The sequence below is a fragment of the Paenibacillus sp. 32O-W genome (assembly GCF_007679495.1).
Taxonomy (GTDB): Bacteria; Bacillota; Bacilli; order Paenibacillales; family NBRC-103111; genus Paenibacillus_L; species Paenibacillus_L residui.
This window is the reverse complement of the sequence record NZ_VEGP01000002.1, coordinates 115343-173013: the sequence shown is the minus strand read 5'-3', so window position 1 is coordinate 173013 and position 57671 is coordinate 115343. Positions and strand designations below refer to the sequence as shown.

48 protein-coding genes (2 of these 48 running past the window's edge) are annotated in these 57671 nt (G+C 50.5%); 40 read left to right on the top strand and 8 right to left on the bottom strand.

Annotated features, from left to right (window positions below; all coding sequences use genetic code 11):
- The 4 genes from FS806_RS01710 to FS806_RS01695 all read left to right on the top strand — a co-directional run.
- Positions 1–894, top strand: partial view of a hypothetical protein gene (locus FS806_RS01710; protein ID WP_144932523.1) — the 3' portion only. Its footprint begins 180 nt before the window's first position; the window shows 894 of its 1074 coding nt (coding positions 181–1074); its start codon lies off the left edge, out of view; its stop codon occupies positions 892–894.
- 318 nt (positions 895–1212) lie between these two features.
- A complete protein-coding gene (locus FS806_RS01705; protein WP_260981939.1) occupies positions 1213–2823 on the top strand; it encodes a DUF5050 domain-containing protein in 1611 nt (536 codons plus the stop codon).
- Between the two features lie 238 nt (positions 2824–3061).
- On the top strand, positions 3062–4732 hold the full coding sequence (locus tag FS806_RS01700; RefSeq protein WP_186328152.1) for a sensor histidine kinase: 1671 nt from the start codon (positions 3062–3064) through the stop codon (positions 4730–4732).
- Positions 4665–6095, top strand: a complete 1431-nt coding sequence (locus FS806_RS01695) for an ATP-binding protein (RefSeq protein ID WP_222126570.1) — start codon at positions 4665–4667, stop codon at positions 6093–6095. Before FS806_RS01700 ends, FS806_RS01695 begins: the two co-directional genes overlap by 68 nt.
- Positions 6096–6117: 22 nt before the next feature.
- Here FS806_RS01695 and FS806_RS01690 read toward each other — a convergent pair whose 3' ends face one another.
- Genes FS806_RS01690 through FS806_RS01680 form a run of 3 tightly spaced genes read right to left on the bottom strand, consistent with a single transcriptional unit; the run spans position 6118 to position 7632 of the window.
- Positions 6118–6579, bottom strand: coding sequence for a hypothetical protein (locus FS806_RS01690; RefSeq protein WP_144932515.1), 462 nt, complete (start codon positions 6577–6579; stop codon positions 6118–6120).
- 11 nt (positions 6580–6590) lie between these two features.
- On the bottom strand, positions 6591–7190 hold the full coding sequence (locus tag FS806_RS01685; protein ID WP_144932513.1) for an FAD-dependent monooxygenase: 600 nt from the start codon (positions 7188–7190) through the stop codon (positions 6591–6593).
- Positions 7144–7632, bottom strand: a complete 489-nt coding sequence (locus FS806_RS01680; RefSeq protein ID WP_144932511.1) for an FAD-dependent oxidoreductase — start codon at positions 7630–7632, stop codon at positions 7144–7146. The genes FS806_RS01685 and FS806_RS01680 overlap by 47 nt, the downstream gene beginning before the upstream one ends.
- A 177-nt stretch (positions 7633–7809) precedes the next feature.
- On the opposite strand from FS806_RS01680, the gene FS806_RS26505 reads away from it, so the two are divergent.
- The 11 genes from FS806_RS26505 to recQ all read left to right on the top strand — a co-directional run bounded on the left by FS806_RS26505 (position 7810) and on the right by recQ (position 23525).
- Positions 7810–8634: an AraC family transcriptional regulator gene (locus FS806_RS26505; RefSeq protein ID WP_260981938.1), complete on the top strand. Its 825-nt coding sequence runs from the start codon at positions 7810–7812 to the stop codon at positions 8632–8634.
- Positions 8523–9404: a GH39 family glycosyl hydrolase gene (locus FS806_RS26500; RefSeq protein ID WP_260981937.1), complete on the top strand. Its 882-nt coding sequence runs from the start codon at positions 8523–8525 to the stop codon at positions 9402–9404. The genes FS806_RS26505 and FS806_RS26500 overlap by 112 nt, the downstream gene beginning before the upstream one ends.
- Before the next feature lie 219 nt (positions 9405–9623).
- On the top strand, positions 9624–10871 hold the full coding sequence (locus FS806_RS01670) for a PTS sugar transporter subunit IIC (RefSeq protein ID WP_144932509.1): 1248 nt from the start codon (positions 9624–9626) through the stop codon (positions 10869–10871).
- 27 nt (positions 10872–10898) lie between these two features.
- Entirely contained in the window at positions 10899–13088 is a 2190-nt protein-coding gene (locus FS806_RS01665) for a beta-glucosidase family protein (RefSeq protein ID WP_260981936.1), read from the top strand.
- Between the two features lie 940 nt (positions 13089–14028).
- Positions 14029–15000, top strand: a complete 972-nt coding sequence (locus tag FS806_RS01660; RefSeq protein WP_144932507.1) for a sugar-binding transcriptional regulator — start codon at positions 14029–14031, stop codon at positions 14998–15000.
- A gap of 52 nt (positions 15001–15052) precedes the next feature.
- Positions 15053–15991, top strand: a complete 939-nt coding sequence (locus FS806_RS01655; RefSeq protein ID WP_144932505.1) for a sugar ABC transporter substrate-binding protein — start codon at positions 15053–15055, stop codon at positions 15989–15991.
- Between the two features lie 126 nt (positions 15992–16117).
- The gene (locus FS806_RS01650; protein WP_144932503.1) at positions 16118–17629 is read left to right on the top strand and encodes a sugar ABC transporter ATP-binding protein; all 1512 of its coding nucleotides are present in this window, start codon (positions 16118–16120) and stop codon (positions 17627–17629) included.
- Positions 17630–17634: 5 nt separating this feature from the next.
- Positions 17635–18573: an ABC transporter permease gene (locus FS806_RS01645; protein WP_144932501.1), complete on the top strand. Its 939-nt coding sequence runs from the start codon at positions 17635–17637 to the stop codon at positions 18571–18573.
- Positions 18570–19376 carry a tryptophan synthase subunit alpha gene (gene trpA / locus FS806_RS01640; protein ID WP_144932499.1) on the top strand — a complete coding sequence of 269 codons (807 nt, stop codon included), beginning with the start codon at positions 18570–18572 and terminating at the stop codon, positions 19374–19376. Before FS806_RS01645 ends, trpA begins: the two co-directional genes overlap by 4 nt.
- Positions 19376–20944 carry a xylulokinase gene (locus FS806_RS01635; protein WP_144932497.1) on the top strand — a complete coding sequence of 523 codons (1569 nt, stop codon included), beginning with the start codon at positions 19376–19378 and terminating at the stop codon, positions 20942–20944. Before trpA ends, FS806_RS01635 begins: the two co-directional genes overlap by 1 nt.
- A gap of 433 nt (positions 20945–21377) precedes the next feature.
- Positions 21378–23525, top strand: a complete 2148-nt coding sequence (recQ, locus tag FS806_RS01630; protein WP_144932496.1) for a DNA helicase RecQ — start codon at positions 21378–21380, stop codon at positions 23523–23525.
- A 708-nt stretch (positions 23526–24233) separates the two neighbouring features.
- On the opposite strand, the gene FS806_RS01625 is transcribed toward recQ, so the two are convergent.
- Positions 24234–25616, bottom strand: coding sequence for a glycine--tRNA ligase (locus FS806_RS01625; protein WP_144932495.1), 1383 nt, complete (start codon positions 25614–25616; stop codon positions 24234–24236).
- Positions 25617–26078: 462 nt separating this feature from the next.
- Here FS806_RS01625 and FS806_RS01620 point away from each other — a divergent pair, with 462 nt between their 5' ends.
- From FS806_RS01620 to FS806_RS01605, 4 genes are read left to right on the top strand one after another with little or no spacing between them, the layout of a single operon-like run.
- Positions 26079–26402 (top strand): winged helix-turn-helix transcriptional regulator, encoded by a 324-nt coding sequence (locus FS806_RS01620; protein WP_144932494.1) that lies wholly within the window; start codon positions 26079–26081, stop codon positions 26400–26402.
- Positions 26366–26797 (top strand): fluoride efflux transporter CrcB, encoded by a 432-nt coding sequence (gene crcB, locus FS806_RS01615; RefSeq protein WP_144932493.1) that lies wholly within the window; start codon positions 26366–26368, stop codon positions 26795–26797. The genes FS806_RS01620 and crcB (FS806_RS01615) overlap by 37 nt, the downstream gene beginning before the upstream one ends.
- A 2-nt stretch (positions 26798–26799) precedes the next feature.
- Positions 26800–27165, top strand: a complete 366-nt coding sequence (gene crcB, locus FS806_RS01610) for a fluoride efflux transporter CrcB (protein ID WP_144932492.1) — start codon at positions 26800–26802, stop codon at positions 27163–27165.
- A gap of 43 nt (positions 27166–27208) precedes the next feature.
- Positions 27209–27787, top strand: a complete 579-nt coding sequence (locus tag FS806_RS01605; protein WP_144932490.1) for a histidine phosphatase family protein — start codon at positions 27209–27211, stop codon at positions 27785–27787.
- A gap of 117 nt (positions 27788–27904) precedes the next feature.
- On the opposite strand, the gene FS806_RS01600 is transcribed toward FS806_RS01605, so the two are convergent.
- Entirely contained in the window at positions 27905–28696 is a 792-nt protein-coding gene (locus tag FS806_RS01600; protein ID WP_144932489.1) for a C40 family peptidase, read from the bottom strand.
- 803 nt (positions 28697–29499) lie between these two features.
- On the opposite strand from FS806_RS01600, the gene FS806_RS01595 reads away from it, so the two are divergent.
- On the top strand, positions 29500–30696 hold the full coding sequence (locus FS806_RS01595) for a GNAT family N-acetyltransferase (RefSeq protein ID WP_144932488.1): 1197 nt from the start codon (positions 29500–29502) through the stop codon (positions 30694–30696).
- 245 nt (positions 30697–30941) lie between these two features.
- On the opposite strand, the gene FS806_RS01590 is transcribed toward FS806_RS01595, so the two are convergent.
- Complete coding sequence (locus tag FS806_RS01590; protein ID WP_144932486.1) at positions 30942–32042, bottom strand: M24 family metallopeptidase; 1101 nt, start codon at positions 32040–32042, stop codon at positions 30942–30944.
- A gap of 227 nt (positions 32043–32269) precedes the next feature.
- Between FS806_RS01590 and FS806_RS01585 the strand changes: the two genes are divergently transcribed.
- The 10 genes from FS806_RS01585 to FS806_RS01540 all read left to right on the top strand — a co-directional run bounded on the left by FS806_RS01585 (position 32270) and on the right by FS806_RS01540 (position 40442).
- The gene (locus FS806_RS01585) at positions 32270–33403 is read left to right on the top strand and encodes an acyltransferase (RefSeq protein ID WP_144932484.1); all 1134 of its coding nucleotides are present in this window, start codon (positions 32270–32272) and stop codon (positions 33401–33403) included.
- Between the two features lie 426 nt (positions 33404–33829).
- Positions 33830–34747 carry an ABC transporter ATP-binding protein gene (locus FS806_RS01580; protein ID WP_144932482.1) on the top strand — a complete coding sequence of 306 codons (918 nt, stop codon included), beginning with the start codon at positions 33830–33832 and terminating at the stop codon, positions 34745–34747.
- Positions 34744–35523, top strand: a complete 780-nt coding sequence (locus FS806_RS01575) for an ABC transporter permease (RefSeq protein WP_260981935.1) — start codon at positions 34744–34746, stop codon at positions 35521–35523. Before FS806_RS01580 ends, FS806_RS01575 begins: the two co-directional genes overlap by 4 nt.
- 229 nt (positions 35524–35752) lie before the next feature.
- Positions 35753–36052 carry a LiaF transmembrane domain-containing protein gene (locus tag FS806_RS01570; protein WP_144932480.1) on the top strand — a complete coding sequence of 100 codons (300 nt, stop codon included), beginning with the start codon at positions 35753–35755 and terminating at the stop codon, positions 36050–36052.
- 43 nt (positions 36053–36095) lie between these two features.
- Entirely contained in the window at positions 36096–36779 is a 684-nt protein-coding gene (locus FS806_RS01565; RefSeq protein ID WP_144932478.1) for a PspA/IM30 family protein, read from the top strand.
- A complete protein-coding gene (locus tag FS806_RS01560) occupies positions 36776–37174 on the top strand; it encodes a PspC domain-containing protein (protein ID WP_144932475.1) in 399 nt (132 codons plus the stop codon). Before FS806_RS01565 ends, FS806_RS01560 begins: the two co-directional genes overlap by 4 nt.
- A 2-nt stretch (positions 37175–37176) precedes the next feature.
- Complete coding sequence (locus FS806_RS01555; RefSeq protein ID WP_144932473.1) at positions 37177–37911, top strand: PspA/IM30 family protein; 735 nt, start codon at positions 37177–37179, stop codon at positions 37909–37911.
- A 132-nt stretch (positions 37912–38043) separates the two neighbouring features.
- Positions 38044–38703: a cell wall-active antibiotics response protein LiaF gene (liaF, locus tag FS806_RS01550; protein WP_144932472.1), complete on the top strand. Its 660-nt coding sequence runs from the start codon at positions 38044–38046 to the stop codon at positions 38701–38703.
- A gap of 61 nt (positions 38704–38764) precedes the next feature.
- Positions 38765–39814, top strand: a complete 1050-nt coding sequence (locus tag FS806_RS01545) for a sensor histidine kinase (RefSeq protein ID WP_144932550.1) — start codon at positions 38765–38767, stop codon at positions 39812–39814.
- Positions 39798–40442: a response regulator gene (locus FS806_RS01540; RefSeq protein WP_144932471.1), complete on the top strand. Its 645-nt coding sequence runs from the start codon at positions 39798–39800 to the stop codon at positions 40440–40442. The genes FS806_RS01545 and FS806_RS01540 overlap by 17 nt, the downstream gene beginning before the upstream one ends.
- Before the next feature lie 635 nt (positions 40443–41077).
- Here the strand turns inward: FS806_RS01540 and FS806_RS01535 are convergent.
- Entirely contained in the window at positions 41078–42052 is a 975-nt protein-coding gene (locus tag FS806_RS01535) for a cation diffusion facilitator family transporter (RefSeq protein ID WP_144932470.1), read from the bottom strand.
- Between the two features lie 953 nt (positions 42053–43005).
- Between FS806_RS01535 and FS806_RS01530 the strand changes: the two genes are divergently transcribed.
- Complete coding sequence (locus FS806_RS01530; RefSeq protein WP_144932469.1) at positions 43006–43452, top strand: GNAT family N-acetyltransferase; 447 nt, start codon at positions 43006–43008, stop codon at positions 43450–43452.
- 458 nt (positions 43453–43910) lie between these two features.
- On the opposite strand, the gene FS806_RS01525 is transcribed toward FS806_RS01530, so the two are convergent.
- Positions 43911–44300 carry a hypothetical protein gene (locus FS806_RS01525; protein ID WP_144932468.1) on the bottom strand — a complete coding sequence of 130 codons (390 nt, stop codon included), beginning with the start codon at positions 44298–44300 and terminating at the stop codon, positions 43911–43913.
- Positions 44301–44491: 191 nt separating this feature from the next.
- Here FS806_RS01525 and zwf point away from each other — a divergent pair, with 191 nt between their 5' ends.
- The 9 genes from zwf to FS806_RS01480 form a co-directional block, all read left to right on the top strand.
- Positions 44492–46048, top strand: coding sequence for a glucose-6-phosphate dehydrogenase (zwf, locus tag FS806_RS01520; protein WP_144932467.1), 1557 nt, complete (start codon positions 44492–44494; stop codon positions 46046–46048).
- Positions 46049–46270: 222 nt separating this feature from the next.
- Complete coding sequence (locus FS806_RS01515; RefSeq protein WP_144932466.1) at positions 46271–47335, top strand: metallophosphoesterase family protein; 1065 nt, start codon at positions 46271–46273, stop codon at positions 47333–47335.
- 159 nt (positions 47336–47494) lie between these two features.
- Positions 47495–49078 (top strand): peptide chain release factor 3, encoded by a 1584-nt coding sequence (locus tag FS806_RS01510; RefSeq protein WP_144932465.1) that lies wholly within the window; start codon positions 47495–47497, stop codon positions 49076–49078.
- A gap of 219 nt (positions 49079–49297) precedes the next feature.
- Complete coding sequence (locus FS806_RS01505; protein ID WP_144932463.1) at positions 49298–51589, top strand: helix-turn-helix domain-containing protein; 2292 nt, start codon at positions 49298–49300, stop codon at positions 51587–51589.
- Positions 51590–51844: 255 nt separating this feature from the next.
- Complete coding sequence (locus FS806_RS01500) at positions 51845–52741, top strand: ABC transporter permease (protein ID WP_260981934.1); 897 nt, start codon at positions 51845–51847, stop codon at positions 52739–52741.
- A 25-nt stretch (positions 52742–52766) separates the two neighbouring features.
- Positions 52767–53636, top strand: a complete 870-nt coding sequence (locus FS806_RS01495) for a carbohydrate ABC transporter permease (protein WP_144932459.1) — start codon at positions 52767–52769, stop codon at positions 53634–53636.
- A gap of 111 nt (positions 53637–53747) precedes the next feature.
- Positions 53748–55340: an extracellular solute-binding protein gene (locus FS806_RS01490; RefSeq protein WP_260981933.1), complete on the top strand. Its 1593-nt coding sequence runs from the start codon at positions 53748–53750 to the stop codon at positions 55338–55340.
- Positions 55341–55540: 200 nt separating this feature from the next.
- Complete coding sequence (locus FS806_RS01485; RefSeq protein WP_144932456.1) at positions 55541–56317, top strand: gluconate 2-dehydrogenase subunit 3 family protein; 777 nt, start codon at positions 55541–55543, stop codon at positions 56315–56317.
- Positions 56318–56337: 20 nt separating this feature from the next.
- Positions 56338–57671: the 5' portion of a GMC family oxidoreductase gene (locus FS806_RS01480; RefSeq protein ID WP_144932455.1), read on the top strand. 388 nt of this gene lie beyond the right edge of the window; only the first 1334 of its 1722 coding nucleotides appear in the window; its start codon is at positions 56338–56340; its stop codon lies off the right edge, out of view.

Below are 57671 nucleotides of genomic sequence, written 5' to 3'. Positions count from 1 at the left end.
GAAATAATTTATAGTAAGGAAAACAAATCTTTCGGTATTTCAAAATCTGATCTATATGATGAAAGTATCATGTTATTTAAACAACAAGTTGAAGCTTATAACTTTACTGATGATCAAATTCAAAAATATGTAAAGGGATTGGTTGAGACCTCGCCCACAGTTATCAATGGTCCTAATACTATTAATACTCTAAGCACGCCCTATTCCACTCGTATTGATAATGGCGGTATTGGCTACGAAGTAAAATCTACTTCTGGATTTAATCAAGCTACGGCTTTCGCAACCATTCCTTCTACTTATAGAGGAGGGGATCGCACTTCAGGATATATGTTCTATACTGTTTCGTCGCCTTCATCAAATTTTGGTATTGATGTGGGTCTGTGGTATGGAGCTGGTGGAGCAACTGGCAATGTGGTAGGCTGGAGAGGCGTGTATAATAGCACAACTGATGGTCAGCATGCCGTCCCAGCTGATGGCAGCATTATTAGTGCATTAACGCCAGGAAAGCAAATTTACATGATTGCGCAAATAAGATCTGATGGGTACTTACAGTGCAAAGTTCTTGATGCCAATAATTTCAGTATTGTGTACGTTGACTTTATTTATTATGTTGGAAGCCATGGAATTTATACTTCAAACGGTATTTTTAATAGACAAATTACATTGTGTCATGATAATGGTATCTTTACCAACGGTTCCTATATGCGTAATGCCAAATTCAATAGCGCATATCTTTATTCGAATACGGGCTATGCTCCTGTAACAGCTAGTAATACCGATTCAAGTCGTGTTGGAGCATTTGGAGCAGGTGGCACTACTGTAAATAAAGTGACAGTAAACAGTTATACTCGGTGGGATTCTGAAGACGTTACTCTTACATTCACCAATCCGTAATCTTGTAGGGTTCAAAAATAAAAAAATTAATAACTTATTGTTGAGTTTTTCACTTAGTAATTGGGGTTCATCCTATAACTGCCAAGGTACAGCCAGAAAGCAGAAATAGTTGGTTAGTTCTGAATCCATCCCGTTAAAGAAGTTGGTTTAGGTCAGATAGAAGACAAACTCCCTAAGCTGCAGGAAAAGCCAGGGAGTTTGTTGGTTTGCGTTTGGAATGAAATCGGAATGATTCTCTACAGCCATTGGAAAATAGTATACTATTTTCTTGCAAGGATCGAGCAACTTTTTACCATTTTCCTGCGTATATGCGTATAGATGTATGGAGAGGAGATGGCGATAACAATGCGAAAAAGATGGGGATATGCGGTTATTTTGTTACTATGTATAAGCCTGTTTGCGCTTGTGGAACACATTCGAGCCGCAGATGCGAGCGTGAGGGTTACGCTGCCGGATTTTGCGGTGAATTTGAATGGTCATCCGGTCGAAAATCAGTACCGCGAATATCCGCTGCTGGTTTATAACGGCATCACCTATTTTCCAATGACGTGGTATGATAGCAGACTGCTCGGCTTGGAGGTGACTTGGTCGCCGGAAAACGGCTTGGATATTAAGCAAAGCCCTGTAACTTCCTCCTATGTGCCAAACAAGTCCGAACGCCGTAATGCGTCCGCCTACACAGCAGAGGTTCCTACATCCGCTGTTACTATTAACGGCAAGGTGATTGACAATTCCAAAGAAGAATATCCTTTGTTAAGCTTCCGGGATGTCACGTATTTTCCATTAACCTGGAAGTTCGCGCACGATGAGTTTGGATGGGATTACCGCTGGGACGAAATTGAAGGCCTTCGCATCACGTCTCATAACCCGCGAGTGCAAACGGTCGAACTTCCTGCATATGCCGGGGAGAACGGCGTCGCTCTTTTTAAGGGGTATTATTATTTCGTTGAGACAACGGAAAAGACCAACCGTGTATATCGGGTTCCTGTACATCGACCGTCCGACATGGAAAAGATCTATTCGTATAATCTTACAGAGGGATATAATGGATTAAATCAAGGCCTAACCTTTCAAATCCGCGACAACGCGCTATGGTTCACCTATCATGTTGGGGAAGGTCTTACGGGTCGCGATCAATTCGTGAAAATTAGCGAGGATGGCAGAGCAGAGGTACAAGATCTAGGACATCCTTATATGGATTTTCGTGAAACACCGTATGGAACATTAATCATCGATCTTGGCGCTAGTGAAGTCAAATTGTCTTTGTTACCGCCAGGTCAGGAAAAGACGAAAGCCAGGACTGTAGGTGACCCGCATCTGCGTAAATTCCCCTTTCTTGTTACGGGCGGGGATGGTTCCACACCCTACGTACGCACTACCGCCACCACTGTCCTCGGAGATGATGTCTATGTTCTGTGCTCAGAACTCCAATATGACCAGAATTTCATTTACAGAATAAACCTGAAAACGAATAAGACCGAGAGGATCGTGAGCTCGGGAGTCAGATGGTTCAAGATTAGCGATAACAAATTGTACTATGTAAAAGACGAGGATAACATGTTATATTCTTCTGCGCTAGACGGGACGGATGAAATGAAACTGTCCGACCATGCCGTGTCATGGTTTGACAGCATCGCCGGCAAAGTATTTTATACAACCGGGAAGGATACGAACCGATTCGAGCTGTACCAGGCCGATCCGAACGGGAAAGACCCGCTTGTATGGAAAACGCCAATAGCCGGCGTGCAAGTGTTGAACGACCGGCTCATCTGCCATGTTGGCGAAAATGATGATTACGGCGTCGTACTGCTGGATGGTTCAGGTCAACTGGTGCTGAAAGTGGCGGATCCGATCTCTCGTGTGCTTACTTCTAATGAAGGGGTTTTACTTAAATCTGCTCGAGATTCCTCGGTCAAATTCATTCGTTGAACGAAAAAACCGGACGAAAAGGCGCTCCTGCCTTTCCCGTCCGGTTTCTTCCATATATGCTCTTCCCCGCATCCACTAGAAAAACGATTCGCGATTCCGAATCCTAAAAATGTATGTCCAAGTTGCGGACTTCTTACGAACCGTAAAGAATCCCTCGAAAAATCTTTGCTTTCATTGTAACATAGGCGAGAGGAATAGCCGCAAGGAAAGCCCTACGAAAGGAAAGAGGGGGAGGGGTATGAGAAGAACGAAAATTGCAATATACCTCTTTATATTCGTCTTAATTCTAACCGGTATACGACTCGCCTGGTTACAAATACAGGGTTCATCGAGAGCTGTAGCAGTTTCCGGAGGTGTGCTGGATTTAAGCGAGTGGAACAAAGAGCAAGCTCCGCTATTGTTACTGAACGGAGAATGGTTTTTTTATCCCAACGAACTGATCCATTCTAAAATGGAGCCCATAACGGAACAAAAACTCGTACAACTGCCGTCAAGCTGGGAAGATGAGCTTCCGGAAGGAGTGGGTTATGCGTCGTATCGGTTAAGGCTCATGTTAAACCCGGCGTCCTCAGGTGCCTACAGCATACGCGTCCCCTCCATTCCGTCATCGTCCGCATTGTACGTGAACGGAGAACGGATTGCGGGCTCCGGTAATCCTGCGGCACGAGAGGAAGATTTCATACCCGGCAACCTTCCGTATATAGGGACGTTTATCCCGGATCAAGGCATTGTCGATATCGTCATTCATGTAGCCAATTACGATAATCACGCTATTAACGGAATTATGCAGCCGATCAAGTTTGGGACGGAAGAGGCGATTCGCAAGGCGTATTCGGTATCAGCAGGGCTTCAAGCTGCGATATTTCTGTTTCTGTTCATGCATGCCGCATATGCTGTCGCCCTATTCGCTATGGGAGCCCGTCATAAAGCGCTGCTTTCTTTCTCTATGCTGATGCTTAGCGCAATGCTGTCTATTATTACGGATGATGACCGCATTTTGTTGGACTGGTTTGGAATTGGTTATCTTTGGGGGTGGAAGCTGTACTACCTATCGTTTCTCGGTGTATCTGTTTTCCTGTTGAAGTTTACCAATGATCTGCTGACATCCTTCGTGCGGCTTGCTCTCTTTACACGCTGGTACGGTATAATTTGTGCGATTTATGCAGCTTGCGTCGTGATTTTGCCTCCCGACATATTGAGCTATACGGACCTGCTTCATACCTTGCTGACTCTGGTGCCTTTTGTCCTGGTGCCGCTATATGTTTATCGTGCAATACGGCAAGGCTATCAGGATATGATCTATATTTTGTTCGCAATGACGGCTTTCACCGCAAGTACCCTGTGGGGGGTTCTCAAGACGGCCGGCCTGGTCAGCAGCGACTATTACCCGTTCGATATGTTAGCCGGGTTCTCTTCTTTGGCCTTGTTTTGGTTCAAGGACTATTTTCGCCATTTTAAACAAACGGCTAAGCTTACCCGGCAATTGCAGGCAGCGGACAAACAGAAAGATGAATTTCTGGTCACTACCTCCCACGAACTGCGAAATCCGCTGCATGGCATGTTAAATATGGCTCAAGCCGTTATGGACAGCGGGGGGAGTATAGATGAAGGGAACAACCGGACACGAATGGAACTGCTTCTTGCGGTCGGCAAGAAAATGTCCGTGCTGCTGGACGATTTGATGGATTTGAAGCGATTCAAGGAAGGACGCGTGCGGATTCATCCGGTCAATCTCCATCTGTCCAATGTAACGGCCGGTGTTCTCGATATGATTCGCTATCTCGTTGAAGGGAAGCCGATTGAGCTTAAGAGCGAAGTGCCGACATCGTTACCCCCTGTATATGCGGACGAGAATCGGCTCATCCAGATATTGTTCCCTGCTTCACAATGCAGTCAAATTTACGAATGAAGGCATGATCCATGTTCGTGCCTTTGTTAAGGATGGAAAAGTACATATCGAAATATCCGATACAGGAATCGGGATGGATGAGCAGACGGTAAGCCGCATTTTCCTGCCCTACGAACAAGGGCCTTCCGATGAGTCCGGTAAAGCGACGGGGTTAGGCTTGGGGCTGGCAATTACAAAGCAGCTAGTCGAGCTGCATGGAGGCTCACTATCAGTAACATCGACGCCTGGTCAGGGGTCGGTATTCGTATTTACACTGCCGGTCGCTGACATCGAGAATGAGATTCCGGACAGCATGATCGAAGAAAATCCCGCCAGTTACGTCGCCGCTTCGGCTGAAGCAGCCGCTGCCCTGTCGGAATACAAGGGTAGCGACAGGCCGCGTATCCTGGCTGTGGATGACGATCCCGTCAATTTGCGTGTCCTCCAAAGTGTTCTGCCGTCAGAAAGCTATGAACTCGCGACGGCAGTAAGTGGAGCCGAAGCGCTCTCCCTTCTGGAACAAGGAAATTGGGATTTACTGATCGCTGATGTCATGATGCCGGGCATGTCGGGATATGAATTGGCCCGGCGCGTCAGAGAACTTTTCTCGCTTACAGAGCTGCCGATTCTGCTGCTTACGGCACGCAGCCGTACCGAGGATATCGAAGCCGGCTTCCGCGCCGGGGCGAACGACTACGTTACGAAACCGGTCGATTCGCTTGAATTGAAGTCGCGGGTTCGCGCTTTGACGGAGGTCGTCCGCGCCGCGCGCAACCAGACACGTATGGAGGCTGCATGGCTGCAAGCACAGATCAGACCGCATTTTCTGTTTAATGCACTTAACTCTATTTCTGCATTAAGTGAAATCGACATCCGCCAAATGCAGGCTTTGCTCGAAAGCTTCGGACAATACTTGAGAACCAGCTTCGATTTTCAAAATACGGATCAGCTTGTCCCATTGCAAAAGGAGCTTGAACTCGTCCGTGCTTATTTATATATTGAGAAGGTGCGCTTCGGGAGCCGTATTCACGTCGAATGGAATGTAGATGACAATCTGAAGCTATCGATTCCTCCGCTCACACTCCAGCCACTGGTTGAAAATGCAGTTCGTCACGGAGTGCTTGCCCGCAAGCAAGGGGGGAGGATTGCGATTACCGTTGCCGACATGGGAACGCATGCTGTCGTGTCGGTAAGGGACGACGGCATCGGCATGGACGAAGACGTCATTCGGCAAGTGCTGCAGAAGAAAGACATGGATGGCAGGAGAAAAGGAATAGGACTCTACAACACCAATTTCCGGCTGAAGCAGCTTTATGGCGAAGGATTGCAAATTGTCAGCAATCCAGGCCAAGGAACGACCATCACCTTCTCCGTACATAAATAAAAATGTATTATCACAGCAATTTCTACATTTTAAAGATGGAAACCACATGCTGATCCGGCCGGACTAGTGCAAATACGAAATCGTTGGATAGTTTACGGTAAGAAGAGTTTACGTTCGGATGAACAAGCTTCCTGCCGGCCGGGAAGCTGAACTCTTTCAATATGTTTTCGAACAGCCTCTGCTCTTGTTCAGGGTGATGCTTTCCAATGGAGATAAGCGTATGGGAGCGATCCATGCCGGAAAGAGGGTGGGGGCCCTTATCCGCTGCGATGTAAGGAACCCTTTTGCCCAACTGCCATGGGCCATAGGAGCTTAAGGAAAGAACTCCACTCGGAACATATTGATCGGAAGCCCCCGAAACGGGTAATGCTTGGCTTAATAATGCCTCCTTCTCCAGCGCGGATCTTCCGAATGAAGAAATGCGGCCAAAGTTCCTTAAGACGAATGCCCGTCCTGCTGCCAGAAGCGGATGGGTTATCGCCATGTTTCTAAAAATCATCGCATTGTTGTTTTGGATTTCATTCGCTCCCTCTCTTTGTTCTCTGAAATAATCTTCAAGAAATTTATCGGAATCGGGATGATTCTGCATAGCCAGCGCGCCAGCCTCCAAGCCAGTCTCCAGGCTCCGAGCACTCCGACCATCATCCCCGCACCGGCCGAAGGGCCCATGGCATGTGCCGCATCTCCCGCCAACAGCCATCTTCCTTTTCGATAATGATCGCTCTGCCCTTGCCCCAATCGGAACGCGCTTGCCCAAAGCAGACGTTTGACTTCGGCATCCGGCAATTTTTCCTTTAATAATCGATGGATAAATTCCGGGCTTGTAGCTTCGCTTCTGCTTTCTTCTTTATTGATTCGGTAAATGAGTCTCCAGCGGCCGGGAGCAAAGTAGAAGAAACCATAGGGACGGAGGGGGTCCAATACAATATTTGAGATGTCCTGCGAAAGCCCGCATTCCAATTCAAAATCTGCAACGGCCGAATCCATGCCGTAATCCCTCCATGTTTTTCCGATGTTCAGTTTCTCCCGAATGAGCGACTTGGCCCCGTCACATCCAACCCCCCCATGGGGATTCCAGCTCGTAAATCCGATCATGACATTGAACTTTGACCGTTATGGCGTGCTCCGTTTGCCCGATATCGATTACTTTATGCCCTCTGTTAATTTCAACATAACCCGTGGACCTTGCCGCTTCTTCCAAAATCATTTCCGTATCATGCTGCGGCAACTGCAGGGAGAAAGGGTAGGGGGACGCTATGCCTTCGAAAGACCAGCTAAGTTTTCCGCGGCGGCTTTCAAACTGATGACAAGTGCGAAGAACCCCTTTCTTATAAAAAGGGTGATAAATCCCCAGCCATTCCAACAATTCCAGTCCTCTCGGCATCCATGTGATCGCTCTGGATTCGTCCGGCGAAGTAGCCTTGTCCCGAGCTTCCAGAACGATAGAAGGAATCCCGTAACGAGACAGGGCAATGGATAATGTCAGTCCGACCGGTCCTCCGCCTATGATGATCACTTTGTTTATTGAAGCATTCATTCTGTTCACCCTTCATTTATTTATTAAGTACTTACTAAGTGAAATTTATCAGGGAATGTTCGAGTTGTCAAATCCGCCTTATGGGGTTGACTGTTTTCCAATCGGTCTTATGGTTACAATGAGAATATCAGACTGCTCTATAAAGTTTCGCAGAAGGGGGAGACGATCATTCGTTATTTGTACGAATTTATCAAGCATCCCGACGATTTACCCGTCAAGCTGTTCGTCAACAGCGTCAATCATGTCCGCTTCCATTGGCATAAAGAAGTCGAAATGATCTATGTGCTTCAGGGCTCGGTTCTGGTCTACGTCGATCAGCGCCAATTCATTCTGCATCAGGACGATATCATCGTAATTAACAGCATGTCGGTTCATCAGATCGAGCGAACGCAGGAGGATAATGTGCTGTTGACCTGGCAGTTTAATCCGGAATGGCTGGGCGGAGATGCTCTGATCGAATGCAATTCCACGGTTCAGAGCGAACGCAACCGCTCGAAGTATGACAGAATTCGCCGCGATCTGGCCCGAATCGTGCAAGAAATGAATAAGAAAGCGCCGGGCTATCGCAGTTACGCAATCGGCCGCATGCAATTGCTCTGCGGTCACCTCGTTCGTTATTTCTCGATCGGAACAATAGAGACCAGCCCGACGGCTTCCGACGATTACAAACGGCTGAACCGCATCCTGCAATATGTTGATCGAAACTACAGCCAGAAGATTACGCTGCAGACCATTGCGGATCAGGAGCATCTGAGCCTGCATTATTTCTCCCATTTTTTCAGCGATAAGATCGGCATACCGTTTCAGAAATATTTGACGCTTGTCCGGCTGGAGAAGGCGCAGGAGCAGCTGATCAACAGCACGAACAGCATTACGCAAATCGCGCTGGATTGCGGTTTCGCCAATGTGAAATTCGCGATGTGCCGCTTGATTTCTTCTCGTTCCATGTCTATTCCGATTATCCGTACCGCAAGGGGGAAGCGAATCCGCTCACGACAATGATGCCCCCCTCTTTTTATATGGACAACATCAGAAGTGTGAAACAGAAGCTGGAAGCGGAAGGCCGGTTGCATCTTGAGCTTCATATAACGGAATGGAATTTCTCTATGTACGACCGCAACCTGGTCCACGATACGATGTTTATGGCGCCGTTCGTCATTTATCATGCCTTGACGACCTTGGGCAGCATCCACGCGCTGGCGTTCTGGACTTTTACCGATGTGTTCGAGGAAAGTCCGGTGCCGCCTGCGCATTTTTACGGCGGGTTCGGACTGGTCAATCGCGACGGGCTGCGGAAGCCGGGCTATTACGCTTTCCAACTGCTTCATCAGTTGGGAGACCGGATCGTGGCGCAGGGAGATGGATATATCGCAACGACAAGCGATGACGGCCGCCTGCGGATATTGCTGTACCATTATGTCCATGTGGATCATCTGTATGCCAGCGGAGACTGGTCGGGCTTATCGGAGACGAACCGGTATTCCGTATTTGAAGAGAGAGGGGATAAAGCCTTTCGCATCACAATCGAAGGACTGGCCGGCCGTTATAAATTGACGAGCTACACGCTTGATCGGGAGCATGGTTCTGTGTTCGATGAATGGGTTCGGCTCGGGGCGCCGGCAGCGATGACCGAAGAGGAGATCGAATATCTCCGCGGGAGAAGCGGTCCGGAAATGACAACGGAATGGATAGACGGACAGGAGCTTTGGCAGAAGGAGCTGGTTTTGCCTCCCCACGGCGTTCTGCTGCTGGCATTCGACAGGCAATATTGAACATAACGCGGTGCCGGCAAGCACCCCGGATACTACCCCCGGATTCGGGGGTTTTTTCTTGCTGTATTAGTCCCATATGCAGGCAATAAGCGGACCGTTGAACAGAAACGGAGAACAAAAAATGCCCCCCAAGAAGGCAAATAAGGACGCGAAAGCGTTCCCAAGGAGGGGTATACTAACGGTAAGTTTTACAGATCATAGTTGCAAAGGGGGATGCTTATGGATCGTTTTATGAAATGGATGACGGAGAAGTTCGCTCCGCGCCTGGAGGCATTTACGAAGAACGTCTGGGTCGATTCGATCCAGGAAGCGATAATGGTTACCTTGCCGATGATTTTCATCGGTTCGCTGATTACCCTGATCTCGATCGTTAAAGATTTTGTTCCGGCCATGCCGGATTTGACTCCGATCACGACATTCAGCTTCGGCCTATTGGGCATGTTTATCGCTTTTCTGACGCCGTATACGGTCATGCACAAAAAAGGAAGAGAGAAAGTGAAGCTGATTGCCGGAGCGACGGGGCTATCGTTATTCCTGATGCTGCTCAAGCCCGACATTAATGAGGACGGGACGATTCAATTTGTTCTGGAGCGCTTCGGCCCTTCCGGGATGATCACTGCGCTGCTTGTAGGTGTCGTCGTAGCCGTCATGATGAATATGTTCAACAACTTCTCGCTGTTCAAGAAAGACACGAAATTACCGGAATTTATCGTTGATTGGTTTGATTTTCTGGTGCCGATCGCCATCGTTCTGACGGGCGGGTGGCTGCTTGTATACCAATTGCATTTTGACATTTTTGCGTTGATAGTAAGTGCGTTCGAGCCGATTCAAGCGGTCGGTCAAAGTCTTCTCGGTATCATTCTGTTCAATTTCCTCGGCGTAGTGCTCTTTTCTTTCGGGGTCAGTCCGTGGGTGATGACGCCGATCTGGTATGCCATCTGGATACCGGCTATCGAGCAGAACGCATCGCTTGTAGCACAGGGCTTGGAACCGGTCAACATCAATACATTCGAAACCTTCTTCTCCGGCTGGATCGGCGTAGGGGGACTCGGAGCAACACTTCCGCTTGTCGTCTGGTTTTTGTTCGCGAAATCGACGAAATTGAAATCGATAGGCAAGGCGACGATCGTTCCGTCTTTGTTCAACATCAACGAACCGGTCATTTACGGAGCGCCGGTTGCTTTTAACCCGATTCTGATGATTCCGATGTGGATCATCGGGCTGGTGACGCCGATCATCGTTTATTTCGCGCTTGATCTCGGTCTCGTGCCTATTCCGAGCCAGGTATTCCAGTTGTGGTATACCCCGATGGGGCTGTCGACGTACATGATGGCGGGCATTCGAGGCGTTATCTTGCTGGCTATTATCCTGCTTCTGGTATTCGCTATCTGGTTTCCGTTCTTCAAATTGTATGATGCGCAAGAATTGAAGAAAGAGCGGGATGAGGCGAAACAACAGCAAAGCTAGAAAAAGAAAGGGATTGGAGAGATAAAGATGAAAGAACAAATTGACCAATGGCTGCAAGCTTTGACTTTGGAAGAGAAGGCGTCGTTATGCGCCGGAGAGAATATGTGGATGACCAAAGGGATTGATCGCCTGAACCTGCCGCCGATTCATATGTATGACGGGACGAACGGCATCCGCAAGACGAACAGCGACGAGGAGATGGGGATTACGACCGAAAATATGCCGGCCACCTGCTACCCTACCGGGTCGGCGATCGGCTCTTCCTGGAATACCGAACTGCTCCGTGAAATCGGCGTCGCCCTCGGCGTGGAGGGAAGATCGATGGGAGTCGAGCTTCTTCTCGGTCCCGGGATCAACATGAAACGGACCCCGCTCGGCGGCCGGAATTTCGAATATTATTCCGAAGACCCCTGCTTATCCGGGGAATTGGGGGCCGCATTCATCCAAGGGCTGCAAAGCCAAGGAGTCGGGGCATCCGTCAAGCATTTCGCCTGTAATAATCAGGAGAATGAAAAGATGGTGACTAGCTCCGAGGTCGACGAGCGCACACTGCGGGAAATTTATTTGAGCGCCTTCGAACGTATTATTAAAAAAGCCGATCCGTGGACGGTAATGTGCTCCTACAATCTGTTGAACGGGACGTATGCGAGCGAGAACGAGCATCTGCTGAATGATATTCTTCGCGAAGAGTGGGGCTATGACGGCGTCGTACTGTCGGATTGGACGGCTGTCAACGACCGGATCCGCGGGCTTAAGGCCGGCCTTGATATTGAAATGCCGGGACCGGCGCATTACAACACGAAGGCTATCGTGGAAGCGGTGCGTCAAGGGTCTGTGAGCGAGGAGCAGCTGAACCGCAGCGTGCGGCGCATTCTCGAACTGGTCTATAAAACTACGCGCGCACAAGCGGAGAATACCGCAAGCGGCATCGATTATCATGCGCTGGCGCGGAAAGCGGCTGCGGAAAGCATCGTGCTGCTGAAGAACGATAACAGCATCCTTCCGATCGATCCGAACCGGACCCGGTCGATTGCCGTCATCGGACGTTTCGCCAAGAAGCCGCGGATTCAGGGAGCGGGCAGCGCGGAAGTGACTCCGACACGGGTGGATACCCCTTGGGAAGAAATGCGGGATGTGGCCGGTTCGACCGTCGACTTCCGCTACGCCGAAGGATATCCGCAGGACGACCGCATCGACGATTCGCTCATTGAAGAGAGCGTGAAGCTGGCAGCGAATTCCGAGCTGGCTCTGCTGTTCGTCGGGCAGCCCGAATATGCGGAATCGGAAATGCATGACCTCAAGGGAATTGAGCTGCCGGAACAGCAAGTGAAGCTGATTCAGGCGATCGCGGCGGTACAGCCGAGATGTGTCGTGGTGACCAGCAGCGGAACAGCGCTCGTCATGCGGCCGTGGATCGAGCATGTGCCCGGCGTCGTTCATGCCTGGCTGTCCGGACAGGGCGCGGGCAGGGCGATCGCCGAGATTTTGTTCGGCCGGATCAATCCTTCGGGCAAGCTGTCGGAGACGTTCCCCGTGAAGCTCTCCGACAATCCGGCCCATATGCGCATTCTCGGCGAGAATGGAAAATTGTACTACCGCGAAGGGCTGTTTATCGGCTACCGGTACTACGACCGCAAAGAAATGGCCCCGCAATTCCCGTTCGGGCACGGCTTGTCCTACACATCGTTCCCCTACTCCGGTTTGAAGGTGGAGCAGCGAGGCCGTGGCGCGCGCGTGTCGTTCAGCCTGGAGAATACGGGGGCTATGGCAGGCAAGGAAGTCATTCAATTGTATGTCCATGACGAGGAATGCAAATGGGTGCGGCCTGTCAACGAATTGAAAGCATTCGCGAAGGTGGAGCTTCAGCCGGGTGAGAAGAAGGAGATTGTCCTCGAGCTGGAGGAGCGGGATTTCGCTTACTACAATACGAAGGACAATCGTTGGACGGCCGAGAGCGGTTATTTCCAGATTGCTGTCGGAAGCTCGTCTAGGGATATTCGCATTAGGGAGCGGCTGTATTTAGATTTCGGACAGGAAGAGACGGCCTTCCACAAATTCAGTCTGCTGAACGATTGGATGGCTGATCCCAAAGCAAGGAAAGTATTTTCAAATGTTCGGGCAGCAGTGGCTTTACGAAAAATCTCCGGATCAATTGATCCAAGAGATGATCGAGCGGGTCGAACAGGAGCGTCAATCTTAATAACCAGGGTACAATAACCGATCCCCGTCCCTTTGCGAATGCAAGGGGGCGGGGATTTTTTTCGCGAAAAAGCATCTGCTTGATTGAGCAGAGTCCGTTCCGGCATGGCGAGTGCCTGCCCGGCAGTGGCAACCGTTAGAAAGCGGATCAGACGGCCGATATCCCGCCCGGTAAACAAAGTCAGGAAGCGTGATCGCCCTTAGGAAGGTTCAATCTCCGCAATGCCGTTTGAGCAGGCACAAATTGCTGCGAATCTGCATCAATTTTGAAGCGTTGCGACCACTCTAGGAAAAAAGCCTGCGATAATACAGCAATTTCGGTAAAAAAAGCCCCGGTCTCCCACGGAACGAGAAAAAAGATGCATTTTCGCAGGCTTTGCCACGAACTTAAAGCCAAACGGCCAAAAGCATGCAGATTTGCAGGCTTTTTAAAATTCCAGGGCTCCCCGCAAAGAGCAAAATAATCTGCTAATCGGAGCCAGGTTCATGGTGAGCGAGCGCCCTTAATGGAAGGTTAGACGCCGGCTCCGTTGGGGTTGGGGGGCGGACGGAATACGCTTCGAAGGCTAAACGTCACTTTGCTCGGGATATTCCGAGAGGTTGTGCAGAACTTACGCCTAAGATTGAACAGCTTATCAGCCGATATATTTTTGTGCATGGTTTGTTCCGTATTCCGTTAGTGGAAATGCGACAATCATCCCTGGTCTCGCTTCACCGTAGTTCGAAAGGCTGTCCGGCTACCATGCTTCTCCAAAGCGCCCGGAAGAGCCCGCGTCCACTCTTCATTGGACGGTCTTTCCTGCTTCTAAATCTGTCAGTGCACGATAGAAGCGGAAGAAGATGCTTTTAACCGACCGAATCCATAAAAAACATCTTGCACTCCAGATGAAAACGTTCTATAATTCACTTGAACCAAATTTCAGAGTATGAAAATATGTTCAAGGGAGGGGGAGTTGCCATGGTAGCCAAACAAGACGAACGGATTCGGCTGCTGGTCAAAGTAAGTACTATGTATTATTTGGACGGGCTGAATCAGCAGGAAATCTCCGCCCGTCTTGGCATATCCAGACCACAGATAAGCCGGATGCTCAGTGCGGCCAAAGCGGAAGGGATCGTGCAGATTAGAGTACGAAACCCTTTTTCCAAGGAGCAGCAGTATGAGAAGGCTCTTTCGGAAACGTTCGGTATTTCGGACGTGACGGTTCTGCAAACCCACGATAATGCAAATCGGGCGCAAATCGAAGCTCAATTGGGACAAGCGGCTGCGGCCTTGATGGAAACCGTTTTGCGCGATCGGGATACCGTCGGGGTAATGGCTGGGAAGGCCGTCGCTTCCATCGCTGACGCCTTGTCTTATTTTGCGAAGAAGGACCTGGTATTTGTGCCCATGGTAGGCAGCTGGGGAACGGACGGCACGACGTGGCATGCGAATTCTAACGTTCAAACAATGGGAGAGAAGCTGCGGTCCAAATATATGTTCCTCAACGCACCGACGATAGTCGGCAGTCCGGAGACGCGGGAAGCTTTGGTTAAGGAGAAAGAAATCAGCGAAGTATTACAGAGAGCAGAGAACGCCTCCGTGGCCGTGATCGGGATCGGGCAAGTATCGGAAGATGCGACTATGGTGCGGTCCGGGCATTTCAACGAAGAGGAGTTAGCCTCCGTCCGCAATAAAGGTGCGGTGGCCAACATTTGTACGTCGTTCCTGGATGCCAAGGGGAATGTGCTGGATGTGCCGGCCAAGGACAGAATGATCGGAGTGACCGCCGAGCAATTGCGGAATATTCCCAAGGTCATAGCCATGGCCTACGGGGAAGAGAAGGTGGCAGCCATTACGGCCGTGCTTAGAGGCAGATGGATCGATTGTCTAATCACGGACATGAATACGGCAGACCGTGTGCTGGAATATCATCGCCAGCATCGTGCTTAGGTTACACCAAGCACCGGACAATTAATACATTTCATAAAAAGGGGATATTTCAATGAAACGAATAGTGACATTAGCAACTGTCGTTTTAATGGTTATGGTTTTGGCCGTCGGCTGTGCAGGAAAATCCGGTGATGACGGAACAAAGACGAAAACGATCTCCATCCTGACTCCATATCTGTCTTCCGTTACTACTAATGAAATGGTAGAGTCGCTGAAAAATCAGGCCAAAGAGAAAGGCTGGAAGACCGAGGTTATTGACACGAAAAGCGATATCGGCCAATTGGCCAGCCGCATGGAAGATGTCATCATGAAGAAGGTCGACGCCATTGTTCTGGTCAGCACAGACCCTAATCAGCTGAAAGAGCAAATCGAGCGTGCGGCATCCAAGAACATTCCGGTATTCGGCTGTGATTCCGGATACATTGAAGGAATGGCCATGAATGCAACAAGCGATAACGCTGCCATGTCCAAGATGATGAGCGATTATTTGTTTGAGAAGATCGGGGATAAAGGAAACATTGTCGTCCTGACGCACCGTCCGCATCCTGGCGTGCTGAAGCGGAGTCAGACCTTAGACGAAATTCTCAAGGAGCACAAGGACATCAACGTACTGACCGAGCAGCAGGTTCAGGTTCCGGGACCGATTGAAAATGCGCGTAAGCAAATGGAAAGCATTTTGCTGGCCAACAAGGATGAAAACTCCATTACCGCCGTATGGGCCGGCTGGGATGAACCCGCCATCGGCGCTGCACAAGCGATTGAAGCGGCAGGACGCAGCAACATTATCGTAGCGGGTATCGATGGAAATAGCCAAGCTATCGAAATGATCAAGCAAGGAACTCCTCTGAAAGCAACCGTTAAGCAAAACTTTAGCGGCATGGCGGAAATCGTCATCGGGCAAATCGACCGTGTATTTGGCGGAGGAGAAGTAGAAAAGACGGAAATGTACGCTCAAGCTACACTTATTACTCAAGAGAACGCCGGCCAATAATCCGATCAGCTTCCTTGGGGAAGGGTTTATACGGTCTTAAACATTTGACAATGGAATGGGGAAATACAGAGCTCTGTATTTCCCCCGCCTTTTGACCGTCGAGAAGTGAAGGAGGGGGAAACTTCGATGGAATTGCTGCGAACGGAACGATTGGGGAAGCAGTTCGGTCAGCATAAAGCTCTGTCGGACATTACGTTCGAAATTCGGCCGGGCGAGGTACATGCTTTAGTGGGCGAGAACGGCGCAGGCAAATCAACCTTTATCAAAATGGTTACGGGCGTCTACAGCATAGATGAAGGAAAGCTGTTCTGGGAAGACAAGCCGGTTGTCATTCAAACTCCTCAAGATGCGGTGAATCTGGGAATTAGCGTTATTCACCAGGATCGTCAACTGATCCCTTCGTTTAAAGGATACGAGAACTTGTTCCTGGGCAAGGCTTATCCCGCTAACGGCCTGTCCCGGAGCGTCAAATGGTCCCAGATGAAGGAAACGGGAGAAACGCTGAAGAAGCGGCTGGGGATCGATCTGGATCTTAATAAAACGGCGCAGGAAATGTCTCCTCCGGAAAAAACGATGCTGGAAATTCTCAGGGCGATGATGCAGGATTGCAAGCTTCTGATTCTGGACGAGCCGACAGCCTCATTGACGGACCGGGAGGCGGAGCTTCTCTTCGAATTAATCGGACGCTTGATCAAGCAAGGCACCTCGATCTTGTATGTGTCCCACCGTATGGAGGAAATCTTCCGTCTATCCCACCGTATCACTGTATTCCGTAATGGACGATATATCGGCACCGTAGCCAAGGAAGAGGCCACTCATGAAAGTCTGGTTCAAATGATGACGGACCAGGATGCCCCGGAACGCACAAGCCGTCCAGTGAAAAAAATGGATGGAGCGAACAAGCTGCTGTCGGTATCGGGGTTGGCTACGGCGGACGGTAAAGTCAAGCAAGCCTCCTTTGACGTTCACGCGGGAGAAGTGCTGGGAATCTTCGGACTCGCCGGAGCCGGCCGCACGGAATTGCTGGAAGCGGTGTACGGCCTTCGTAAGATAGTAGCAGGCACTGTAGCCGGAGCCAATAATGAAGCGGTTCGTCCGGCTCCGAAAACGTCTTTGCAAAGAGGCATCGTCCTCATCCCTGAGGACCGCCGTTCCCATGCGATGATCGGAAGCATGACGATCCGTGAAAATATGACATTACCTGTTATTAAGCGTTTTGCCACCTGGTTGAAGATAAAACACAGGCAGGAAAAACAGACCGTTAAGCAATATATGGAGTCGCTGCAGGTGAAAGCGACCGGGATGGAGCAGGAAATCGGCCAGTTGAGCGGAGGCAATCAGCAGAAGGTAGTTTTTGCGAAAGCGCTGCTTTCCGATCCGAAAGTGTTCCTGTGCGATGAGCCGACCCAGGCGGTGGACGTCATGACCCGGGAAGAGATTCATCGGCTGCTTCAACGCAAAGCTTCCGAAGGATGCGGAGTCGTTTTTGTATCCTCCGATCTTCAGGAAGTGCTGGATATAGCGGACCGCATCGTAGTTATGCATGAAGGAAAGACGATTGCGGAGCTTCCCAATGTGGGAGTGACTCCGGAGCAGGTCTTGCAGATTTGTTATCGACATGGTGAGAAAGGGGCTTGAATGAGATGACATTTGTTAAAGTGATGCGCACTTACGGAACAGTGATAGCAGGTCTTCTCATTGTTCTTGTTTTTAGTCTTCTTAGTCCCGATTCGTTCGCCACACCGGATAACGCTCTCAACATTAGCCGGCAAATATCGTTCCTCGTAATGATTTCCATCGGAGCGACTTTGGTCATGGCGGTCGGAGAGTTTGACTTGTCCGTTGGGGCAATGGCGAGTCTGGGAGGAGTCATGGCAGCCAAGCTGGCCATAGCGGGCTATCCGATGGCGCTGGTATTTACCCTGCCATTGCTGGCAGCTTTAGTCATAGGTGTAATCAATGGCTGGATCGTAACCAAATTTCGGGTGCTTTCCTTTATTACAACGTTGGCTATGGGGACGATTCTCGGCGGCTTCACCTTCTGGCTGACGGGAGGGGCAACCGTCTTTGAAAATATCCCGGCCAGCTTCCGCTATGTGGGACAAACCCAATGGGGCGGCATCCCGCTTCTGTCCATCTTGATGATATTCGTAACCTTGCTGTTCTGGTACATTATGAATCAAACCGCATTCGGGCGCAGGCTCTATGCCCTTGGAGGCAATGAACAGGCTTCCCGAGTGGCTGGGGTTAACGTGAAATGGAACAAAAATGCGGCTTTCGCACTCTGCTCCATCATGGCGGCTCTGACCGGTATGCTTATGGCTTCCCGTCTGGGATCCGCGCACCCAACCGGAGGGGACGGGCTGTTCTTGACCGCCTACGCTGCCGCATTTCTGGGAATGACTGCCTTCAAGGAAGGAGTGCCCAATATTTGGGGAACATTCGTAGGAGCAGCGATTCTCGGAATTGTGGCGAACGGTCTGACCATCCTGGGTGTGCCGACGTTCATGCAGGATGTATTTACCGGGGTGATCGTCATTGCTGCCGTCATACTACAACGAATGGGTCGTGAAGCGAAATGACGGGAAATAAACGCAACAATTTGTGTCTACAGAAAGTTAAGAATAATCAAGAAGGCTTGTTAATCGGATATTTCGCGGCAGGGGATCCGAATCCGGACAAATCTCTGGAGCTGCTGACGGAGACGGTATCCGCCGGTCTGGACATTCTGGAAATTGGTGTCCCTTCGGCCAACCCGGTCTATGACGGGGAAATTATCCAGAGGGCTCACTATCGGGCGCGCCTTAACGGGGCTCCGGAGGAATGGCTGCCTGATTATATGAAAGCATTGCGCGAAAGAGTGGACGTTCCTCTGTGGGCGATGGCGTATCATCGGGATTTCATCGCCAACCATTGGTACGAAATCTTTGTAAAGGAAGGCTGGATCGACGGTCTGGTCATTCCGGATACGACGGATGAAGAGCTGGCCCGACTTCAGGAGAAGGTGGAGCCAAGCGGAGTCGATGTCATCCGCTTCATTAATCCGGGCATGAAGCCCGAGCAGTTGGAAACTATCGCCAAGCAGGCCAAGATTATTTACGCTCAGATGTATGCGGGGACAACAGGGGATCCCTTCTCGACAATAAACAACGCTCATCAGCTGCTGTCCTCCATATCTCCCTGGTTTCAAGGGATGGCCGTGGCCGGCTTCGGGCTGAAGAACGCCGATAATGTACGGGAAATTATCGAAACGGGCTATGACGGAGCGGTTGTAGGCTCGGCGCTGGTTTCCAAATGCGAATTTCATGAAAAAGACGGGCTGTATCGCTTAATTTCTGAAATGAAGCAAAGTACGTTACCTTCCTCCAAGGCAGGTGAAGCTTGATGACAATGGAATCAGGCGTTTCTGCAAAACAGGCTGTGAAGGATATCCCCTTCGCGGGGACCGGTGCAGAGACATCGTCCGCCGGGGAGGTAGTGGCCTCCATCGATATCGGAACGACCGCCATTAAGGGTGTTCTGGTCGGACGGGACGGCGTCTTGAGGCATGAACGGACGATTCCGTTAACGACCATGCATCAAGGCGGGTATATGGAGCAGGATCCGGAAAGCTGGTGGACCGCATTCGTCCAGATGTGTCGGGATTGGGACGCCATAGGCGTCGGCGGAAAGCAAATTCGCTGCGTAGCCTTTAGCGGGCAGATGCAGGATTTGATCGCCGTCGATTCCGACGGGGCACCGCTTCGTCCGGCCATTCTGTATTCCGACAGCCGGGCGGGGGTGCAAGCAGAGTCACTGCTTGCGCAAATTACGGAGCGTGAAATGAAGCGCCGTACGGGAAACCATTTTGACGGGACATTTCCGCTGGCCAAGATGGCCTGGATGCGGGAGCATGAACCCGACAAATATGATCAGAGCCGGTATTTTCTGTTCGGCTCCAAGGATTACGTCATTCTGAAGCTGACGGGGAAAGCGGTGACGGACCCGACGACGGCCTCGACCGTAGGCCTGATGGATGCGGCGAGCCGGCAGTGGGTGACCGAATGGACGGAAGCCCTGCAGATGGATGCGGGCAAGCTTCCGGCCATCATACCTTCGGTCGGCTTGGTCGGCACGGTTACCCCCGAGGCTTCCCGGCTGACCGGACTGAGCACCGATACGCGCGTGCTGGCCGGTGCCGGCGATGCCGGCTCCTCTACCTTGGGGGCCGGAGTGATGGCCGAGGGAGACATGTACGTCTACCTCGGGACGACCGGTTGGGTAGCGGCCGCCGTCGAGCAGCCCATTGAGAGCGCCGGCGGTATTTTCCACCTTGCCCATCCGGCCGGCTCGCACCTGATCGCCATTGCCCCGCTTCTGAATGCGGGCAGTGTTCACCAATGGGCGGTCGGGAATTTCGCAGAGGGTCCGGAGGATTACCGCGGATTCGAGCAATTGGTGGCCTCCAGCCGCCGCGAGCGCAACCGGGTGCTGTTCCTGCCCTATCTGGCAGGGGAGCGCTGCCCGGTACAGGACCCGGACGCAACCGGTTGCTATGTCGGCTTGACCGGCGAGACTACCCGCGCCGACCTCGGTGCGGCTGCGCTGGAGGGAGTCTCCTTCGCGATCCGCCAGGTCAGGGATCTACTGCTATCCGGGCAGAAGCCGGACGCGATGAATGTCATCGGCGGCGGCGGCAAAAGCGAAGCCTGGATGCAAATTCTGGCGGACATATGCTCCAGCCAGGTTCTCGTTCCTGCAGATGCCCAATTTCTACCCGCCCTGGGGGTAGCCTCCCTTGGCTTCGTGCATCTGGGCTGGTCCGCAAATTTTGCGGAATTCAAGGCGGCCTACCTGCAAAAAGGAGAGCACGCCGGTTATGCGGCCAATCGTGAACTGGACGACCATTACGAGGCCAAATTTTCCAAGTACAAGCAGCTTTACGCGGCTCTTCAGCCTGTAATGGTGCCTTGAATGCCTAAGAGATCATCGGATATGGACTAGCCCGTCTTCCGTTTAGCGGAGGGCGGGCTTTTTGCTTGCTAAATGTTCCGGTGTCCCCTGCAAGGCACATGCGATGCGCTTCGAAGGCTGCACATTTGAAGGGAATGTTCCTCCCCTGAACCACGTTTAGAGGAAGGTTTAGACACCGACTTTGTTGGAGTGTGGCCAGAATACACTTCGAAGGCTGCACGTCACTTTGTGGCATTTCATGAAAGAAATCTCTCGTTTCTCCACAGGACCTCTATCGAAAATGATATAATAGTAGAATCAGGCATTTTAGCCCTGAGCTATTTTCCAATATGAACGAAAAGTCCTCCTCAGGGACGGGTCCCGCAGGAATGGATTTGGCCCGGCAAGCCTCTTAGAAGGTACTTATGGGCGCATAGAAAATTGAGGTGTAACGATGCTTCAGCAAGCAGTGCAATTATTGCAGAAAGTATATGGATATTCTAATTTCCGCACAGGACAGGAAGATATTATTTGGGATATTTTACATAAAAGGGATACGGTAGGCATTATGCCGACGGGCGGGGGCAAATCGATTTGCTATCAAATTCCCGCCCTGATGCTGCCCGGAACGACGATCGTCATTTCCCCGCTGATTTCTCTCATGAAGGATCAGGTGGACGCGCTTCACAGCCTGGGGGTATCCGCAACATATATCAACAGCTCTCTAAGCCAGGCGGAGACGGAGGAAAGACTGCGCTTGGCCTCCAACGGCGAATACAAGCTGCTTTACGTAGCACCGGAACGGCTCGATTCCCCCCGTTTTCAATCCTTGACCTATCGGGTAGAGGTTCCCCTTATCGCCATTGATGAGGCTCACTGCTTATCCCAATGGGGACATGATTTTCGGCCGAGCTATTTATCTATTGTTCCCTTCTTGAGACAAATTCCGGATCGTCCGGTGGTGGCTGCTTTTACGGCTACCGCTACGGAAGAGGTAACCCGGGATATCGTGAAGCTGTTGGGCATGGACCGGCCCGAGATTCACGTTACCGGCTTCAATCGTGAGAATCTGTCCCTTTCCGTGCTGAGGGGCGTTAACAAAACGGAATATGTGCTGAACCATATTCATCATCATCCCGATCAGGCTGGCATTATATACGCGTCTACCCGTAAAGAGGTGGATGAGCTTTGCCGGCTGCTTGAGCGCAAAGGTGTAGCAGCCGGGAAATATCATGCCGGAATGAGCGACGAGGAAAGAAAACAGAGCCAGGAGGCCTTCCTGTATGATGAAGTTAAGGTGATGGTGGCGACGAATGCTTTCGGGATGGGGATTGACAAATCTAATGTCAGATATGTCATTCATTACAACATGCCCAAAAATATGGAGGCCTACTATCAAGAAGCGGGACGTGCGGGAAGAGACGGCGAGCCGGGGGAGTGCGTACTGCTGTTCAGCGCTCAGGATATTCAGACTCAGAAGTTTCTGATTGAGCAGTCCGTTTCCGATGCGGAGCGTAAATCCAACGATTACAAAAAGCTGCAGACCATGATTGATTACTGCTACACCCAGCAGTGCTTGCGCAGCTATATTCTCGATTACTTCGGGGAGGAGGCGGCCAGCCCGTCCTGCGATAACTGCAGCAGCTGCAAGAATGAAGGGGAACTGGTGGATATAACGGTAGAGGCCAGCAAAATTTTCTCGTGCGTCTGGAGAATGAAGGAGAGGTTCGGAGCGACGCTGGTCGCCCAGGTGCTGAAAGGGTCCCGTAATAAGCGGGTTACGCAGTTCGGCTTGGATCGGCTTCCGACCTACGGCATTATGAATTCAATGACGGAGAAGGAAATCTCCGATTTGATTCACAAGCTCATTGCCGAGCGGTATCTGGCTATGAGCGAAGGGCAGTATCCGGTTGTTCGGCTGCTTCCCAAAGCGGCGGAAGTGCTGAAAGGCAACGAGAAGGTGCTGCATAAAGTGCCCAAAGCTCCCAAGGCGGCGGCAGATGCCGGGCCTCTGTTCCAGCGGCTGAGGGAGATCCGCAAGCAATTGGCCGATCAGGAAGGAGTGCCTCCTTACATAATATTTTCGGATAGCACCTTGCAGGATATGGCCAGACGTCTTCCTAGAACTATGGAGGAGATGCTGCAGATCAAGGGAGTGGGGGATGCCAAGCTGCAGAAATACGGGGCCTTGTTCCTGAAGGAGCTGCAGCAATCCGCAGACGCTTCCGACTCAGGGGAGATGCAAGCGGAATTCGATTACCGGGCGGGAACGAACGAGAGGAACGGGAAGAAAAGCGCGAATGGCGGCAAAGGCAGTCATCTGCTCACTTATGAAAGCTTTATTCAAGGAAGAAGTGCTGAGGAAATAGCCAGGGAGAGAGGGATGAGTGTAGTAACCATCCAGGATCATATTCTCCGCTGCGCCAAGGAAGGGATGGAGATCGATTGGGACCTTCTGATTCCGGAGAAATATGAGGGCATGATCATCGAGGCAATCCAGCAGCTGGGCGCGGACCGGTTAAAGCCGCTCAAAGAGGCTCTTCCCGATGAGGTCGATTATTTTGCCATCAAGGCAGTAATGGTCAAGCACGAATTTATTTGATCATCCGACTAACACATTTTTGGTCGAAAAGAATGTCTCGGAGAAGCTGAGGTCAATAACGCGCGAGGAGATAACGCCGACTAAGAAGGCCATTGTTATGCAAGCTGACTGCTGAGGTTAGACGTCAAAATATGCTGTAACGTGCCGTGGAGATACATTTATGTCTTTTGGCGTTAACCCGCCGAATGGTGTGAAAAGACGCGCAAAACTGCAGGTCTTTTTGGGAAAAAGCTGCGCGATGCCTTATTCTAAAGCGAAAATGCAGGTCTTTGGGGCGATTTCTTCGAGATCGCTCCATTTTTATCAAAAAGACATGCACATTTGCTCGTCTTTCGCTCTTTTTTGGGAAAAGGGGCGGATTTTAATGCACTTTTGGAGCGACCTCGTCTTTGCCCCCCTCTGCTCCTCTGTGCTCCTCTGTGCTCCTCTTTGCCCCCCTCTGCTCCTCTGTGCTCCTCTGTGCTCCTCTCTGCTCCCCTCTGGCCGCCTTTGCGGGAGACCATGGAGCTGAGACGAATAAACGGTATTAAGGGTAGCTTTTTATGCCAAGTTGGCAAAATGTCCCACCTGAATACCTCTAATGTAGTAAAAAAAGGGCTGGCATCGCCAGCCCTTTTCGAATATTCGTTTCCAAATCAGGCCCATCAAAGGGGCGTTTTGTTCCTCTGCAGAGATAGCCCCGCAATGGCTGCAAATTCAAGCCCTTGCCTAGAATACGAGCTTCTCTTCGATATAGGCGCGAAGCTGGTCCACCGGAATGCGCACTTGCTCCATCGTATCCCTGTCGCGAACCGTTACTTGACCGTCCGTTTCCGAATCGAAATCGTACGTAATGCAGAACGGTGTGCCGATTTCATCATGACGGCGATAGCGTTTGCCGATGGAGCCGGCTTCGTCATAATCGACCATGAAATGCTTCGCCAAATCGGCAAATACCTGCCGTGCCCCTTCGGAAAGCTTCTTGGACAGCGGCAGAATGGCCGCTTTGTAAGGCGCTAATGCAGGATGCAGATGCAGAACGGTGCGGCTGTCTCCGCCTTCCAATTCCTGCTCCTCGTATGCATCGATGAAGAAGGCGAGAGTGACGCGGTCCGCTCCGAGCGATGGCTCGATGCAGTAAGGAATGTACCGCTCGTTCGTTTCGGTATCGATGTAATGGAAATCCTCACCCGAATGCTCCATATGCTGTTTCAGATCGTAATCGGTACGATCCGCGATTCCCCAGAGCTCTCCCCAGCCGAACGGGAACAGATACTCGAAGTCCGTCGTTGCATTGCTGTAGTGGGACAGTTCCTCCGGTGAATGGTCGCGCAGCCGGATATTGTTCTCTCTTATACCGAGATCGAGCAGCCATTTACGGCAGAATTCCCTCCAATATTCAAACCATTGCAAATCTTCTCCCGGCTTGCAGAAGAACTCCAGCTCCATCTGCTCAAATTCTCTGGTGCGGAAAGTAAAGTTGCCGGGCGTAATTTCGTTCCGGAAGCTCTTGCCGATTTGGGCAATTCCGAAAGGCACTTTTTTACGCATTGTGCGCTGAACGTTCTTGAAGTTGACGAAAATACCTTGGGCCGTCTCCGGGCGCATATAGATTTCGTTAGCACTGGATTCCGTTACCCCTTGGAACGTCTTGAACATGAGGTTAAACTGGCGAATATCTGTAAAATCATGGCTGCCGCAATCCGGACAAGCCAGATTATGCTTCTTGATCAACTCGGCCATCTCATCAAATGACAGACCGTCGGCAATGATTTCCGTTCCTTGCTGAGCGAGCCCTTCTTCAATCAGCTTATCCGCCCGATGGCGGGCTTTACACTGCTTGCAATCAATCATCGGATCGTTGAAATTGCCGATATGTCCTGAGGCCACCCAAGTTTTGGGATTCATCAGAATGGCGGCGTCCAGCCCTACGTTATAGGGGGATTCTTGGACAAACTTTTTCCACCAGGCGCGTTTGATGTTATTTTTCAGCTCCACACCCAATGGGCCGTAGTCCCAAGTATTCGCGAGTCCCCCATAGATTTCCGATCCGGGAAAAATAAATCCGCGATGCTTGGCTAATGCTACAATCTGTTCCATCGATACTGTCATTGATGCTCTCTCCTTTTTCCATCGCTTACAAAGATGTGGGGGCTTGACGGCAAATGAAAAAGCCCTCCTCCCAGTGGCATGAAACATGCCTAGGGACGAGAGCTTGTGCACCCGCGGTTCCACCCTAGTTGACACGCCGTTCCAGGCGTATCCCCTCTTAGAGCAAGCAGCTCCGGATTGCCGTTTCTCTGAAGCTTCTCCCGGGCTTTCACCGCCCCCGGGTCGCTTATGCAGAAGGAGTTCAGATACTATAGATCCATCTCAGCCACATCTTATTAATAATTGTATTGTAATCCATCATACTGATTTTAAACAGGAAATGCAAGTAAGCATTGAAGGAATGGGCAATTATGAAATAGGAATGAACCTGTTAGGTTGTACTTATTTTTTTTCATCGGTTATGGTTTCCCGCCACTCCAGCGCACCACTATGATAAAATAAGAAGAGAAGGAGTTGATAAGCATGGAGGGAAAACAACTGTGTCCTAAATTCGAAGCGGCTTTCGAGCTGCTCGGCAAACGGTGGACCGGTTTGATCATTCATGTGCTGATGGATGGCCCTATGCGGTTTAAAGATATTTCCGATCAAATTCCCGCCATGAGTGACCGGATGTTGTCGGAGCGGTTCAAAGAGCTGGAGGCGGCCGGAATTGTAGAACGCAAAGTTTTTCCGGAGATGCCGGTAAGAATAGAATATGAACTCACGGTTAAAGGAAAAGAATTGAAACCGGTGATGGATGAGGTCCAGAGATGGGCGCAAACTTGGGCAGACGCGAATGGACATTAACCTGTGCCGCTGTTGGGGTGGCCGGTGCGGCCGGCGCCTTGGCCCGATATTATTTAGGGTATGGCATAGCAATGGCAGCGGGAGGACATTCTTATCCGGGGACATTAGCCGTTAATTTGATAGGCTGCTTTATGCTTGGCTGGTTGACTGCCTGGGGGATGAATAGAGGCCTCCTTCCGTTCTGGTTGATGACTGCGGCAGGAACCGGCCTGATTGGCTCGTTTACAACCTTCTCTACCTTTAGTGTAGAGTCGATTCAGCTTCTGGCGGACCGCCAATGGGGGACGGCTGCGATATATTTTCTCTCCAGTCTATGGGGAGGACTAGCTGCTGCCTGGGCCGGTTACAGGTTGGGGAACCTCCGCTCAAACCGCAGAGATCGGGAGGAGAGTTGATTATGGCGGGGTTATGGATAGCTATTGGAGGATTCTGCGGAGCCGTCTCCAGATATGTGCTGTCCTCTTGGGTTACCCGCAGATTCCCTTCTTCCATCCCTTTGGGAACTCTCTTTGTTAATCTATCCGGTTCATTTTTATTGGGAGTGATTACCGGGATGGGCTTGTCCGGTACTTGGGCGGGAATGCTGTTCGGAACGGGTTTTCTGGGAGCCTACACTACGTTCTCCACGTTTAAGGTAGAGAATGTTAAGCTGATATTGGCCGGCCGACGGAAATCGCTGCTTGTCTACTTGGGATTAAGCTATGGAGCCGGGCTGGGATTGGCCTGGACAGGCTTCATTTTAGGCGCGTTGCTGGTGAACTGACTGGAAGTACATATTAGAATATGTGGACGGCGGGGGAGAAAATATGACAACGATAGGCTTGGTCCGGCACGGAGTGACGGATTGGAATCTGGAAGGAAGGGCACAGGGACAGCATGATATTCCTCTGAACGAGGAAGGTATTCGTCAGGCGCGTCTGCTTGGGGAACGGTTGGCCCAGGAGCATTGGGATTATATCTATACGAGTGACCTCGCAAGAGCGAGCCGGACAGCGGAGATCATAGCAGAGGCGATGGGGATGAAGGTGACCGGCTATGATGCCAGATTGCGGGAGAAATCCCATGGAGATTTGGACGGAACTACGGAAGAGGAAAGAATCGAAAGGTGGGGCCCCAACTGGAGGGAGATAGATCACGGTGAGGAAACCCTACAGGATGTGCTTAGACGAAGCCTCAGCTTTATGAAAGAAATTACGGTCAAGCATCCTGAGGACAGGGTGCTGGTTGTCAGTCATGGAGCCTGGATAAGGGCGACAATGGGAGAACTGATCCGCGACCGGGAAATCTCCAAGCTAAGCAATACGTCAATCTGTGTACTGCAGCATACCGAGGAGAATTGGAGCTGCCTTCTCTATAACTGCACCCGGCATCTGGAGGCGAGGTAGAGCCTTTGCTTGAGGCGGCGGATATTCTATCATTTGGCAATCGAATGGAAGCTGTCTTTTGCCGTATCTATAGTATAATAGGAAGAAGCTTGGCCGATGGCCAAGCTTGCAAGAACATTATAGTGCAGAACCTCCGAACACGAAGCGGTGTTCCCAATGTTTCCCAGCGATGCTGTCCACGCGTACCCCGCCGGATTTAACGGAATAAGTATGAAGAATTTTGCCATCTCCGAGGTAGATGCCGACGTGGCTGATTCTCTGTTTGGATTTGTTGATTCCTTTATAAGACGAAGCGGAGGAACCTTTGTAATCCATGAAGAACATGAGGTCACCGCGTTTCAAGTTTCTCCAGTTAGTGGTGGTATGCCCTTTTTTCTTGACATAATCGGCTTGCTTCCTGGAATCGGAAGGCAGGGTGACTCCCAGGGCTTGTTTGAAAGCATGGCGAACGAAATCCGAACAGTCGAAGGTCTTCGTACTGTTCCGGTTGGAACCAAATTCATAAGGGGTTCCTAAGTATTTCATTCCGGTGCTGATCACCTTCTCTACTTTAGCGGAAGAAGAAGTTGAAGTTGAAGGCTTGGACACGGCATTCGCCGAGGAGGTTCCGCCGTTGGACGGCTGGTTCGCTGCACTGACATATTTGGATGAAGAAGAAACATATCCGATCTTTCCATTTTGATCTTTAACTTTATACCAATAGGAGTTAGGCTGACCTACTATATCTAAAGTTTCACCCGGCTTCAAATAACGGATCTGGTTATTTTTCACGCTAGGTTCGGTACGAAAATTCACGCTATTTACGACTTTTAAAGTCCCTTGTCCATCGGTAGCGGCCATCGCTTGAAAAGGAATAGCACTAAGTCCAATCGAAGCGGCAATTATACAAGTTACGACTTTCTTTTTCATTTTCAGCTAGTACCTCCGAATGAATTTTGGTTTTAATGATATCCAAATTTTATTTTTCTTCTAAATTTATCCAGATCAGCAATGATTTAAGTTATCCTCCTCCTAAATTACCAATTGTGGGCTTGCTCCAAAACTATAACACAGGATTTCATGGCAAAAGAGTAGTAGATATTACCAATTGGTATTTTACCAGTTTTCCATTTAACCGCTTTCATAAATCCATAGACCGAAGGAACTATTTTTGGACAACAAAGAGACTGAATTTCCTCCAATTTTTCGACAGTATATTCCAAAAAATATTTATTTTTACCATAATATTCAATTTTATAGGACTTTAGAATTATTTTGTTAAAAAAGGTTTCAAAAAGGTTAAAATCCTTAAGTTTTGGTTCTATTAAGCTATATTTATCCAGATAGATTTTTATCGAATACGTGGTGATTTATTTTCAAACCGCTCCGCTAAGAACTTTGGTTAAATTGATGTTTTACTCTTTTTTTCCAATCTTTGTAACACAAATGTAATTTTAATTTCATGCTTTGTTAATGTTCATCGCCTATACTAAATATCGACCCCCCTTTTTATGATATATATATTTTCTAATAGCCTATAACCCCGTTGGTTGTAGGCTTCTTTCTTTCTGTTTTGGGGTAGCCGGAAGGGCTGTCTCTTTAGGGCGTGGTACGGAACAATTCATGCGCAAGGAAGACTTTGTAAAAACAAATGTCCATGATAAGATTTATACTGTCGGCATATCAAGATCTGTCGAACTTCGGAAGCTTTAGCAGAATAGGGGGATATATAGATGAGGGAAAATATCAGACCATTGACTCAAGCGGAATTGCCTGACAGCATTAAACTGTCGGAATTCGCTTTTCAATATGAACTGAGCCCGGAACAACGTGCAGAGAGAATAGCTTCGGCCAAGCCCGGAGAGCAGTGGGGGTATTTCATCGAGGACAAGCTTGCAGCGAAGATGACCATCTATCCGATGGCGACGTGGATTAACGGCAAGCGGACGAAATTCGCCGGGGTAGCCTCCGTGGCCACTTGGCCGGAATACCGCCGTCAGGGTATGGTGGGGAAGCTGCTCGTCAACGCGTTTCATATTATGAAGGAACAAGGCTTGAGTTTAAGTTGTCTTCATCCTTTTGAATTTTCATTTTATCGCAAATTCGGTTGGGAAACCTATGTGGAGTATCAAAATTATGAGCTTGAATCCAGACATCTGCCCCATCAGTTTGCTATAGAAGGGCGAATTGAAAGAACAGAGGACCGGAATCTGATCAAGGCCATATATGAGTCCTACGCGGCATCGTACAACGGTATGCTTGAAAGAACCGACGAATGGTGGGAAAACCGTATATGGAAAAACGCCAAAGGCACTGCTGCGGTTTATTATAACGAGGCTGACCAGCCCGCAGGGTATATGATGTATAAGGTAGCGGACAGCATCATGACTATTCATGAGATGGTCTTTCTGGACGAGAAAGCGAGAGCCTCGCTCTGGAAATTCATCGCGAATCATGATTCCATGATCCGCAAAGTATGCCTGCGAGCGCCATCGGATGATGAGCTCCCTTTTTTGCTGCATGATCCGCGTTTTAAGCAGGAGAAGGTTCCTTACTTTATGGCCAGAATTGTCGATGCGGAAGCTTTTGTGAAGGAGTACCGGTTTAATCCTGCAGGCGAGCGGACCCGGATTACCCTTGCATTAGAAGATCGCTATGCGTCCTGGAATCAAGGGATATTCTCAATCGAGATCGATGAAGAAGGATCAGCGCAGGTTAAGCGGTCCGGGCCGTCTGCCGACGAGGCTGATGCCGGCCGGGAGGAAGCTCAGCTAACCTGCGATATTCAAACCTTGACCGCGATGCTGGTGGGATACCGCAAACCGGCCATGCTGCATCGCGCCGGGAGATTGCAAGGTACCGCAGAGGCCGTCAAGCTTCTGGAAGATCGGCTTCCTGACCGGACGACTTATCTGATGGACTATTATTGAACCAGGAATAATAAAGAAAAGCTCCTAAACAGGGCCCTGCAAATCCCCAACAAAAAGCAAGAAGACCCCATTCGCAGCAGGAACGGGTCTTCAACCTGGGGAATAGAAACTTTGCTGCTCCAACCGGAGTATAAGATGATAACAAATGGGTTTTCTAATTGTCAGTCGGGAGACTGCAGGATACAGTATTAAGTACAGATAACCCGGGAGCCCGGGACAGGAAATTTTATAATTTCCGATGCTTGTTAACCGATAATGGTTAATTCTTTAGGAAAGGCGGTCAGCACTTCGCAGCCGTCGGCGGTTACAGTTATGTCGTCTTCTATGCGGACCCCCCCCTTGCCGGGCCAATAAATCCCCGGTTCTATGGTTAGCACCATCCCTTCTTCCAGCGGGTCATCATTCCGGTCGTGAACGGATGGATATTCATGGACGTCCAGTCCGAGTCCATGCCCAAGACGGTGCATGAAATGCGGTCCGAAGCCTTGCTCTTCAATATACTGTCTGGCCGTCCGGTCCAGAACGGATAGAGGAGCCCCCGGACGAACCGCTGCAATGGCACGGCGATTGGCTTCCAGAACGGCATTATATATAGTAGATAGTTCGTCAGAAACATCCCCTACGGCGAAAGTTCTTGTAATGTCGGAGGCGTAGCCGTTCGCGTAAACTCCAAGATCGAACAGCAGCAGCTCTCCTTCCCGGATTGCTCTATTACCGGGTTGGCCGTGAGGCCGAGCCGATTTCTCGCCAGCCAGTACCATTGTGTCGAAGGCCGGGCCGTCGGCACCCAGCACCTTCATCCGGTATTCCAGCTCGGCAACCAAGTCGAGCTCCGTAATTCCGGGCTTTACGAGCTTCACTCCGTGCTCCAGCACTTGCTCAATGAGGCGGATGGAATGCTTGATCCGCTCCAGCTCGTCGTGCGACTTGATCTTGCGCATTTCCAGCAGCGTCTGATCCACATCCGTATAAGTACGGTTTTCCAAGGCCGCGGCTAAAGCTTCGTACTGATGCACGGTTAGATGCTTCTTCTCCAGCCCGATCCTTCTTATGGAAGCGGGCAGCAGTTTGTTAAGCAGAAGGTAGGGATTATCCGTATCCAGATGGGTATGAATGGTTAACCAGCCGGCAGCCTGCGCCGCCGCTTCGCGATCCAATTCCGGAACGAGCAGCGAAGGTTCTTCCTGCCGAATAACTATAAGTCCCAGGAATCTCTCGTGGGGCTCCGAGGCAAATCCGGTTAAATAATATACGTGCTTGGGAAGAGTAATAAGGATAGCATCCAGCGCCTTCTGGTCCATGTAGGATTGCAGAACATTTAAACGCTCCAGATAAATTGATTTCATAACCTTTCACCGGCTTTCATTCATTTATTGGTGGATCCTTTTATAGGGAGAATACCATGTTCATTATTAAAATAGAAGCAATCCCGAAACTGATCTTATGGAAGAATGTCCGGAACCGAAATGGGCCGAGCCGTGCCGAACCGTGCCGTGCCGAACCTGCCGGATCCTAACGATGGTACTAACATTCCACTCATATTAAATGCTACAGCATTATAGGAGGCCATTATATGGAACAATCTACAGCCATAGCAGCGCCTACGGAAGCTGACACAGGATCTGCCTCCTCATCCGGAAAGAGCGGTAAATCCGCAGGCAGAATCCGTGAGCTGGAGCTGCTAAGAGCCTTTGCCATCGGGGCTGTCGTCATCATTCACGCAACAGCCGGAGCAACTGTGGAGGCGGCGCTAGGCAGCCGGTCCCAATTATTGTACTTGCTGGTGAACCGGTTAAGCCTCTTTGCCGTACCAATCTTTATACTGCTGAGCGGAATTGTGCTGTTCTATCGCTACAGCAAGCACTGGAGCTTATCGGAAGCCATCTCTTTCTACCGCAAAAGGCTCCAATTTATTGTTATCCCTTACCTCTTATGGTCATTGTTCTATTCCTACTTCAATCCGTGGTTCTACAAGACTGTTCCGCTCAGCGCTTTGACACCGGACCTGCTGCTGGACCAATTGCTGTGGGGAACTTCCAGCTATCATCTTTATTTCATGGTTATCATCATTCAGTTTTACGCTGTGTTTCCGATTCTGATGACGTTGATTCACCGCTTTCCTTCGTTAGGCAAGGCATTGCCATGGATTGGCCTGGTGCTGCAGGCCGGAGCTTATGCCTATCGTTATTACGGCGGCGGTCTGGAGCATGGCGCTTTCCTTGCCGTTACTTATGCTTTCGTCTTTGCAGTAGGGGGCTGGATCGGCTTGAATTACGACCGTTTCCGGCAATGGCTCGATTCGTATTCCTGGGTGGCGACTGCGGCTGCAGTTGCCGTTGGGGGCGCGTATACTCTGCTTCATGTCGTAAGCCGCTACGGGATTAAATTCGGCTGGGAAACGGAGGCGGTTTTATTCCATCTATACGGAGTAGCCGCGGCTGCAGGATTGCTGGTGCTGTGCAGGCACCTGTCGAATTATAAAGGCATCAGCCGGTTTCTGACATCCATTGGCGCAGTCTCCTTCGGAATCTACTTTGTTCATCCTGTGCTCCTGTCGGTCTACCGCGCTTATTGGACCGCCCCGCCAGGAAGCCTATCGTATCATTGGTTGACTATCGGCGGATTTTTCATTATCTTTACTCTGTCCTGGGGAATTAGCAGGGGAATCAAATCACTTCCCGGAGGCTGGATATTGCTTGGCAGGTAACGGATATCGTCTCTCATCAAGCTTCATGCAAGATATTATTTCCAGTATAATGGACAAACTGAGGCTGTCGATTCATTGTGGGAAAGGCGTACAAAAAGGATGTTGTACTAGTGAAAAGTTCAGCAGCGAAAACGTAACGGACCTGGGAGACCCTATTTCGTCAAAATAGGCGGTTTCTTTAGACTAACGGACTCAGCTGCGCTTATTGCTTGGAATTCTCCTACTTTCGCATGCATTTCTTGGGGATAAGGTCATCCGATTCCGTTAAAATGACCGAAAGGCCATTTTGGAACGATTAAGGTTTCTAGGGTCCGTTAAAACCAAACCATGCAGCATTTTCGCATGATTTTTGGTTGTATACCATTAATCGGCAGTCTCAAACTACGCGTATGCGGCTCCGTTAAATTCAAATAAAGGGGGCAGGACATGTCCAACGAAACGGTAGTGCAATTGAAGAACGTATCCAAAACCATAAACGGCAAGCCTATTATCGAGAAGCTGTCCTTCTCGGTCCGCCGTGGAGAGATTTACGGCTTCCTCGGGCCGAACGGCTCCGGTAAAACGACGACCATCCGCATGATGGTCGGACTTATCTCCATTACGGAAGGCGATATCTATATCGCCGGCCATAACATTAGAACCGAGCGGAGCCAGGCGATGACCCACGTCGGAGCCATTGTCGAAACGCCCGAGCTTTATGGGTATATGAGCGGGTGGAAGAACCTGATCCACTTCGCGAGAATGAGCCGGAATCCTGTCAGCCGCGAACGGATGATGGACATTGTCCGTCTGGTGGACTTAGAGGATGCGATCCACCGGAAGGTGAAGACCTATTCCTTGGGGATGAAGCAGCGGCTTGGCATCGCCCAGGCTTTGCTGCACCGGCCGTCCATTCTGCTTCTGGATGAACCGACCAACGGACTGGACCCTAGCGGCATAAGGCAGCTTCGTGATTACTTGCGCAGGCTGGCCTCAGAGGAGAATATAGCCATCGTCGTATCCAGCCATCTGCTGTCGGAGATTGAATTGATGTGCGACCGGGTCGTTATCATTAAAGACGGCCAGTTTGTCGACGAACGCCAGCTTCATGGCGAAGCGGAAGACATGATGGTCTACCCGGTCGTGTTCGAAGTAAGCAACGCCGATCAAGCGGCCTTGCTATTGGAAGCCTATGGGGAAGTGAAGAAGAAGGATAACCGGGTGACGATTGAAATCAACCGGGAAACCATTCCGCAGGTAGTTACGCTGCTCGGCAAGGAAGGCATTCTCCTGTACCAAATCCGGACGATGTCTCCAACTTTGGAGGACATGTTCCTGTCCCTTACGAAAGGGGAGCGGCAATGATGGGTTTTGTGTCACTGATCCAGAACGAATGGATGAAAATTAATAGCAAAAGGCAGAGCTGGTTTTTCTATCTGTTTCTTATCACGTTTGTCCTGCTGGCCGGGCTGATCATTTTCTTTTTCCTGAAAAGTCTGGCCGACAATATAGGGGCAGCCGATTTTACTAACTATATGAATACGGCCTTCGGCATTTTCATTACCATCTATATGATGGTCATGGGAGCGCAAATCATAACGGATGAGTACCGCGACGGAACGATCAAGCAGCTATTGATCCGTCCGGCCGGCCGCGCGGCCATTCTGGGCTCCAAATATGTCACGCTGCTTCTTCTGCTTCTGGCTACTTATGCGATTCTCTATGTCTTCAGTCTTCTGCTCGGCACGATTCTTTTTGGAGTCGACAACAGCGGAGCCACTCCCGGCAGCGTCCTGGGCGGCATTCTATACCAGCTTCCCGGTCTTGTATTCTTCGTCACTCTGTCCTTCTTCATGGCGGTTGTCTTCAAAAGTCTGGGACTGGCTATCAGCATCTCGATCGTGGCCAATTTCATCGGCGGGGTACTGACCGGGCTATTGTCAAAGTATGAGTGGTCGAAGTTTATTATCTTCGCCAATACGGATTTAACGGTATACTCCAAAAACACGCTGATCAGTTCAGGAGCCCGTCCTTTCAAGGAAGGGATGACTCTGGGATTTTCCTTGACGGTCATTGTCGTTTATGTCATTGTGCTCTATGTGTTGGCCAACTGGATATTTGCCAGAAGGGACGTCCAATAGATCTGACGGCGGTAACAGCCTTCTTCCGGTTCTCCGGGAGAGGGCTGTTCTGCTATATCGGGAAGCGTGACGATGCGGGTCCAGTGCCGGGTCTGACCGGGGTTCAGCTTGTCCCCCGACTTTGGTCCAGTACCAAAAACCGACGAGGGTCCGTTTTGACGAATCCTGAAATGACCTAGAATAAAGACATGAACAAGAAGAGAAGCAAAAAGAGAGGCGGTGAATCATTATGAAGCTTGACGGTAAAAGCGGTTTTGCCATTCTGCTTATCGGTTGCGGAGCATTGATTCTGTTGAATAAAATCGGGTTTCACATGGGTGGCCTGATGGGATACCTGATCCCGATTGCGATGATCGCTCTTGGATATTTCGGAATTCAGAGCGGCCGCAAAATTCTCGGAGGAATTGTTCTTCTCCTGGGTATCCTCATTCTGATCGGCAAGTTCTCCTGGCTAATCGGTCTGATTATCGCATTTGCGATGATCGCATACGGTGCCTCGATGTTGAAGGGAACCGGCCGGAGTTACTGATGCATGAACGGGGGTTAGGAAATACCGAGAAGGAGGAAGTTCTATGAGCATACTTAGACGAATGCGGGATATTACCGTGGCAACTCTAAACGACAGGCTAGAGCAAAGCGAGGACCCGGTACGCTTGATCGATCAGTATCTCGCAACCCAACGGGAGCAGATTCAACAATCCGAGAGGTTGTACTCCCAATGCGTACACCATGCGGAATCATTAAAGCGGCAATACATGACAGCCAAAGAAGTGATGGAGAAGAGAGAGCAGCAAGCCATGCTCGCCCTGAAGGCCGGAGAAGAGGAAGTCGCCCGGCTGGCATTACAGGAGAAGATGACGCAGGAAGAAACTTATTTAAGATATCTGGAACTGTATGAGAATGCACGAGGCCCGATTGCCGAACTGGAGGATCAACTCCGATCCTTGCGGGCGGACTATCAGGAGGTAGCGGCCAAGCGAAGCTACTATCAGGCCAGAATGGAAACGGCCCGCTTGCAGCAGAAGTTGAACGAACGGCTCAGTGGGGGTGGGGGAACGGAATATACTTACCGGATGTTCAATCGCCTGGAGGAGCGAGTCTCCGATATGGAGATGGTCGCCAGATCGTTGAAGGAAGTCAGGGATGTGACGAAAGAAGCTCTGTACGAGGCAGGAAACACCATTAAGTCGGCCTTGGATCAAGAGATGGAGCAATTAAAGCGTAAGCTGGAGAAGGAGGGTTGGACCAAGCAATGAAAAAGTTGTATCGCTCACGCAAAGACAGCAAGCTGTTCGGTCTGTGTGGCGGGCTGGCGGAAATGTTGAATGTAGACTCGACTCTGGTGAGGCTCGTTGTGGTAGTCACGGCAGTATTCTCCAGCGGCACCTTGATTCTGCTCTACTTCATCGCCAGCATGGTCGTACCGAAGGAGCCGGACCTGGGAGGACCTACGTTCGGGATGCCCGGCGGGAACCCGCATTCTTACGGCTATAGCGGTCCTTATACCCAATCCGCTCCGAAATATGAGCCGCCGCAGCCGAAACCGTCCGATCTGGATGAGATGATGAAAGATATTGAGAAGAAGGCTTTACAGAAAGAAATCGAAGAATTAAGAGCCAAAGTGGCTAAATACGAGAAGGGAGATGTGTAACAATGGGAGTATTTTCGAGAATTAAAGATATGACGAAGGCATCTATTCATGAAGTGTTGGATAAGGTGGAAGATCCGATTGTAATGCTTAACCAGTATTTGAGAGATATGGAGGAGGAAATAGCACAGGCTGAAGTAACCGTCGCGAAGCAAATTGCCAACGAACGCAAGCTGCGCCAGCGTGTCGAAGAGGCCGAACGCTACAGCATGGAGCGGGAGCGGCAAGCGGCCGAGGCTTTGAAGAACGGTCAGGAAGCGATAGCGAGACAAGCGCTCGAGGAAAAACTGTATTACGATCAGAAAGTGACCGAATATGGCGAAATGCATTACCAATCCAAGAGCCAGGCTGACGAGCTGATGAAGCAGCTCCATGAGATGAAGGATGAGTTCTACAAAATGCGCAACAAGCGCAACGAGCTCGTATCCCGCGCCCAACTGGCCAAGGCGAAGAAGCAAATGTCCGAGGTCGTCTATAACGGAACGATCGGAGGAGGCAAAGCATTGCGCGGCTTCCACCGCATGGAAGAGAAGATCATGCAGCTGGAAGTGGAAGCGGAAATCAGCCGCAAGCCTTATGGCTACACACCGGCAGGCCCCTCTTACGGAACCGGGACCGTTGATCTGGCGAAGAAGCAGGCCGTGGACGAACAATTGAGCCAATTGAAAGAAAAGCTGGGCTTTACCGCAGCCGCTCCGGCGGAAACAGCGGGTGACAATTCGGAAACAGAAGCAAAATAGTATTGACGGACATATCCAATGTGGTATGCTATGGGAGGAAAAGCCATTGGGCGGCAAACGGAGGCCTTATGGCTTTTCTCCACTGTAATTACTTACCTACTACTTGGCATATGACTTGCAGGGGGGTGCGACATGGAGGATCAGAAAACAAACCGAAACCGCAATGCCTATCTTCTTTTTATCGGTGCTGGGGTATTTTTGCTTGTGCAGCATGTATTCGGGTTTGAAGCCATTGTCGCCCTTTTCCTTATTTTTCTAGGTGTTCAATATATTCAATCGGATGCCAAGAAACGAGGCTACGTCATGCTGGCGATTGGCCTGCTGTTCATCATGGGAGACAAGATGACGATTGTCGTCGCCCTGATCTTTATTTTTCTCGGACTCTTCTACTTAAAGTCCAAGCAGCAGCCCAAAGAATCGAATGTCCGGCATAAGCAGCGGATTATAGACAGTGTGAAGTATGATAAAGGCCCCTGGGTTCTGAATAACTTGAGCCAATGGAGTTTGATCGGGGAAATGCATATGGACCTGTCGCTCGCTATCTTCGAAGAGAAGGAAGTGACCGTCGTTCTGCAAGGGGTCATTGCCGATATCGACCTGATTGTCCCCGAGGATGTCGGAGTCTCCATTGAAAGCTCGGTGCTCTTCGGACAGATTGATGTTCCGCATCGTAAAGAAGAGGGAATGCTGAACAAGCTGAGCTGGAAATCTCCGAACTATGACATTTGCGAAAACCGGGTTAAATTTGTAGTATCCTATGTTGTAGCCGATATAGATATTAAGGTTGTCTAAGGATGGATGCATATTTCCTTGAAGAGAGGGGGACTGGAGCTTGAAGAACAGACTAACCAATATGATATGGAGAACTATGGGGGAGTCTATTCTTTTCAGTCTTCTTCTTTTCGTTATTATTCTCTATATTTTGTACACCTACGGATATCTTGACACACCGGAAAAATGGAAGGATGCTATCGTTATCGGTTTTGTTCTGCTGGCGGCCGTCATTGCCGTCGGCGCCGTATTCGGATATTGGCAGGCCAGCCGAATCAGCATGCGGATAGAGCAGTTGAGGGAAATCATGCTTCTGTTTGAAAAAGGAAACCTGTCCCGCAAGGTGCCTCCGCTTGGAGAAGATGAAATCGGCCGGCTGGGAGAACAGCTTAACCGGGTGAGCAAGAAATGGGAGGAGCAGATCAGTTCGCTCCAGAGGCTGTCCAACGACAACGCCCAGCTTGCTGAGAAAGCAAAATATTCGGCGGTCATAGAGGAGCGGCAGCGGCTTGCCAGAGATCTGCACGATGCGGTCAGCCAGCAGCTTTTTGCCATTTCGATGACAGCCACTGCGGTTGGCCGTACACTGGACAAAGACTTCGACCGGGCGAAGCGGCAAATCCATCTCATCGAGGAAATGTCTTCCGTGGCTCAATCCGAGATGAGGGCGCTGCTCCTGCATTTACGGCCCGTTCATCTGGAAGGCAAGCGTCTGGCGCAAGGCTTGATCGAGCTGCTTAAGGAGCTGCAAGCCAAGACACCGATCGAGATTTACTGGGAGATGGACGATGAAATCCAGCTTCCCAAAGGGATAGAGGACCACCTGTTCCGCATCGTGCAAGAAGCGCTGTCGAACACGCTGCGCCACTCCAAAGCAACGAAGATGGAAATCAAGCTGCTGCAGCCTCCGGAAGGAGTGCGATTATCCATCCGTGATAATGGGGTGGGCTTCGTTCTGGACGAGAAGAAGCTGGCCTCCTACGGACTCGTATCGATGAAAGAGCGTGTCAATGAAATCGGGGGCTCGATGAACGTAATTACGGCACCCAACAGAGGAACGCGCATCGAAATCCGCATTCCGATTATGGACAATGAGAAAGGAGAAAGAGTGGAAGATGGAGCAACCCATTAAAGTTCTGCTGGTGGACGACCACGAGATGGTACGCATCGGATTGGCTGCTGTTCTGGGAACGGAGGAAGGAATTGAGGTAGTCGGCGAAGCCAGCAACGGGATGGACGGAATTCGTCTGGCGCAGGAGTATAAGCCCGATGTCGTTCTGATGGATCTGGTTATGGAGGGAATGGACGGGATCGAGACCACCCGCAAGCTGCTGCAGATCTATCCGGATTGCAAAGTAATTGTACTGACGAGCTATTTGGACGATGAGAAAATGTATCCGGTCATCGAAGCCGGAGCCTTCAGCTATTTGCTGAAAACGTCCAGAGCTTCGGAGATTGCTCAGGCTATCCGCTCCGCGGCCAAAGGGCAGCCCATTCTGGAATCTCAGGTGGCCACCAAGATTATGAACCGGTTCCGGCAGCCCAAACAGGAGCAGGCTCCCCATCATGATTTGACGGACAGAGAGATGGAAGTGCTTCGTCTGATTGCCAAGGGGCATTCCAACCAGGAAGTCGCTGACGAGCTGTTTATCGGAATTAAAACCGTCAAGTTCCATGTCACCAACATTCTGGCCAAGCTGGGTGTGGACGATCGGACCCAGGCGGCGATCTATGCACATAAGCACGGTTTGGCGGACTAATGCCTGAGAAGTTCACCAGGGTTCTTTGATGAAAAGGTATATAGCTTTGACTACTCCGGCTTCCCCCGTTACAATATAGTCATGTTAACGGAATGGAAGATTTTCTATTTCCGGACATCAACATCTTCCATCAACGAGGTAGTTTGGCCTCGATCACTCCGGCAGGAGTTCTTTCTTTTATTGGCATGAAAAGCTGGCTCTAATACCGGGTTGTTCATCTCCAGTCCCTGGGCCCGCAAGTACCCGGTATAAGCTTCGAAGGTTATACGTCACTTTTATATTTACAGAGCTCCGTTAAGGGCTTTACATACCACATAAGATCTTAAAGTTCTTTACAGCATTGATGCGTCGTAAATAAAGATACTTATTGGCATGGAAAGTTACAACTAAGACCGGGTTATTCATCATCGAAAGTAGCTCCGTTAAGAGCTTTACATTTAATAAAGCGGAGGGGTCTCGCTATGAATTATACTAAAATCGTTGTCATTGCCGTCATTATTATCGTGTCAGTACCCTTCCTATGGCTGGTGCGCAAGAAATACTTCAAGTAAAATCCCATAATGGGCCATCCCTAGGGGGATTTAGAAAAAGAAGGTCCATGCTGGCCGTAAGCAAAGGAAGCCTCCTAGCTCCATTCATTTCCCATCCTTAAAGAAATCTTTTTCATCAGACGGTTGTTCCTCCCCGGATAGCTCATACCATGGATTAAGGTGCACCAGGACCTCATCCACCTCCTCGTGAGCCTCCATGATCGAATGTTTGATTTCTCTGCTGATATTATGTCCTTCCTGTACAGTCATTGTGCCGGGAACACCGATCCGCAAATCCACAAGAATGTAATGGCCGTGCTCACGGGCACGAAGACGGTCTATTCTTTTCACCTCGGGATATGACCGGACAATGCTCTCAAACTGCCTCAGCTTGACCGGATCCACTGTTCTTTCCATCAAAATATCTATCGCTTCCTTCCCCATATCCCAAGCCAGCTTCAGCACCAGCAGGCTGACTATGATTCCCGCAACCGGATCTCCATAGCCGAGCCAGGCAATATTGTAGGCCGCTCCCACCATTCCCAGCCCGATCCCGATGACGGCGGCTATAGAAGCATAGACATCGGCGAGATGGTCATACGCTGTAGCTATCAAGCCTTTGCTGTTTGTCTTGCGGCCCAGCCGGATGGTATAGAGGAACAATAACTGCTTCCAGACAAGCGAAACGGCGGCTGCGGTTAGAGCTATCCAATGGGCGCCTGTTAGCGGCGGGCCAAGCAGCGCCTCGAACGAATGGTAGCCTATCCAAACAGCCGCAATCGCCAGGATGATAGCGACGAGTCCGGCACCGATCACTTCCGCCTTGCCATGCCCGTAGGGATGGTCCTTGTCGGCCGGGCGATTGGAGATTCTCATCGAGCCGAGGGCGGCTGCCGAAGCAATCAAATCCCCCGCATTATGTACGCCATCTGCAACAAGCACCTGGCTATGAAATAACCAGCCCACCGCCAGCTTGATGACCGTTAATAAAGCATTGCTGATCAGACTGATCCAGGCGGCGAATAATGACTGACTCTTATTGTTTGCAGACGTTTTGTGCGGGTCCCCGTGGCTTTCCATTATTTCCTCTCCTTCCGAGAACTGTATTATCCTGTCCGATTGAGACCTTACCGGTTATGCCTTCAACATTCCTTTGATTTAAGCAAGTTCATTAGGGTAATAAAGACCTTAACTGTTAATTTGAATGTTGCCCTCGAATTTTATGTAACATTATTCCCTGAAAGTGAATAGTCCTTGCAGTAAGGGCGCAATATGGATCGAAAAAAGTGTCAGCGGCTCTATTGGACTATTATCCCCTTTGCTCAGGCGGGGGGGGGCTATACGATATTGCGTCGACAAGTAGCTGTAAATTGAAGAAAATCGAGTGCCCTAAGTACAGAAAAACGGGTCAACCGCATGAGTTTAAGGACCCGTAATTGGAGCAACTCGCAATACACCGCATGAGCTCCAAGGGCCTGTAAGTGCAGAGACTGATCAATACCGCAGAGTGCCAAGGGCCTGTAAGTGGAGCGACTGATCAATACCGCACAGACGAGGACCCGTAAGGTGGAGCGACTCGCAATACACCGCATGGGTGCCAAAGACCGGCAAAAGTGCAGGTCTTTTGAAGAGTTTTGGGTGAAATCGGCCAAAGACCGGCAAAAGTGCAGGTGATTTCGGCCAATTGGCTGATTTTTCGATTTTGGCGGCGAAAGACCTGCAGAATTGCTCGTCTTTCCCGGGATTTATCGAATTTTTGCAAAATGACCTGCACTTTTGCTTGTCTTTGAAGCGTGGCATCAGCGGTTTGCGAAAATTAGGTGTTTAGCCGACTATAGCGACAGGAAGATTACCTCGAGGTACTCGCTGTCGCCTTCCACCGAATGGCGATAGAAATATCGTCGCGAAATACTCGGTCATCGCCATAAATTAAGGAGGACAATTTCCACCTGATTGGAATGACGTTGGTCTACAGCAAAGCTCACCTTCATCGCGTAGGATAGAAGAAGGCAGAGAATGCTGGGGGTGAGACGATGCAAATCCGGCCAAGGAACAGGGAGCAGGATGACCGGTACATCTATCGCATGGTGTATGAGGAACTGCTGCCCTATGCCAATGCGGCAAGACCCGATACCAGGATCAGCCGGGCGGAAATTTCACGAAGACTTCAACAAGGAACCGTATGGGTAATAGCTCCCGGTCGTAAGGGGAAGCCGGCAGGTTTTATTTCCTTTTTTCGGCGAGACCGGGATTTGCATATTGACATGCTTGCCGTCGACCGGCACTTTCAGAGCCGAGGTTTGGGAGGTAAGCTGATGGAGGCGGCGGAGCAATATGGAATGGAACGGGGCTGCCAAGCCGTCAAACTGTTTGTGGATGAGCCGAACCCTCTCGCTCAGCAATTTTATTTCCGCAGAGGGTATACGGTATCGGAATATTATCCGTCTTACCGTTGTTTTTTGCTGAATAAGCATTTGTAGAATTACTAGAAGAGTACCTGTCTCCGTCTTACACCACTATACACGCAGGTGCGTAATACCGGCTCTTAATGGCTAACAATGTTACTCATACCATCGGAGTATGCTGAATAGCCTTCGTGTATCCCAATATCGAAGCCATATCATTACGTGTTGTCCGCCGACAACGTTTAAGATACACACGGCTTACAGATAATTCACTACGGATCAAGTTAAAGGTGCACGGGGCCCCAGATGATCTACTGCGGATCAACGGAATAAAAAAAGCTTCTAACGGAGCCTCTTCGAAGACGAATAACCCGGTTTTAAAGGTAGCTCGTAGCTTTTTATGCCAATTAGAAAGTTTGTTCCATTTTAATGCTTTAATGAACTTAAACTTTCTAATGTGGTAAGAAAAAACCGGGAATCTGCAAGACGAGAGGACAGGGCCGATTCCCGGTAATCTGAAGAAGCCTGAACTTCTATAGGGGCATAAGGAATAATTGATCAATCGAGTCCGCATCAAGCTCGACCCGGCTGCCGAACGGGTTCGGCGGATAGAACGGCCAAGGCTCGGCTCCCTGATCGAAGCCGACTTCATCGGGAATCAGTCCCGCCGTAAATGCGGGCTTTCCGGAGGCCCTTCTTCCGGCTCTTTTTTTCCGCTTATTCCTGCGGATGCGTGCCGTTTTGCCTTTGCTGCTTGCAGCAGCGGGCTCCACCCATGGAGCGTTATCGTTCAATATTAACTGGCCGTTGTGAACGCCTCCCAGAATACCGATTTGTCGGGCACCATCCTTCATAAGAGCTACAACCGGATACCCCCGGAACGGATGGCAGGTTTCTGGATCGACCGGGTAGATTCTGTACACCTGCTTGCACCTCCTTAGTCAATTCACAATAGTATATTCACCTATTGCGGCAGGCGAATAGACGAATACCGGGGGTGCCCGCCCATTTTATTGTTTCACCGCGATGGCGATTCTTGAGCGGATATGCTAAACTGTTGGAATAGAAACGGGTAAGCTCGTTACATATAACCTCGTAAGGGAAGAGATGAACCATGCTTGAGACCAATCAGGAAAAAGTGAGAGAAACAGGAGTTCTGTTCTTTATTTTCGGAGCGACCGGAGATCTCGCCAGCCGCAAGCTGTTTCCCGCTATATACAGCTTGTTTAAGGAAGGCAAGCTGTCCGACAAGTTTGCGGTCATCGGCTTAGCCCGCCGCGAAAGAAGTCGGGAGCAATTTCATGAAGATGTGCTCCGTTCGATTCAGGAATTCGCTCGGTACAAGGCATCCCCCGACGATCCGGAATGGGGCCGTTTCGTGGAGCATTTTGAGTATATGTCGCTGGACATCAATCGGGTAGAGGCGTTCAACGAATTAAATATAGCGGCGGAAAGGCTGGAGGAGCAGTTCGGAATAGCCGGTAACCGGTTGTTCTATCTGGCGCTGGCCCCGGATTTGTTCGGAAGCGTTGCCCACAATCTGAAGGCGGGGGGACTGCTTCAGACCGCCGGGTGGCACCGTCTCGTTATCGAGAAGCCGTTCGGATTCGACCTGCCTTCCGCGGAGAAGCTGAATAAGGAAATCCGGGAAGTCTTCGAGGAGCATGAAGTATACCGGATCGACCACTACCTCGGCAAGGAAATGGTTCAGAACATCGATGTGATCCGCTTCGCCAACGCGTTCTTCGAGCCTCTCTGGAACAATAAATATATCGCCAACATTCAGATTACGCTTGGAGAAACGGTGGGAGTGGAGGACCGCGGAGGGTATTACGATCACTCCGGGGCCCTTCGTGACATGGGGCAGAACCATATGCTCCAGATGGTCGCCATGATGGCTATGGAGCCGCCGAGCCGTCTTCATCCGGAAGATATCCACGACGAGAAGGTTAAGGTGCTCCGTTCTCTAAGGCCTTTCACCTCCGCGGAGGATGTCCGCAAGCATGTCGTACGCGGGCAGTATACGGAAGGACAAGCCAATGGACGGGCGCTGCCCGGATACCGGTCGGAGGATAAGGTAAATCCCGATTCGACTACCGAAACCTATTTCGCCGCCAAGGTCTATGTCGACAATTTCCGTTGGGCGGGGGTTCCTTTCTACATTCGGACCGGCAAGAGACTCCCGGTGAAAACAACCGAAGTCGTCGTCGAGTTCAAAAATATGCCGAAGAACGTATACCATGGCAGGAAAACGGGACTGGAGCCGAACCTTCTTGTTTTCCGCGTGCAGCCGATGGAAGGCATCTATATTAAAATTAATGCCAAGAGACCGGGCTCTGAAGGCGTTATCGTTCCGGTGGCGATGGATTTTTGCCAAAGCTGCCAGGTCGGCTTGAATACGCCGGAAGCGTATGAAAGACTGCTGTTCGATGCGGCCAGGGGCGATTCGACTTACTTTACCCGCTGGGATGAGGTTGCCCTTGCTTGGCAATATGTCGATCAGATTGCTTCCGCTTGGGCTGAGGATGCGAGTGATCTCAGAATGTATCCGGCAGGCTCCTGGGGACCGGAGGAGGCCCAGGCTTTGCTGGAGCAGGACGGCTTCCACTGGTGGCCGGTCAATGGTCAGCAGGAGTCGGAAGTGGTCTGGGTGACCAATCGCAGCGAATAGGAGAAGGCAGGAAGGACAGGCGACCGCCATTCCTGTTCGGGCCACTTGCGAATAGCAGGTGGCCTTTCTGCATTCCCCGGCGAAATATGGCTTATTTCAGCACCAGCGCTTCAGCCGGCCGGTTATCTATGAAATGCCGGCATATCCAATGAAAAAGGTGCAGGATAAATAAAAAGTGACTATAATAAAAAATACGGATCGTTCATAGAAGGATGTGAGGCCGTGACAAGAAGAGCTTTTTTGAAATGGCTGCTGAGCCTTGGTGCTGTGGCCGCGGCCTTTGGTATAGGATTATGGCGAGGATGGTTTGGCGCAGTCAACCGTTCCTCAGGGCAAGGCGGTTCCTCCGCCTCCGCGCCCCCGGAGCCGCCTCCTCCCGAAGCAGAACAAAACGCGGGAGAAACAGGACCGTTGTTGACTCTGCTGATCCTTAGCGATCCCCATATTAATCCCGACCTGCCCGAGCATAGCAAGCATTTGGCTCAAGCTTTGGAAGATATGAAGAGGCTGCCCAATCCGCCGGATTCGGTTGTGATTACCGGTGATTTGACCGATTATGGACGCAAGCAGGATTATCAGGAGTTAAGAAGAGTCCTGGACAGATTCGAGCTTCCCCCTCTCTATGCGAATATGGGCAATCATGATTATTACGATATTTGGATCAATGAGCAGGGTCAGTTCAATCGTGAAGGAATGCCTAACGGCAAGTCGGATGCCGATTCCCGGGAGTCCTTCCTCAACTTCATGGGCCAGGAGAAGCCATATCGTGATGTATGGATCAAGGGGGTTCATCTTATTCTTTTATCCCAGGAGGCTTATGTAGAGGAGAGGCCGGAGGTAGGAGAAGGAGCCTGGTATTCCGATCAGCAGATGGCCTGGTTCAAGGAGCAGATGGAGCAGCATAAGGACGGCAAGCCGGCCTTCGTCATGATTCATCAGCCGCTCCCGCCCGCCGGGCAGGACGGAGGCTCGCATCGGCTCATTCGCGCCAACGAATTTCGCGATATTGTGAAAGACTGCCCGAACGTATTCGTGTTCTCGGGTCATCAGCATCAGGATTTTACTAACGGCATGAACCATTATGTTAAGGAAACCTTCCATTGGTTCCACAATTCCTCGGTCAGCCGGGTGATGAATCGCCGTTACGAGAACGCCCGGCCGGAGGCGGCACAAGGCCTGTATGTTGAAGTTTATGAAGACCGGGTCTTGTTGAAGGGCCGTGAATTTAGCGACGGGACCTGGATCGCGGAAGCCGATTGGCTCGTGGAACTGGCTCGCGGGGCCTAATAATCACCAGTGTTTCCAGAGCGAGAGCGGCAATAGTTTCTGTGTTCAACTATCCGAAAGCTTGTACAACGCAAGCAATAGAAAACAAGAGATGCATAGCATCATGTGCAAGTCATTATCTTTCGGGACAATTTATATATGGAAAGGGAATAGCACCGTATGACGACTAAATTAAGTCAAGAGCTGCAAACGGAGGTTGACAGAAGAAGGACGTTTGCGATTATTTCTCACCCGGACGCCGGGAAAACGACACTAACCGAGAAGCTTCTGCTGTTTGGCGGCGCCATTCGCCTGGCGGGAACGGTTAAGGGAAGGAAAGCGAATAAACACGCGACCTCGGACTGGATGGAAATCGAGAAGCAGAGGGGAATCTCCGTCACCTCCAGTGTCATGCAGTTTGATTATAAAGGCAACCGTGTGAATATACTGGATACCCCCGGCCACCAAGATTTCAGTGAGGATACCTACCGCACCCTGACAGCCGCAGACAGCGCCGTCATGCTGATCGATTCGGCCAAGGGGGTCGAGGTTCAGACCAAGAAGCTGTTTCAGGTTTGCCGCCAGCGGGGAATTCCGATTTTTACCTTCATCAACAAGCTGGACCGGGAAGGACGCAACCCGTTCGACCTGCTGGAAGAGCTGGAGCAGGTGCTGGGCATCCGCTCTTATCCGATGAATTGGCCGATAGGTTCGGGCAAGCAATTCTGCGGGGTGTACGACCGGGAGAAGACACGTATCGAGCTGTTCCAGGGGGACGATCACGATAAGATAGAGGTGCAGCCCGTCAGCGGGTACGACGATCCGGCCATTAAAGAAATCGCCGGTGACTATTTGTACGAAAGGCTGTGTGAAGATCTCGAGCTGCTGGATGTCGCGGGAGATCCGTTCGATATGGAGAAGGTGAAGCAAGGCGAGCTGACTCCAGTTTTCTTCGGCAGCGCGATTAACAATTTTGGCGTACAGACATTCCTGGAGAATTTCCTGCAGCTGGCGCCCAAGCCGGAACCGAGGGAAAGCTCCGCCGGCCGCATTGAACCGACGAAGGAGCAGTTCAGCGGGTTCGTGTTCAAAATTCAGGCCAATATGAATCCGGCGCATCGCGATCGCGTCGCGTTCCTGCGAATCTGTTCCGGCAAATTCGAGCGGGGCATGTCCGTCAAGCATGTGAGGGCAGGCAAGGAGATCAAGCTATCCCAGCCGCAGCAATTTCTGGCCCAGGACCGGGATATTGTAGACGTTGCCTATGCGGGAGACATTATAGGCCTGTACGATCCGGGAATTTTCCGCATCGGAGATTCGTTAAGTCAGGCCACCGAAATCGTCTATGACGAGCTGCCTACGTTCTCTCCCGAGCTGTTCAGCAAAGTAACCGTCAAGAATGCCATGAAGCATAAGCAGTATCAGAAAGGGATCGATCAGCTGACAGAGGAAGGAACCATTCAAGTTTTCCGGACGATCGGCTTCGAAGACACGATCCTGGGCGTGGTCGGACAGCTTCAATTCGAGGTGTTCGAGTACCGGATGAAAGCGGAGTATGGAGTGGACGTTATGCTGCAGCGAATGAATTTCCAGTTCGCCCGCTGGCTTGTCGGTCCCTCGATCGACCCCGGCAAGTTCCGGATTAATTCCCAGCTCGTCAAGGACAAGAAGGATAATTACGTGGCTTTGTTTGAGAATGAGTATGCGCTTCGCACCGCCATGGAAAAAAATCCGGATCTTCAATTTTTGAATGTAGCTCCGTAAATTACTGTGGGGGCGAACGGAAAGGTTTGTCTAACTGCAAGCAAGCGGGAGTTGTCAAACGGCTTGCGAACCTCGGGGAATCCGGTGGACCCATAGTCTTCACCGGATTCATGTCCCGCCGGGGGCAGGTACCTGACCCGACAAGCATGATCGGATAAAATGAAAGCGATAACAATTTGTCTTGTCCGGATCTACAGATAAGCGAGGAGGAGCTGGGGTATGGTTAAACCGATCCGCTTATGGAGGAGAATGAGCTTCAAGAAGAAGCTGCTGGTCTATTCTTTGCTGCTAAGCGTTATTCCCGTCATGCTTCTCGGCCTGATCTCCTCTTACATGGCCGGAAGCAGCGTGCAGGAGGAGGTGGACCGCAATCATCGGATTATTCTTAAACAGATGGAATATCAGATGGATGGTATTTTGAAAAGCCTGGACGCCTCTTCCCTGCAAATTGCCAGTGACCGGACCGTGGAGAAATCAGTCCGGCTCGGGATCTCCATGGATTCGTTGGAAGCCTTGGAAACGACATTGGAGATGAAAGAAATCATTCGGCAATACCGCAGCTATAACGGGACGCTCTTCAACGTATCATTGGTGTATAATCGGTTCGGCCAAGTGTATTCCAATCATTACGGAATGCTTGCGCTCAACGATTTTCCCTATTACGAGCTGATTAAATCCGCCAGGCCGATGTATATGGGAGCGACGGTCGTCCCTCCCTATACCTATCCGCAACAAACCGAGTTTCTCCTGCTGCGTCCGGTGCCGATTAATTCTCCGGTTATGGAAGGCTGGCTGCTGCTGCATGTCGACCCGGAGATTATAGAGGAGGTTTTCCAGTCGGTCAGCCTGGGCAACGGGCGAAAGCTGCTTGTGATCGACGAGCAGGGACGCATCGTGCTGAGCAGCAATAAAGCCGATATCGGTACCAAGCTCACCGCCACCAATGATTTGCATCAATTTTGGCAAAATCCTTCCAGCTTTACAGGACCTTATACATACAATAAGCAGCAATACCATCTGTCTTCGGAGAAGTCCTCCTTCAATAACTGGACTTATCTGGCGATGACTCCGTATTCCGAGTTAACGGCCAAATCTGATCATATCCAACGGCTCACCTGGATAACCGTCATCATTCTGATCGGACTCTGGATGTTGATCTCCGTCATCGGATCGCATCGGCTATATTTTCCGATCCAAAGGCTTGCGGGCAAATTCTCCGGATCGGACCGGGAGGCGGATGATCTTAATGCTCTGGACTCCTATTTGGAGAAGGTACTGAGGATCAATGAAGGGCTGCAGCTTCAGTATCAGGAACAGCTTCCCCACTTGAAGGAAAGCGTGCTGTTCAAGCTGCTCAGAGGAGAGATGACCGAGGATGAGTTAGCCGTCCATTCGGCGAATAAACATTTGGCGCTTGACGGAAGCTGGTTCTATCTATTGGCTCTGGAAGTGGATCAGCCGGTTAAGTTTTGGCGGAAATATCAGACCCGAGACCGCTCGCTGATGATGTACGCTTTGTCCAAGCTGATTCAGGAAATTTGTGAGGAGATGCCGACCTGTGTGACGTTGACTCCCAATCCGGGACAGATCATCTGCATTCTCGGCACAGAACGGAATGATGATGCGGCATGGAGCCGGATCAACGAAATGAGCCGTCTCATCCGGGAGAAGGTGAAAGAATATTTTCAGCATACGATTACCGTCGCCATTAGCGATGCCCAGCCTTCCCTGACGGCTGTCAGCCTTGGCTATGAACAAGCGCTCCAACTGCTTCGTTATCGTTTTGTAATGGGCGGGAATGCGACCATTACCCGCGAGATTGCGGAGAATTCAACGATGCTCCGGCAGTTCAATCATTTTTTCGCCAAATGGCAGAGAAGGATTCTGGCAAGTATTGCCGAGGGGGATATAGAGCAAGCCCGGAACCAGTTCGCGGAAATGATGGAGGACGTCCCTCATTTTATGGCCAATGTGGAAAGCGTGCTTGGCTTGATGGCTTATTTGCTTGGGGAAATCGACCAGTGCTTGCAGGATAGAGGCTATGATCTTCATGAATGGATGGATGATCAGCTCTATATGAATATTTATTCCGCCTCGTCCCTCGAAGAGGTCCGTCAGTGGTTCTGCAATGAGCTATTCCCGTCCATTCAGCGCGAGATGGAGCAGTCCCGGCAGTCCAAACAGGCCTTGCTGATCAGCCAGGTGATTGACTACATTCTTGAAAGATTCGAGACGGATTTATCCCTGCAGCAGGTCGCGGAGCATTTTCACTGTTCCCCCTCCCAGCTAAGCCGCGCTTTCAAGGAAGAGAAGGGGATCAATTTCGTCGATTATCTTATCGACTACCGAATGAACAGGGCGAAGGAATGGCTGGCCCATTCCGATTTATCGATTAAAGAGATTACGGAAAAGCTGCGTTACGCAACGACTCAAAATTTTACCCGTGTCTTCAAGCAGTGCACGGGGATGCCGCCGGGAAAATACCGTGAGCAATTTCGTCAAGGATCTTAGCATCGGGAAGCGCGGGCTGGATTATAGACAGGTATAATACCTTTCTTCCTAATCGGGGAAAGGTTCTTTTTTTGCCTGTTTTGTTTCTTATTTTGCCCTGATTGTATGCAAGAATGGAAACTTCCCGTTTGCCGCCGTTTCTTGTACAGTACGGTTACAATCCGAATGAAAGGAGAGAAGCCGACCATGAAACCGGCTGCAGAATCGAAAACGCATTCAAGGATACCCGTTCAATCCCCCGCCGGATGGGGCCGGATGAGGAAGAAGATATGGCAGAGCCGCTATATGTATGTATTTGTGCTGCCGGGCTTCCTTTATTTTATCATCTACAAATATGTTCCGCTGCTGGGGTCTGTCATTGCCTTCAAAGAATACAGCCCATTCCAAGGGTTTATGGACAGTCCCTGGGTCGGCTGGGCCCATTTTGCCAGGATTTTCGATAATGCGGAAGTGGTGCAGGTGCTGATCAATACGCTGGTGCTGTCGTTTCTGCAAATCGCCTTTGCCTTTCCGGTTCCCATACTATTGGCGGTTATGCTGAACGAGGTTCGCCACGAACGATTCAAGAAGCTTATTCAATCGATCGTCTACCTTCCGCATTTTTTGTCTTGGGTGGTGGTTATCGGAATTGTAACGATTTTCCTGCGAAGCGACGGGCTCATCAACGGGATCCTGCAAGCCTGGTTCGGCATGGAGCCGATTCTGTTCCTGCAAATTCCCGCCCTGTTCAAGCCGCTGCTCGTATTGGAGGTCATCTGGAAGGAGTCGGGCTGGGGAACGATCATCTTCCTCGCGGCCTTGGCGGGAGTCAATCCGGAGCTCTATGAAGCGGCCGTAGTCGACGGGGCCAGCAGGCTGCGGAGGATCTGGCATATTACACTTCCCGCGATCCGCAGTACGGTAGTCATCTTGCTTATATTGCGCCTTGGTACCGTACTGGACAACGGTTTCGAGCAGGTGTTTCTGATGCTGAATCCCTATGTGATGGAAGTGGGAAATGTGCTGGATACTTATGTTTATTACAAAGGCATTTTACAGTCGGATTTCAGCTTTGCCACCGCTGTTGGCCTGTTTAAGTCCGTCGTAGGGCTCATTCTGGTGATCGGGGCGAACCGGCTGGCCAAGAGATTCGGGGAAGAAGGCATTTATTAGCAGATATACACCGGGAGGGATACGCATGTTTCACCGAACCGTCGGAGACCGGATTCTGGAGACGGTCAATATCGTGCTGCTTGTGTTAATCGCCGTCAGCATGTTCATTCCTTTTCTGTATATTTTCTCGGTCTCCTTCTCTTCCATGAAAGATTTTCTGGAGAATGATTTTATTCTGTGGCCCAAGGAATGGGTGGCGGACGCGTACAAGTATATTCTCGGCAACGACCGCTTCATCCGGTCCATCGGGGTGACGGTCTTCATAACGGTAGCAGGAACGCTGATGAATCTGCTCTTTACGATGACGATGGCGTATGGCTTGTCGCGGGATTTCGCGGGCCAAAGAACGATCCTTTTCATGGTGCTGTTTACCTTCCTGTTCGGAGCCGGCATTATTCCGACCTATCTGGTTGTCAAAGAGACCGGGCTTCTGGACTCCGTCTGGGCGCTCATTATACCTGTGCTGATCAGCCCGTGGAATCTGATCGTTATCCGCCAGTTCTTCCGCAATATTCCCGAAGAATTGCACGAGGCCGCGATTGTGGACGGAGCCAATCCTTTTACGATATTCGGGCGCATCATCCTTCCGCTGTCCAAGCCGGCGTTGGCCACCTTCGGCCTGTTCTACGCTGTCAGTCACTGGAATTCTTATTTTACGGGCTTGATCTATATCAGCAATCCGGCCAAGTGGCCCATACAGGTGCTGCTGCGCCAAATTGTCGTCGTGAATGACAACACCTCCTTGCTGGAGCAGCAGACCTTGGTTCAGCCGCCCCCGGCGGAGACGATTCAGATGGCCGCTATTTTGTTGGCGACGGTCCCTATTTTGGCGGTTTATCCGTTTCTGCAGAAGCATTTCGCCAAGGGGGTGATGCTCGGTTCGGTCAAAGGCTGACTATTTCATGCCGGCGTTCCGGGAATCTGTCCGATTTATCGATGACGCAACGATTCCGGGATGACAAGAGGGTGGCACAAGATTCGCTCATTATAAGCGGAGGTGGTCGTAATGACTAAAAAGAGATGGATAAGCGCGGGCTCGGTGCTGATGACGGTGGCTTTAACAGCGGCGGCCTGTTCGGGCGGGGGCTCCCAGGGAACTTCCCAGCCTTCCGGGGAGCCCGGGGCAAAGCAGGCGGAAGAGAACAAAATGCATGAGATCAGCTTCATGAACTTCGCGTATACGATTTTTCCTGCGGCGGAGGGCGCCGGAGTCGATGCCATCAAGGAAAAATTCAACGCTCATATCAAATCACAATTTATATTGCAATCGGATTTTAACAGCAAGCTGTCGGTCGTCATGGCCTCTGGCGACATGCCGGATGTCGTGGCGATCAAGGATCTGGATTCGAATTATTATAAATGGGCCAGGCAGGGGGCTTTTCTTCCGCTGGATGACTATATCGACCAATACGAGACGTTTCGCATGGTTCCCGATGAAATTTGGGATCAAATCCGTGTAGACGGCAAAATCTACAGCATCCCCATGTATGCCCCCACCTATGTGTTCAGCAATATCATCCGGAAGGATTGGCTGGACAACCTCGGGCTGTCGATGCCGACCAATTATGAGGAACTGCTTGAGGTAGCCATTGCCTTTACCAAGAATGATCCGGACGGTAACGGCAAGGACGATACGTACGGCTTTGCTCTTGGAGAAAATATTTCACCTGAATATATGGCAGGAGCTTATTGGTCCGGAGGCTGGTACCACAAAAATGAGAACGGCGATTATATTCCCGGAATCATCGGCCCCGGGCGTAAAGAAGTGATTGAAACCTTAGCGGCGGCGTACAGGGAAGGAGCGGTGACCAAGGATTTTGCCGTGCTCAACTGGGCGCAGGCAAATAAAGAATTTTATTCCGGCAAGGCGGGGATTTTCATCGGCACTCCGACCGGGATGGTAGAAGAGTATTATACCGGATTGCTGGAAGTGAATCCCGAGGCGCGGCTGGCTTCGATTCCTCATTTCGTAGCTCCCGACGGGAGTCAGGGACGGCTGCTGGGGCAAGGATATTTCGGCCTGTCCACTCTATCCTCGAAGCTGAAGAATGATCCGGAGAAGGTCATGAAAATACTGGAGATTATGGATTATGGCCGGCAGTTCATCCCGGTGAATGAGCGAACCCCGGACAATGAAGTGTTTGATTGGCTAATGGGGCACGAGGGAGTGGGCTACGAGATGGTGGACGGCAAGGCGGTGCTTAAGCCGGGCTCGGAGAGCATTACGCCGATTCAATATATGCTGCAGCGGCATGAATTTTGGAAGCCGTGGGCACCCAACGATGAAGCGAATCAATACTCGATCGCTTCTTACAACGATCCGAGAATGCAGCAATTTATCGCTGAAATCGAAGAGATGGAAGCGACATACAACAAAACCCCTTATGCGGATCCGAGCCGCGGTATTTTCTCTGAAGCTCAATCTTCCAAAGGAGCCGATTTGCAAAAATATATTATCGGAGAGCAGACGAAGATGATTTCCGGTCAACGCCCGCTATCCGATTGGGATCAAATGGTCAAGGAATGGATGGGACGAGGGGGCGCGGATATCATCAGAGAGATCAATGACGGAATTAAAGAAAGAGGAGCGGCCAAGTAAATTGCCGAGACGAATTCGGGCCAAGCCGAGGTTATATGACCTCGGCTTTTTTTGGTTCATAACAGAATATATAACTCCACTTTGTGGGGGACTGGTAAAAGCGATTAAACGTGTTAAGAAAATTGGCATAAAAAAGCTCATTATGGTGAAACTACCATTACTTATTGATATCAACAAGTGTGGCAATTGGAGGTGTCAGGATGGCAGAGGAAAAACATAATAAAAGCGCCCCGCGCGATGAATCCAGACGACAGTTCCTGAAATATTCCGGAGCGGCTCTTGGCGGAGTAGTTGCCGGCGGAGTGATTGGCGGAGTGATCGGATCGACAATGACCGCTCCTAAGGAAACGGCACCACAGCAGCCGGGCCAGACGGAGCAGCCGCCGGTCAAGGATTATAATCAGGCGCTGATGTTCCTTAATACGGAGCAATTTCAGTTAACCCAGGCAGCAACGGAACGTATTTTTCCGAAGGACGAGCTGGGGCCCGGCGCTATTGAATTGGGGGTCGCGTATTATATCGACCACCAACTGGCCGGTCCGTGGGGTATGAACGCCAGAGATTATATGATAGGTCCATTCTTCAAGGCAGAGGCGACCCAAGGATACCAATCCGGGTTTAAACGCCACGAAATATTCACTTTGGGGCTGCAGGCGCTGAAAGATTATTGCCAAACGAAGTACAGCAAGGCTTTCGCGGATCTGGACGAGGCCCAGCAGGACGAGGTTCTGACCGTATTTGAAAAAGGAGAAGAAGTCCAGCTTCACGGAATGTCGAGCAAAATTTTCTTTAATTTGCTGCGCTCCTTGACTCTGGAAGGAGCTTATGCCGATCCGCTATACGGCGGCAACAAAAATATGGACGGCTGGAGGATGCGCAATTATCCCGGCAATCAGATGAGCTATGCCGATGTCATCGACAAGGAAGAATTTATCAAGATGGAGCCGGCGAGCCTCCATGATCACATGAGTCACTAACTAGATAAGGGGACATGCAAGTGGCTACTACATTACCAAAGGTACCGATTGTAATCGTTGGATTAGGTTGGATGGGAGGCATCATTGCCTCGGAGTTGACCAAAGCGGGACATAAGGTAGTTGCTTTGGAGCGGGGTAAACCGCGGAAGACGGAAGATTATTTCATGGTGCATGACGAACTGCGCTACGCTCAACGGTATGAGCTGATGCAGGATCTGTCCAGGGAGACGGTTACTTTCCGCAATACGGAAAAAGTGCGGGCCCTGCCGATGAGATCCTACGGCTCCTTCTTGATGGGAGATGGAATCGGGGGCGCAGGGGTTCACTGGAACGGGCAAAACTACCGTTTTCTCCCCTATGACTTTGAGATTTATTCCAAGACGGTGGAGCGCTACGGAAAGAATAAAATTCCGGACGGCATGATTATCCAGGATTGGGGAATTACCTACGACGAGTTGGAGCCTTACTTTGACAAATATGAGAAAATGGCCGGAATCAGCGGTGAACCCGAGCAAAACCCAATGGTCGGCCAGCGCTCCAGCCCGTTCCCGACTCCGCCGATGAAGAAAACCCCGGGAATGAAGCTGTTCGAGGATGCCGCGAGAAAGCTGGGATACAATCCCTATGTCATTCCGTCAGGCAATTTATCCGAAACCTATACGAATCCGGACGGCATTACTCGTGCTGCCTGCCAATACTGCGCTTTCTGTGAACGGTTCGGCTGTGAATATGGCGCGAAGGCGGATCCTATCGTAACCGTGCTTCCCGTAGCCCAGAACACCGGCAACCTGGAAATCCGCACATTTTCCAATGTGACCCGGATCATTCACGACGGCAAGAGGGCAAGCGGTGTCGTTTACATCAATACGTTAACCGGAGAAGAGTTCGAGCAGCCGGCGGATTTGGTCATACTGGCCAGTTATGTATTCTCCAACGTTCGTCTGCTTCTTCTCTCCAAGCTGGGCAAACCGTATGATCCGGCTTCCGGAACCGGTGTTATCGGCCGAAACTACGCGTACCAGATTACGGGCGGGAATGCTTACGGCTTCTATGATGACAGGGAGTTTAATCTTTATATGGGGGCAGGGGCGCTAGGAAGCTGCTTCGACGATTTCAACGGAGACAATTTCGACCATTCGGACCTGAATTTCATTCACGGGGCGAATATTCGCTTCACCCAAACCGGAAATCGGCCGATCGCCAGCAATCCGACGCCGAGCGGCACTCCGAAGTGGGGCAAGGAATTTAAGCAGATGTCGATCAAATACGCCAACCGCATGCTTGTAGTCAGTATTCAAGGGGCCAATATGCCATGGAGGCATCATTATATGGATTTGGACCCGACCTACAAGGA

Coding starts and splice junctions, on each gene's coding strand:
- FS806_RS01705 (WP_260981939.1), top strand. CDS start 1,213: ATGTATGGAGAGGAGATGGCGATAACAATGCGAAAAAGATGGGGATAT.
- FS806_RS01700 (WP_186328152.1), top strand. CDS start 3,062: ATGAGAAGAACGAAAATTGCAATATACCTCTTTATATTCGTCTTAATT.
- FS806_RS01695 (WP_222126570.1), top strand. CDS start 4,665: ATGCGGACGAGAATCGGCTCATCCAGATATTGTTCCCTGCTTCACAAT.
- FS806_RS01690 (WP_144932515.1), bottom strand. CDS start 6,579: ATGGCGATAACCCATCCGCTTCTGGCAGCAGGACGGGCATTCGTCTTA.
- FS806_RS01685 (WP_144932513.1), bottom strand. CDS start 7,190: ATGATCGGATTTACGAGCTGGAATCCCCATGGGGGGGTTGGATGTGAC.
- FS806_RS01680 (WP_144932511.1), bottom strand. CDS start 7,632: ATGAATGCTTCAATAAACAAAGTGATCATCATAGGCGGAGGACCGGTC.
- FS806_RS01670 (WP_144932509.1), top strand. CDS start 9,624: ATGGATCGTTTTATGAAATGGATGACGGAGAAGTTCGCTCCGCGCCTG.
- FS806_RS01665 (WP_260981936.1), top strand. CDS start 10,899: ATGAAAGAACAAATTGACCAATGGCTGCAAGCTTTGACTTTGGAAGAG.
- FS806_RS01660 (WP_144932507.1), top strand. CDS start 14,029: ATGGTAGCCAAACAAGACGAACGGATTCGGCTGCTGGTCAAAGTAAGT.
- FS806_RS01655 (WP_144932505.1), top strand. CDS start 15,053: ATGAAACGAATAGTGACATTAGCAACTGTCGTTTTAATGGTTATGGTT.
- FS806_RS01650 (WP_144932503.1), top strand. CDS start 16,118: ATGGAATTGCTGCGAACGGAACGATTGGGGAAGCAGTTCGGTCAGCAT.
- FS806_RS01645 (WP_144932501.1), top strand. CDS start 17,635: ATGACATTTGTTAAAGTGATGCGCACTTACGGAACAGTGATAGCAGGT.
- trpA (WP_144932499.1), top strand. CDS start 18,570: ATGACGGGAAATAAACGCAACAATTTGTGTCTACAGAAAGTTAAGAAT.
- FS806_RS01635 (WP_144932497.1), top strand. CDS start 19,376: ATGACAATGGAATCAGGCGTTTCTGCAAAACAGGCTGTGAAGGATATC.
- recQ (WP_144932496.1), top strand. CDS start 21,378: ATGCTTCAGCAAGCAGTGCAATTATTGCAGAAAGTATATGGATATTCT.
- FS806_RS01625 (WP_144932495.1), bottom strand. CDS start 25,616: ATGACAGTATCGATGGAACAGATTGTAGCATTAGCCAAGCATCGCGGA.
- FS806_RS01620 (WP_144932494.1), top strand. CDS start 26,079: ATGGAGGGAAAACAACTGTGTCCTAAATTCGAAGCGGCTTTCGAGCTG.
- crcB (WP_144932493.1), top strand. CDS start 26,366: ATGGGCGCAAACTTGGGCAGACGCGAATGGACATTAACCTGTGCCGCT.
- crcB (WP_144932492.1), top strand. CDS start 26,800: ATGGCGGGGTTATGGATAGCTATTGGAGGATTCTGCGGAGCCGTCTCC.
- FS806_RS01605 (WP_144932490.1), top strand. CDS start 27,209: ATGACAACGATAGGCTTGGTCCGGCACGGAGTGACGGATTGGAATCTG.
- FS806_RS01600 (WP_144932489.1), bottom strand. CDS start 28,696: ATGAAAAAGAAAGTCGTAACTTGTATAATTGCCGCTTCGATTGGACTT.
- FS806_RS01595 (WP_144932488.1), top strand. CDS start 29,500: ATGAGGGAAAATATCAGACCATTGACTCAAGCGGAATTGCCTGACAGC.
- FS806_RS01590 (WP_144932486.1), bottom strand. CDS start 32,042: ATGAAATCAATTTATCTGGAGCGTTTAAATGTTCTGCAATCCTACATG.
- FS806_RS01585 (WP_144932484.1), top strand. CDS start 32,270: ATGGAACAATCTACAGCCATAGCAGCGCCTACGGAAGCTGACACAGGA.
- FS806_RS01580 (WP_144932482.1), top strand. CDS start 33,830: ATGTCCAACGAAACGGTAGTGCAATTGAAGAACGTATCCAAAACCATA.
- FS806_RS01575 (WP_260981935.1), top strand. CDS start 34,744: ATGATGGGTTTTGTGTCACTGATCCAGAACGAATGGATGAAAATTAAT.
- FS806_RS01570 (WP_144932480.1), top strand. CDS start 35,753: ATGAAGCTTGACGGTAAAAGCGGTTTTGCCATTCTGCTTATCGGTTGC.
- FS806_RS01565 (WP_144932478.1), top strand. CDS start 36,096: ATGAGCATACTTAGACGAATGCGGGATATTACCGTGGCAACTCTAAAC.
- FS806_RS01560 (WP_144932475.1), top strand. CDS start 36,776: ATGAAAAAGTTGTATCGCTCACGCAAAGACAGCAAGCTGTTCGGTCTG.
- FS806_RS01555 (WP_144932473.1), top strand. CDS start 37,177: ATGGGAGTATTTTCGAGAATTAAAGATATGACGAAGGCATCTATTCAT.
- liaF (WP_144932472.1), top strand. CDS start 38,044: ATGGAGGATCAGAAAACAAACCGAAACCGCAATGCCTATCTTCTTTTT.
- FS806_RS01545 (WP_144932550.1), top strand. CDS start 38,765: ATGATATGGAGAACTATGGGGGAGTCTATTCTTTTCAGTCTTCTTCTT.
- FS806_RS01540 (WP_144932471.1), top strand. CDS start 39,798: ATGGAGCAACCCATTAAAGTTCTGCTGGTGGACGACCACGAGATGGTA.
- FS806_RS01535 (WP_144932470.1), bottom strand. CDS start 42,052: ATGGAAAGCCACGGGGACCCGCACAAAACGTCTGCAAACAATAAGAGT.
- FS806_RS01530 (WP_144932469.1), top strand. CDS start 43,006: ATGCAAATCCGGCCAAGGAACAGGGAGCAGGATGACCGGTACATCTAT.
- zwf (WP_144932467.1), top strand. CDS start 44,492: ATGCTTGAGACCAATCAGGAAAAAGTGAGAGAAACAGGAGTTCTGTTC.
- FS806_RS01510 (WP_144932465.1), top strand. CDS start 47,495: ATGACGACTAAATTAAGTCAAGAGCTGCAAACGGAGGTTGACAGAAGA.
- FS806_RS01505 (WP_144932463.1), top strand. CDS start 49,298: ATGGTTAAACCGATCCGCTTATGGAGGAGAATGAGCTTCAAGAAGAAG.
- FS806_RS01500 (WP_260981934.1), top strand. CDS start 51,845: ATGAGGAAGAAGATATGGCAGAGCCGCTATATGTATGTATTTGTGCTG.
- FS806_RS01495 (WP_144932459.1), top strand. CDS start 52,767: ATGTTTCACCGAACCGTCGGAGACCGGATTCTGGAGACGGTCAATATC.
- FS806_RS01490 (WP_260981933.1), top strand. CDS start 53,748: ATGACTAAAAAGAGATGGATAAGCGCGGGCTCGGTGCTGATGACGGTG.
- FS806_RS01485 (WP_144932456.1), top strand. CDS start 55,541: ATGGCAGAGGAAAAACATAATAAAAGCGCCCCGCGCGATGAATCCAGA.